The 57,671-nt window shown below is 45.4% G+C and carries 56 protein-coding genes and 1 tRNA gene (1 of these 57 only partly in view); 44 read left to right on the top strand and 13 right to left on the bottom strand.

All coding sequences use genetic code 11. The features are described 5' to 3' along the window. The 5 genes from GDZ68_RS02575 to GDZ68_RS02595 all read left to right on the top strand — a co-directional run. On the top strand, positions 1–234 hold the final stretch of the coding sequence (locus tag GDZ68_RS02575) for a hypothetical protein (protein WP_153720729.1). Its footprint begins 1,620 nt before the window's first position; 234 of the gene's 1,854 nt are visible here — the last part of the coding sequence; the start codon falls outside the window, past its left edge; the stop codon is at positions 232–234. A 114-nt stretch (positions 235–348) separates the two neighbouring features. Further along, on the top strand, positions 349–402 hold the full coding sequence (locus GDZ68_RS18385; RefSeq protein ID WP_408020114.1) for a CRISPR-associated DxTHG motif protein: 54 nt from the start codon (positions 349–351) through the stop codon (positions 400–402). An 82-nt stretch (positions 403–484) separates the two neighbouring features. Further along, the gene (locus tag GDZ68_RS02585) at positions 485–1,960 is read left to right on the top strand and encodes an aldehyde dehydrogenase family protein (protein ID WP_153720730.1); all 1,476 of its coding nucleotides are present in this window, start codon (positions 485–487) and stop codon (positions 1,958–1,960) included. Between the two features lie 21 nt (positions 1,961–1,981). Beyond that, the gene (locus tag GDZ68_RS02590; protein ID WP_153720731.1) at positions 1,982–3,124 is read left to right on the top strand and encodes a saccharopine dehydrogenase family protein; all 1,143 of its coding nucleotides are present in this window, start codon (positions 1,982–1,984) and stop codon (positions 3,122–3,124) included. A gap of 25 nt (positions 3,125–3,149) precedes the next feature. Continuing rightward, positions 3,150–4,337, top strand: coding sequence for an acyl-CoA dehydrogenase family protein (locus tag GDZ68_RS02595; RefSeq protein WP_153720959.1), 1,188 nt, complete (start codon positions 3,150–3,152; stop codon positions 4,335–4,337). A 198-nt stretch (positions 4,338–4,535) separates the two neighbouring features. On the opposite strand, the gene GDZ68_RS02600 is transcribed toward GDZ68_RS02595, so the two are convergent. After that, positions 4,536–5,417: an SDR family oxidoreductase gene (locus GDZ68_RS02600; protein ID WP_153720732.1), complete on the bottom strand. Its 882-nt coding sequence runs from the start codon at positions 5,415–5,417 to the stop codon at positions 4,536–4,538. 174 nt (positions 5,418–5,591) lie between these two features. Here GDZ68_RS02600 and GDZ68_RS02605 point away from each other — a divergent pair, with 174 nt between their 5' ends. The 6 genes from GDZ68_RS02605 to GDZ68_RS02630 all read left to right on the top strand — a co-directional run bounded on the left by GDZ68_RS02605 (position 5,592) and on the right by GDZ68_RS02630 (position 9,376). Beyond that, on the top strand, positions 5,592–5,798 hold the full coding sequence (locus tag GDZ68_RS02605; RefSeq protein WP_153720733.1) for a hypothetical protein: 207 nt from the start codon (positions 5,592–5,594) through the stop codon (positions 5,796–5,798). 218 nt (positions 5,799–6,016) lie between these two features. Then, positions 6,017–6,568 (top strand): hypothetical protein, encoded by a 552-nt coding sequence (locus tag GDZ68_RS02610; RefSeq protein ID WP_153720734.1) that lies wholly within the window; start codon positions 6,017–6,019, stop codon positions 6,566–6,568. A gap of 218 nt (positions 6,569–6,786) precedes the next feature. Then, positions 6,787–6,984: a DUF2281 domain-containing protein gene (locus tag GDZ68_RS02615; RefSeq protein WP_153720735.1), complete on the top strand. Its 198-nt coding sequence runs from the start codon at positions 6,787–6,789 to the stop codon at positions 6,982–6,984. Then, positions 6,977–7,312, top strand: a complete 336-nt coding sequence (locus GDZ68_RS02620; protein WP_153720736.1) for a type II toxin-antitoxin system PemK/MazF family toxin — start codon at positions 6,977–6,979, stop codon at positions 7,310–7,312. Before GDZ68_RS02615 ends, GDZ68_RS02620 begins: the two co-directional genes overlap by 8 nt. Before the next feature lie 270 nt (positions 7,313–7,582). Beyond that, positions 7,583–8,104, top strand: a complete 522-nt coding sequence (locus GDZ68_RS02625) for a GNAT family N-acetyltransferase (protein WP_153720737.1) — start codon at positions 7,583–7,585, stop codon at positions 8,102–8,104. 93 nt (positions 8,105–8,197) lie between these two features. Further along, positions 8,198–9,376, top strand: a complete 1,179-nt coding sequence (locus GDZ68_RS02630; protein ID WP_153720738.1) for an aminotransferase class I/II-fold pyridoxal phosphate-dependent enzyme — start codon at positions 8,198–8,200, stop codon at positions 9,374–9,376. A 145-nt stretch (positions 9,377–9,521) separates the two neighbouring features. On the opposite strand, the gene GDZ68_RS02635 is transcribed toward GDZ68_RS02630, so the two are convergent. The 3 genes from GDZ68_RS02635 to GDZ68_RS02645 all read right to left on the bottom strand — a co-directional run bounded on the left by GDZ68_RS02635 (position 9,522) and on the right by GDZ68_RS02645 (position 11,207). After that, positions 9,522–9,704, bottom strand: a complete 183-nt coding sequence (locus GDZ68_RS02635; RefSeq protein ID WP_153720739.1) for a PspC domain-containing protein — start codon at positions 9,702–9,704, stop codon at positions 9,522–9,524. Between the two features lie 62 nt (positions 9,705–9,766). Further along, positions 9,767–10,708 carry an anti sigma factor C-terminal domain-containing protein gene (locus GDZ68_RS02640; protein ID WP_153720740.1) on the bottom strand — a complete coding sequence of 314 codons (942 nt, stop codon included), beginning with the start codon at positions 10,706–10,708 and terminating at the stop codon, positions 9,767–9,769. After that, entirely contained in the window at positions 10,701–11,207 is a 507-nt protein-coding gene (locus GDZ68_RS02645; protein ID WP_153720741.1) for an RNA polymerase sigma factor, read from the bottom strand. Before GDZ68_RS02645 ends, GDZ68_RS02640 begins: the two co-directional genes overlap by 8 nt. A 491-nt stretch (positions 11,208–11,698) precedes the next feature. Between GDZ68_RS02645 and GDZ68_RS02650 the strand changes: the two genes are divergently transcribed. The 4 genes from GDZ68_RS02650 (at position 11,699) to GDZ68_RS02665 (ending at position 14,571) form a co-directional block, all read left to right on the top strand. Next, a complete protein-coding gene (locus GDZ68_RS02650) occupies positions 11,699–12,676 on the top strand; it encodes a BclA C-terminal domain-containing protein (RefSeq protein WP_304625156.1) in 978 nt (325 codons plus the stop codon). Between the two features lie 408 nt (positions 12,677–13,084). Next, positions 13,085–13,402 carry a PadR family transcriptional regulator gene (locus GDZ68_RS02655; RefSeq protein WP_153720743.1) on the top strand — a complete coding sequence of 106 codons (318 nt, stop codon included), beginning with the start codon at positions 13,085–13,087 and terminating at the stop codon, positions 13,400–13,402. After that, positions 13,402–13,932: a DUF2812 domain-containing protein gene (locus GDZ68_RS02660; RefSeq protein WP_228550978.1), complete on the top strand. Its 531-nt coding sequence runs from the start codon at positions 13,402–13,404 to the stop codon at positions 13,930–13,932. The genes GDZ68_RS02655 and GDZ68_RS02660 overlap by 1 nt, the downstream gene beginning before the upstream one ends. A gap of 30 nt (positions 13,933–13,962) precedes the next feature. After that, a complete protein-coding gene (locus GDZ68_RS02665; RefSeq protein WP_153720745.1) occupies positions 13,963–14,571 on the top strand; it encodes a CPBP family intramembrane glutamic endopeptidase in 609 nt (202 codons plus the stop codon). 122 nt (positions 14,572–14,693) lie between these two features. On the opposite strand, the gene GDZ68_RS02670 is transcribed toward GDZ68_RS02665, so the two are convergent. Genes GDZ68_RS02670 through GDZ68_RS02680 form a run of 3 tightly spaced genes read right to left on the bottom strand, consistent with a single transcriptional unit; the run spans position 14,694 to position 15,895 of the window. Further along, positions 14,694–15,203: a MepB family protein gene (locus GDZ68_RS02670; protein WP_153720746.1), complete on the bottom strand. Its 510-nt coding sequence runs from the start codon at positions 15,201–15,203 to the stop codon at positions 14,694–14,696. A 48-nt stretch (positions 15,204–15,251) separates the two neighbouring features. Continuing rightward, positions 15,252–15,695 carry a hypothetical protein gene (locus GDZ68_RS02675; protein WP_153720747.1) on the bottom strand — a complete coding sequence of 148 codons (444 nt, stop codon included), beginning with the start codon at positions 15,693–15,695 and terminating at the stop codon, positions 15,252–15,254. Beyond that, complete coding sequence (locus tag GDZ68_RS02680) at positions 15,695–15,895, bottom strand: helix-turn-helix transcriptional regulator (protein ID WP_153720748.1); 201 nt, start codon at positions 15,893–15,895, stop codon at positions 15,695–15,697. Before GDZ68_RS02680 ends, GDZ68_RS02675 begins: the two co-directional genes overlap by 1 nt. Before the next feature lie 336 nt (positions 15,896–16,231). Between GDZ68_RS02680 and GDZ68_RS02685 the strand changes: the two genes are divergently transcribed. The 19 genes from GDZ68_RS02685 to GDZ68_RS02775 all read left to right on the top strand — a co-directional run bounded on the left by GDZ68_RS02685 (position 16,232) and on the right by GDZ68_RS02775 (position 39,134). Next, entirely contained in the window at positions 16,232–16,762 is a 531-nt protein-coding gene (locus GDZ68_RS02685; RefSeq protein ID WP_153720749.1) for a sigma-70 family RNA polymerase sigma factor, read from the top strand. Further along, entirely contained in the window at positions 16,755–17,378 is a 624-nt protein-coding gene (locus GDZ68_RS02690) for a hypothetical protein (protein ID WP_153720750.1), read from the top strand. The genes GDZ68_RS02685 and GDZ68_RS02690 overlap by 8 nt, the downstream gene beginning before the upstream one ends. A gap of 111 nt (positions 17,379–17,489) precedes the next feature. After that, entirely contained in the window at positions 17,490–18,059 is a 570-nt protein-coding gene (locus tag GDZ68_RS02695; RefSeq protein ID WP_153720751.1) for a TetR/AcrR family transcriptional regulator, read from the top strand. A 90-nt stretch (positions 18,060–18,149) separates the two neighbouring features. Then, positions 18,150–20,345, top strand: a complete 2,196-nt coding sequence (locus GDZ68_RS02700) for a YhgE/Pip domain-containing protein (RefSeq protein ID WP_153720960.1) — start codon at positions 18,150–18,152, stop codon at positions 20,343–20,345. A 428-nt stretch (positions 20,346–20,773) separates the two neighbouring features. Continuing rightward, positions 20,774–21,463 (top strand): DUF4867 family protein, encoded by a 690-nt coding sequence (locus GDZ68_RS02705; RefSeq protein WP_153720752.1) that lies wholly within the window; start codon positions 20,774–20,776, stop codon positions 21,461–21,463. Further along, on the top strand, positions 21,456–23,240 hold the full coding sequence (locus GDZ68_RS02710; RefSeq protein WP_153720753.1) for a solute:sodium symporter family transporter: 1,785 nt from the start codon (positions 21,456–21,458) through the stop codon (positions 23,238–23,240). The genes GDZ68_RS02705 and GDZ68_RS02710 overlap by 8 nt, the downstream gene beginning before the upstream one ends. A gap of 20 nt (positions 23,241–23,260) precedes the next feature. Further along, positions 23,261–25,303, top strand: a complete 2,043-nt coding sequence (locus GDZ68_RS02715; protein WP_153720754.1) for an alpha-glucosidase — start codon at positions 23,261–23,263, stop codon at positions 25,301–25,303. Between the two features lie 85 nt (positions 25,304–25,388). Next, positions 25,389–26,732, top strand: a complete 1,344-nt coding sequence (gene sftI / locus GDZ68_RS02720) for a sulfoquinovose isomerase (RefSeq protein WP_153720755.1) — start codon at positions 25,389–25,391, stop codon at positions 26,730–26,732. A gap of 14 nt (positions 26,733–26,746) precedes the next feature. Further along, positions 26,747–27,895: a diphosphate--fructose-6-phosphate 1-phosphotransferase gene (locus tag GDZ68_RS02725; protein WP_153720756.1), complete on the top strand. Its 1,149-nt coding sequence runs from the start codon at positions 26,747–26,749 to the stop codon at positions 27,893–27,895. A gap of 4 nt (positions 27,896–27,899) precedes the next feature. Next, positions 27,900–28,634, top strand: a complete 735-nt coding sequence (locus GDZ68_RS02730; RefSeq protein WP_153720757.1) for a GntR family transcriptional regulator — start codon at positions 27,900–27,902, stop codon at positions 28,632–28,634. A 15-nt stretch (positions 28,635–28,649) separates the two neighbouring features. Next, positions 28,650–29,540, top strand: coding sequence for a class II fructose-bisphosphate aldolase (locus GDZ68_RS02735; protein ID WP_153720758.1), 891 nt, complete (start codon positions 28,650–28,652; stop codon positions 29,538–29,540). A gap of 18 nt (positions 29,541–29,558) precedes the next feature. Beyond that, positions 29,559–30,992, top strand: coding sequence for an aldehyde dehydrogenase family protein (locus GDZ68_RS02740; RefSeq protein ID WP_153720759.1), 1,434 nt, complete (start codon positions 29,559–29,561; stop codon positions 30,990–30,992). Positions 30,993–31,066: 74 nt separating this feature from the next. Continuing rightward, positions 31,067–31,975, top strand: coding sequence for an AEC family transporter (locus GDZ68_RS02745; RefSeq protein WP_153720760.1), 909 nt, complete (start codon positions 31,067–31,069; stop codon positions 31,973–31,975). Between the two features lie 251 nt (positions 31,976–32,226). Further along, a complete protein-coding gene (locus GDZ68_RS02750; RefSeq protein WP_228550980.1) occupies positions 32,227–32,868 on the top strand; it encodes a DUF3885 domain-containing protein in 642 nt (213 codons plus the stop codon). A gap of 141 nt (positions 32,869–33,009) precedes the next feature. Then, on the top strand, positions 33,010–33,456 hold the full coding sequence (locus GDZ68_RS02755; protein WP_153720761.1) for a GNAT family N-acetyltransferase: 447 nt from the start codon (positions 33,010–33,012) through the stop codon (positions 33,454–33,456). Positions 33,457–33,648: 192 nt separating this feature from the next. Continuing rightward, the gene (locus tag GDZ68_RS02760) at positions 33,649–34,437 is read left to right on the top strand and encodes a MerR family transcriptional regulator (protein ID WP_153720762.1); all 789 of its coding nucleotides are present in this window, start codon (positions 33,649–33,651) and stop codon (positions 34,435–34,437) included. A 141-nt stretch (positions 34,438–34,578) separates the two neighbouring features. Then, a complete protein-coding gene (locus GDZ68_RS02765) occupies positions 34,579–36,303 on the top strand; it encodes a MutS-related protein (protein ID WP_153720763.1) in 1,725 nt (574 codons plus the stop codon). A gap of 241 nt (positions 36,304–36,544) precedes the next feature. Continuing rightward, complete coding sequence (locus GDZ68_RS02770; protein ID WP_153720764.1) at positions 36,545–36,883, top strand: hypothetical protein; 339 nt, start codon at positions 36,545–36,547, stop codon at positions 36,881–36,883. Between the two features lie 175 nt (positions 36,884–37,058). Then, positions 37,059–39,134, top strand: a complete 2,076-nt coding sequence (locus GDZ68_RS02775; RefSeq protein WP_194841034.1) for a beta-propeller domain-containing protein — start codon at positions 37,059–37,061, stop codon at positions 39,132–39,134. Between the two features lie 125 nt (positions 39,135–39,259). Here the strand turns inward: GDZ68_RS02775 and GDZ68_RS02780 are convergent, their stop codons facing one another. Then, complete coding sequence (locus GDZ68_RS02780) at positions 39,260–40,912, bottom strand: sensor domain-containing protein (protein WP_153720766.1); 1,653 nt, start codon at positions 40,910–40,912, stop codon at positions 39,260–39,262. 130 nt (positions 40,913–41,042) lie between these two features. Between GDZ68_RS02780 and GDZ68_RS02785 the strand changes: the two genes are divergently transcribed. The 3 genes from GDZ68_RS02785 to GDZ68_RS02795 all read left to right on the top strand — a co-directional run bounded on the left by GDZ68_RS02785 (position 41,043) and on the right by GDZ68_RS02795 (position 45,584). Beyond that, on the top strand, positions 41,043–41,987 hold the full coding sequence (locus GDZ68_RS02785; RefSeq protein ID WP_153720767.1) for a DMT family transporter: 945 nt from the start codon (positions 41,043–41,045) through the stop codon (positions 41,985–41,987). Positions 41,988–42,063: 76 nt separating this feature from the next. Continuing rightward, positions 42,064–43,782, top strand: coding sequence for an ABC transporter ATP-binding protein (locus GDZ68_RS02790; RefSeq protein WP_153720768.1), 1,719 nt, complete (start codon positions 42,064–42,066; stop codon positions 43,780–43,782). Beyond that, complete coding sequence (locus GDZ68_RS02795) at positions 43,779–45,584, top strand: ABC transporter ATP-binding protein (protein ID WP_153720769.1); 1,806 nt, start codon at positions 43,779–43,781, stop codon at positions 45,582–45,584. Before GDZ68_RS02790 ends, GDZ68_RS02795 begins: the two co-directional genes overlap by 4 nt. A 41-nt stretch (positions 45,585–45,625) precedes the next feature. Here GDZ68_RS02795 and GDZ68_RS02800 read toward each other — a convergent pair whose 3' ends face one another. Together GDZ68_RS02800 and GDZ68_RS02805 are read right to left on the bottom strand one after the other, a co-directional pair. Next, positions 45,626–46,084, bottom strand: coding sequence for a YusW family protein (locus GDZ68_RS02800; RefSeq protein ID WP_194841035.1), 459 nt, complete (start codon positions 46,082–46,084; stop codon positions 45,626–45,628). An 88-nt stretch (positions 46,085–46,172) separates the two neighbouring features. Continuing rightward, complete coding sequence (locus GDZ68_RS02805; RefSeq protein WP_153720771.1) at positions 46,173–47,189, bottom strand: DUF2804 domain-containing protein; 1,017 nt, start codon at positions 47,187–47,189, stop codon at positions 46,173–46,175. 73 nt (positions 47,190–47,262) lie between these two features. On the opposite strand from GDZ68_RS02805, the gene GDZ68_RS02810 reads away from it, so the two are divergent. The 4 genes from GDZ68_RS02810 to GDZ68_RS02825 all read left to right on the top strand — a co-directional run bounded on the left by GDZ68_RS02810 (position 47,263) and on the right by GDZ68_RS02825 (position 49,087). Then, a tRNA-Ala gene (locus GDZ68_RS02810) sits at positions 47,263–47,335 on the top strand. 163 nt (positions 47,336–47,498) lie between these two features. Beyond that, entirely contained in the window at positions 47,499–47,750 is a 252-nt protein-coding gene (locus GDZ68_RS02815; RefSeq protein ID WP_153720772.1) for a hypothetical protein, read from the top strand. A gap of 151 nt (positions 47,751–47,901) precedes the next feature. Then, the gene (locus tag GDZ68_RS02820; RefSeq protein WP_251669303.1) at positions 47,902–48,387 is read left to right on the top strand and encodes an amidase domain-containing protein; all 486 of its coding nucleotides are present in this window, start codon (positions 47,902–47,904) and stop codon (positions 48,385–48,387) included. Between the two features lie 106 nt (positions 48,388–48,493). Further along, on the top strand, positions 48,494–49,087 hold the full coding sequence (locus tag GDZ68_RS02825; protein ID WP_153720774.1) for a nitroreductase family protein: 594 nt from the start codon (positions 48,494–48,496) through the stop codon (positions 49,085–49,087). A gap of 245 nt (positions 49,088–49,332) precedes the next feature. Here the strand turns inward: GDZ68_RS02825 and GDZ68_RS02830 are convergent, their stop codons facing one another. After that, complete coding sequence (locus tag GDZ68_RS02830; protein WP_153720775.1) at positions 49,333–50,718, bottom strand: dipeptidase; 1,386 nt, start codon at positions 50,716–50,718, stop codon at positions 49,333–49,335. A 240-nt stretch (positions 50,719–50,958) separates the two neighbouring features. Here GDZ68_RS02830 and GDZ68_RS02835 point away from each other — a divergent pair, with 240 nt between their 5' ends. Beyond that, on the top strand, positions 50,959–52,209 hold the full coding sequence (locus GDZ68_RS02835) for a hemolysin family protein (RefSeq protein WP_153720776.1): 1,251 nt from the start codon (positions 50,959–50,961) through the stop codon (positions 52,207–52,209). Between the two features lie 113 nt (positions 52,210–52,322). Continuing rightward, a complete protein-coding gene (locus GDZ68_RS02840) occupies positions 52,323–52,868 on the top strand; it encodes an RNA polymerase sigma factor (protein ID WP_153720777.1) in 546 nt (181 codons plus the stop codon). Positions 52,869–53,902: 1,034 nt separating this feature from the next. On the opposite strand, the gene GDZ68_RS02845 is transcribed toward GDZ68_RS02840, so the two are convergent. Further along, complete coding sequence (locus GDZ68_RS02845) at positions 53,903–54,091, bottom strand: SE1832 family protein (RefSeq protein WP_153720778.1); 189 nt, start codon at positions 54,089–54,091, stop codon at positions 53,903–53,905. 11 nt (positions 54,092–54,102) lie between these two features. After that, on the bottom strand, positions 54,103–55,161 hold the full coding sequence (locus tag GDZ68_RS02850) for a CMP-N-acetylneuraminic acid synthetase (RefSeq protein ID WP_153720779.1): 1,059 nt from the start codon (positions 55,159–55,161) through the stop codon (positions 54,103–54,105). 116 nt (positions 55,162–55,277) lie between these two features. Between GDZ68_RS02850 and GDZ68_RS02855 the strand changes: the two genes are divergently transcribed. Continuing rightward, positions 55,278–57,215 carry a cation:proton antiporter gene (locus GDZ68_RS02855; protein ID WP_228550981.1) on the top strand — a complete coding sequence of 646 codons (1,938 nt, stop codon included), beginning with the start codon at positions 55,278–55,280 and terminating at the stop codon, positions 57,213–57,215. Positions 57,216–57,671 lie beyond the last annotated feature (456 nt).

Consider the following 57,671-nt stretch of genomic DNA (forward strand, 5'->3'; position numbering starts at 1 on the left):
GCGGAGATTTCAGAGCATGATGCAGCTTATTTGTATTTAGCATGGCTGATCGAGATGGAAAAGTCTCAGGGTGCGAGTGAAATGAGTGCGGAACTGTTTGTCAAAGCGGAGCAGGCGAATCCTTATGTCGGCGCGCTGATTCATACGTCTGCAGAGAAGATGCCGTATCCGCGAGCAGCTGAAGTGAAGCCGGGCTCTCCGGATGAAGCACAGTATATTTGGTTTTTGATGTAAGTAATTATAGCCACCGCAGTTTGTCATGTAATTGACGGGCTGTAGTGGTTTTTTTATGCATTGCCAACGCGGGAGAATAATCTAATGCCTTAAGCTATCCGTAAGCGCCGAAGTGTGTTCAGTGACATTACTCATTCCTTCAGATCATTGGAATACCTGACGCTTTAAAGGAATAGCATAGTATATTGTCGAACAGTTCTTATATAGGGCAACAGTGAAAACGATACAGATCAGGAAGGGAGACAGGCAAATGAAACTGACAAACTATATCGACGGTGCGTGGCAAAAAGAGAGTGTAGACTATACGGCGGTTTTGAATCCGGCAAACGGTGAAGAACTGGCGCAAGTTCCGCTTTCTACGGCAGAAGACGTGGAGAAAGCCGCAGCGGCAGCCAAGAAAGCGCAGAAGAAGTGGGCACTGGTGCCTGCGCCGAAGCGGGCGGACTATCTGTATGAAATCGGGCGCATCATGAAAGACCGCAAAGAGCATCTCGCGCAAGTGCTGACGAAAGAGATGGGCAAAGTAGTGGAAGAAGCGCGCGGCGAAGTGCAAGAAGGCATCGACATGGCCTATTATATGGCAGGCGAGGGGCGCAGGCTGTTTGGCGAAACGGTGCCTTCCGAACTGCAGGATAAATTCGCAATGAGCGTCCGGGCGCCGATCGGGGTCGTCGGGCTGATCACACCGTGGAATTTCCCGATTGCGATTGCCACGTGGAAGTCATTTCCCGCCATCGTTGCGGGCAATACATTCATTTGGAAACCGGCTACAGAAACGCCCTTGATGGCATATGAAATGTCGCTGATTTTTGAAGAAGCCGGCCTGCCGCACGGTGTCGCGAATATTGTGTACGGCGCGGGATCTGACGTCGGCACGGCAATGATTGAACATCCCGATGTCCGGGTCATTTCATTCACCGGCTCGACGGAAACCGGCAGGCATGTCGCAGAACTCGGCGGCCGTCACTTAAAGAAAGTATCGCTTGAAATGGGCGGCAAGAACGCGGTCATTGTGATGGACGATGCCGACTTGGATCTGGCGGTTGAGGGCATTTTATGGAGTGCATTCGGAACGGCAGGACAGCGCTGTACCGCATGCAGCCGCGTCATTGTGCATAAAGATGTCAAAGATGAACTGCAAAAACGGCTCGTCGAAAGCATGAAAGAGCTGAAACTGGGTGACGGGCTCGATGAATCGGTAAAAGTCGGTCCGGTCATCAACGATAAAGCACTCGAGAAAATCAGCAGCTATATTGAAATCGGCAAGGGTGAAGGCGCAAAGCTGGTTGCTGGCGGTAATATGCTGAATGAAGGGGAATTCGCCAAAGGCCATTATTTCGAACCGACTTTATTCGCAGATGTGGCTTGGGACAGCCGGCTGGCGCAGGAGGAAATTTTCGGCCCGGTCGTCTCGCTGATCACGGTCAGCAGTCTCGAAGAAGCGATCGAAGTCAACAACAGCGTCGCATACGGCCTGTCGAGCTCGATCTTCTCGCAGGATGTCAATAGAGTATTCCAAGCGCAGCGGGACCTTGATACGGGAATCGTCTATATTAACGCGGGTACGACAGGCGCGGAAATTCATCTGCCGTTCGGCGGCACGAAGGGAACCGGCAATGGCCACCGCGATTCAGGCGTGGCGGCACTCGATGTCTTTACGGAGTGGAAGAGCGTCTATATCGACTTCAGCGGCAGGCTGCAGCGTGCGCAGATTGATACGGAGTAAGAAACAGGAAGGGATGAGCAGATGAGAGTCGTAGTATTGGGTGCAGGACTGATGGGCAGGGAAGTCGTGCGGGACCTCGTGAAACAGGATGAGGTCAAGAAAGTCTATCTTGCGGACCGGGCGATTCGGCAGGCAGAGGATTTTGCGGAAGAGCTGATGTCGGATAAACTGGATATTTTATTGCTTGATGCGAACAATGATGTGCAGCTGAGTGACGTCATCGCGCTTGGGCACATCGTCGTCAATGCATTGTTTTATACATTTAATGAGCGGGTCGCGCAGTGTGCGGTGGAGCGCGGCGTGCACGTCGTCGATCTCGGCGGCCACATCGGCGGGGCGACGGAGAAAGTTCTTGCGCTGCATGAACAGGCTGCCGCGAAAGGCGTGACGCTCATTCCCGATCTCGGCGTCGCGCCCGGCATGATCAACATTCTCGCGGGTTACGGTGTCTCAAAACTCGATGAGACCAATGAAATCCGGCTGTATGTCGGCGGGGTGCCTGTCAAACCGGAGCCGCCGCTCGATTATAATGTCGTGTTTTCATTGGAAGGACTATTTGATCACTATACCGATCCGTCGCGTGTCATCCGGGATAGAAAGGTGCTGGAACTGCCTTCATTGACGGAAGTGGAGCCGTTGGAATTCGAAAGATACGGAACGATGGAAGCATTCCACACGTCAGGCGGTACTTCGACGATGCTGGAATCGTTTTCGAATGTGACGACGCTCGAATATAAAACCATTCGCTATCCTGGGCACGCAGAAAAAGCCCGGCTGCTCGCGGAACTCGGACTGCTGAACCGGGAATCATCCATTTACGTCGACGGCAAACCGCTGCGTGTGCGCGATGTCATGATGGCGCATTTGACTCCTCGGCTGCGGCTTGGTGATAAGTCGGACGCGGTGCTGCTGCGCGTGATTGTCAGTGGGGAGAAAGATGGCAGTCCGAAGACCGTCACCTTCAATCTGATTACCGAAAAAGACCAGACGACGAATGAAACTGCAATGGCGCGGGCAACGGCAAATACGATTTCCGTCGTGGCACAGATGATCGGCAACGGCGTCATCACGAAACGGGGAGCCTGGCCGCCCGAACAGATTGTGCCGGGTGAGCTGTATATTGAAGAAATGAAAAAACGCGGCGTGGTGATTGAAGAACGATAGATTCATTGTAAAGGAGGACATTCAGATGGACTTTACATTTACAGATGAACAGAAGATGCTGCGGCAGACCGCCCGGCAGTTCACGGACGCGGAAATCATGCCGCATATTGCGAAGTGGGATGCGGAAGGCGGGTTTGATCCGGCGATTTGGAAGAAGCTAGCGGACCTCGGTTTCCTTGGCGTCTGTATTCCCGAGAAGTACGGCGGGAGCGGAATGGACTATAATTCATTGGCAATTCTTTGCGAAGAACTCGAACGTGGCGATACGGCATTCCGGACGGCAGTTTCTGTGCACACCGGCCTGAACTGCATGACGCTGCTGCAGTGGGGGACCGAGGAGCAGAAACATAAATACTTGGTTCCGCAGGCGAAAGGCGAGAAAATCGGCGCGTTCGGACTGACGGAGCCGGGTGCAGGGTCGGACGTGGCGGCGCTGCAGACGACAGCGAAGCGGGACGGCGACGACTATGTGCTGAACGGCCAGAAAACGTGGATTTCATTATGCGACACGGCGGATCATTTCCTTGTGTTCGCCTATACCGACAAATCGAAAAAGCATCACGGCATCAGCGCATTTATCGTGGAGCGGACGATGCCGGGATTTTCGTCGAAAGCCATCAAAGGGAAGTACGGCATCCGGGCGGGCAATACGGGAGAGTTGTTTTTCGAAGATATCCGCGTGCCTGCCGCGAATTTGCTCGGGGAAGAAGGGGAAGGATTCAAGATTGCGATGTCCGCGCTCGACAACGGGCGGTTCACGGTGGCGGCGGGGGCGGTCGGTTTGATTCGGGCCTGTCTTGAAGCGAGCGTTGATTATGCAAAGGTGCGTGAAACATTCGGTGTGAAAATCGGCGGACACCAGCTTGTCCAGCAGATGATCGCGAAAATGGAGGCGGGCTATCAAATGAGCCGGCTCCTCGTCTACCGCGCCGGCGAGCTGAAAAACCGCGGCGTCCGGAATACGCGTGAAACGTCACTCGCCAAATGGCAGGCCTGCGATTTTGCCAATCAAGCCGCCGACGATGCCGTGCAGATTCACGGAGCCTACGGATATTCCGACGAATATCCAGTCGCCCGTTATTTGCGGAACTCGAAAGCGCCTGTCATCTATGAAGGGACGCGGGAAATCCATACGATCATGCAAGCGGAGTACGTACTCGGCGAACGCGCGGATAAACTACTGAACCGCATGCTACCGGCGTGGCGGCCGTGAGTGAATGAGCGCTTGGCAGGTGTTTATGATCACTTGAGGCTGCCGTATGAGCGCTTGGCAAGGCTCAATGAGCGCTCGGCGCGGAGATATGATCACGTAACAAGGTCCAATGAGCGCTTGCAGCAGTTCAATGATCATCCAATCAAAAAAACCAGCAAAGCCACGCGGGCCATGCTGGTTTTATTCGAATTTGGAACATCAGGAACCGACAAAGTTCCCGCCGTCGACGTGAATCGTCTGCCCCGTCATATAGCTCGAATCCTGCGACGCCAGAAACACATAGGCCGGCGCATTTTCGGCCGGCTGCCCTCGGCGTGCCATCGGGGTATCGGCACCATGTTCCGCCACTTTCTTCGCATCGAAAGTTGCCGGGATAAGCGGCGTCCAGATAGGCCCCGGCGCGACTGCATTCACACGGATACCTTTATCCACCAGGCTCAATGCCAATGAACGCGTGAAGCTTGTGATTGCGCCCTTTGTTGCGGAATAATCGAGCAGGCCGGGCGAGCCGTTGTACGCCGTAATGGACGAAGTGTTGACGATGCAGTCGCCTTTCTTCATATGATTGACTGCAAGCTTCGACAGATAGAACAGGCCGAAGAAGTTCGTCTCAAACGTTTCCTTCAGCTGATCGGCGGTAATATCCTCAATGGAATTTTGCGGAAACTGCTTGCCGGCATTATTGACCAGCACATTCAGCTCGCCAAAATCCTCAACGAACTGCTTGATCAGCTGCTCACAATTCGCTTCCTGACTGATGTCGATCTGATATTTTTTCGCCTTGCCGCCATACTGCTCAATCAATTCTACGGTTTTATCTGCGTCTTCATCTTCCTGATCAGCCAAATAAGCAATCGCCACGTCCGCGCCTTCCTTGGCGAACGCCACAGCGACTGCACGTCCAATTCCACTGTCACCGCCTGTAATGAGCACTTTTTTGCCTTTCAGTTTATCCGAACCTTTAAACTCGGGGTCATCATAAATCGGCATCGGGTGCATTTCCTCTTCCACACCCGGCTGCTCGGACTGCGTCTGGCCGGGAACCTGTTCATCAATTTTCTCGTAACGATCTTTTGCCATCGTACATCCTCCTCCATATGAGTTTCTATCCGTAGTATTCCCGCCGCGTACACAGACAAACATGCAAATGAAATCCGAAAACTCTGGAATTTTATTGGAATAGGGCAGGGTGTGTAGTAAAATGATGGAAAGCTCGGCGTACTGGACGGTTGAGTCGGAGCGAAAGGAGTTACTATGACAGAATATTTTAGAAAAAGAATCGGTTCTTATTTATTTATCATCATTGGATTACTCATCGGTTTCATAGTTTCCGGTCTTACGATGCAGCAACCGGACTATAAATCTGGAATATTGGCAGTGGCGATCGGGTTATTCATTGGGGAATCACTCATGTTTTTGACATGGATGAAAAAGGGAAGGCAGACTGACCATATAGAATAAAAGGGATTGAATATGTTTCCGGAGATAGAGACTGACAGATTGCGATTGAGGGAAAAGAAAACAGCTAATGCAGTGGCGTTTTTTTATCATTCTTTTAAAGACACGACTACACGTTACTATGGCCCAGATTCGTATCAGCATATCGAGAAGTGGTAATGTTTGGACAGTTTCTAGCCGAGGATCAATGAGGGGAAAAGTGGTAAGAAAGGGGTGTCTGGATGTCGAAATCATTAAAGTTCTCTTTTGTGCTGCTCCTCTTCATCCTGCTGTCCGGATGCAGCAATATAACAAAATACGATAATGACGAACCCGCGGCCATTGTCAGAGGGCAGGAGATTACGGTCGGGGAGCTGCGGCTTTTGTATCCGGATAAACAGGTGCTGGAATATTTGGACGGGGCCATAAAAATGGAGCTGGTGAAACAGGAAGTGGAGAAACTGGGCCTGGATATTTCCGGACATCTGGATCCGGAAGATAACGGGTTTGCGGTACTGCCTCCGGCGGATACCGTAGATCCAAATGGCCGGCAGCTGCGTGAATACGCCGAATCACAGGCCAAAAAGCTGCATATGGAGCCGGAAGAGTTCCAGCGGGAATATGCCCGGCGAGTCAATGAACAAAATGCGTATATGATGACGTATTTGGAGTCGAAATTAGGTCCGTATCATTATGAAGTAGATGAGACGGAAGATTTTAACGAGGAAGCCAATCAGTTGCTGGAGGATCTGGCGGAGGAGAATCAGGAGGAGATTGAGGTGCTGATTAAGTAGGCTGTTTATTGATCGAGCCAGATTCTCATATGCATGTAACTTAATTATTTATGAAGCACTGAGGTAGTTGTTGCAACGAGATTATTATATTTGTTAAAAAGTTAACTACAGCAAACGGACACGATTGTATATTAAGATTTTGACTTTGAATAGTATAGTGTGTCATAACATGAAGTGATATAATGATATAAAATATTCATGGAAGAGGTGATCATTACATGGATACAGCCAGGGATCGTTTACTTAAAATCATTAATGAAATACCTGAGCAAGAAGTAGACAAAATTCTGGATTTTGCAGAGTATTTAAAAGCTAAAAGAGATAAAAGTGTGTCTGAGGAGTTAACAAGAGCTAGTGAGAGTAGTTTGGGTTTTTGGGATAATGACATCGATGACGAGGTTTGGAACAATGTATAAACAAGGTAACATTGTTTTAGTACCAGTTCCATTCAGTGATTTGAAAAAGCAGAAGCAACGTCCTGTACTTATTATTTCAAGCGATAGTTACAACGAACTGGCTGAAGATATTGTAGTATTAGCCATCACTTCAAAAATTAAGGATCTTGCGTACTCAGTAGTGATTGAATCAAAAGATTTAACAGAAGGTAAACTTAAGGTGACATCGGAGATTAGGACAGACAAAATTTACACGCTTTCTAAAAGTATCGTCAGAAAGAAATTTGGACAGGTGAACACTGAAGTTTTGGAAGGTATTCGAGTGAAAATAAAAGAACTTATAAAGTAACTACAAACTAGGGGACTGTGTTACTTACAGTGTTCCCATTGCCTATATACCCTTGTGTACCCCCATTTTAAATCAGTAATAATTATAAGTAATTGAACTGCTTTTCTGCAATAGGCACTTTTGTTGGACAATAGTTACATTAAAATCGTGTCATAAATTAAATGAGTGAGCCGCGGTGATATTTATAAATAGTAATCGAACGCCTTCTTTCATCTAAAGAAGGCGTTCGTTTAGTAAAAAAGCTTATATAGACAGATGAGGAGGCATTGCATGGAAATCCATTTTGAAAAACTGACAGAGCCGGCGGAAGAGGTGGTGGATGTATTCAACCGCTGGCGGCAGGACCCCGACTTTGTGTCGAAAACCGAGCCGAATCAGGAACGTAAGGAGCCGGGAGCGCATGAAACGATCACAGTACAGGGCTTGGTGGAGAAGCTGAAGTGTCAGGAGATTTATTTGATTTATGAAGAGGACCACATCATCGGCGATGTGAATTATATGGTGGACCCGGAGCATTTATTCAAGAAAGAAAAGGGAACGGCGTGGATCGGAATTTCGATCGGAGAAGCTGCTGGACGCGGCAGGGGAATCGGTTTTCAGGCAATGCAATTCATTGAGGAGCAGATTCGCTTGAACGGATTGAAGCGTATTGAACTAGGCGTCTTTGAATTCAACACGAAAGCGAAGAATCTATACCACCGTCTCGGTTATACGGAAATTGGAAGAATTGAAGATTTTACATACGCGAACGGGAGAATGTGGTCGGATATCCGGATGGAAAAGTATCTGTGAATCCGGGCTATACCACCGGCCTTTTTCGATGAAAGCACACATGCTACAATATAGAAGTCAACTATTCTATAACAGCTAAGGAGTGCTTCTTCAATGAAATTCCAACCTTCGAAAAAAATGTCCATCTTTGCGCCGGCCATCTTCGGTGATTTGAAAGCAGCCGCAGCGGAGAAGCAGGCGACGGGCGCTCCAGTCATCGACCTGAGTCTCGGCAGTCCGGACCTTCCACCGGATGAACGTGTCCGGAAAGTGCTGTCCGAGGAGAGTGCAAAAGCCTCTTCCTATGGCTACACATTGGGCGGAACGAAGCGGTTCCATGAAGCTGTCGCAAATTATTATCAACGGCGAACCGGCGTCGACATTGATCCGGAAACCGAAATCCTGCAGACGATGGGTTCTCAGGAAGGCCTCGTTCATTTGCCGCTAACGTTCTGTGATGAAGGAGATTATGTATTAACAACGAATCCCGCGTATGTCGCATACGATGCCGGCATCAAACTGGCGGGCGCCGTGCCGTATTACATGCCGCTGCTCGCGGAAAACGGTTTTCTTCCCGATCTGAATGAAGTCCCGGAAGACGTGGCGAAACGGGCAAAATTAATGATCCTGAACCTGCCGGGCAATCCAGTCCCTGCAATGCCGAATGAAGCCTTCTTCGAGGAAGTCGTCGCATTCGCAAAGAAACACGAAATCATCGTCCTGCATGACGCGGCCTACTCGGAATACTATTTTACAGGCGACCGTCCCGCAAGTTTCCTGACCACACCCGACGCAAAAGAAGTCGGCATGGAAATTAATTCGCTGTCGAAAAGCTTCAGTCTCGCAGGTGCGCGGATTGCATATTTTGTTGGCAACGCAGAAATGATCAAAGTGCTCCATGAACTGAAATCCAATCTCGACTACGGCACATTTGGCCCGATCCAGGAAGCTGCCGCTGTCGCGCTCGACCATGGCGAGGAAATCACAGACAAATTGCGCGAAGAATTTTCCAAGCGCCATCATACGTTAATGAATGGACTCGCAAAACTCGGCTGGGAAACAACACCGTCTGAAGGCGGCATGTTTGTCTGGGCGAAGTATCCGTTCGCGATGGACGACAAAGAATTTGTCTTTGAAGCGATCAGACAAACCGGCGTCGTCATGGTTCCGGGCAGCATCTTCGGCACAGCGGGAGAAGGCTATGTGAGGATTGCGCTAGTGCAGAAAGTCGAACTGATCGAACAGGCGCTGGAGTTGCTGTCCGAGCTGTCTATAGTGCAAACCTCCATTTGATCGGTGCCGAACTTTGCTCCTGACCCTGCTCCTGTTAGGTGCCTGTGTGCGAAACATTCGTGATTGTTTAAACAAACATGAAAGTTTAAATATTCATGTTTGTTTCGCGCACAGGCACTTTCTTACTTTCTTACATAGAAATTCTTTATAAATATAACGAACCTTCAGGTAGCAGATAGGCGAGAATTATATATGCTATCAAGCTGGGAAAAAAGACAAGGAATATAATCCTTACAACGAGGGAAGGAAGGCCGAAATACTCGGCAATCCCGCCGCAAACACCAGCTACTACTCTGTCGGTTGACGACTTGCTCAATTTTTTCTGCATATCGAAAGCCTCCTTTTATTTGTAATCAGCAGAAATCCTTGTGACTTTTACTAAGAAAACGATCAATAATTATCAATCACACCGCCCAATGAAACAGCTGTCACAAACGGTTTGTCGATCAGGTCTGCAATCTCCTCCTTCGTGCCGTAAACGACTACGCCAAGTATTTCGGCCTCTTCAATTTTTCTATCCTTCATCCGGTCGTAAGCCTCCGTATGTTCCTTGAAACCGCTCGACTTCAATAGTTTTAAGAACTCTTCGTAGTCATACGCTAAATCGCTTGCAGAGAAATATCGGTCATTGATGGAAAAGCCTAATGCGTTATTTTCCCGGATAAAAGTGGAAGACCAATCGTGTTCTTTGGCTTTCTGCTGGAATTCATTGATTTGAGTGTCACTGTAGGTGTTCAGCCAAAACCACGTCATCTCTGGCAGTTCCATGAACGGCAGCTCACTCGGTTTATACGGCTGGTCGAAGGAAAGAGCCACCTCGAAGATCTTATCGCCAGGCATATTCGAAATTAATTCGTCGTCATGTTTATATTCCTTATACGTGACACTTGGATGGAAAAACAGCAGCTCTCGCCAGCCATTTTCTTTATAGGAAAATTGCCAGTCCTCTCCTGTGATTCCGATATTGCCGCCTCTGCCTCTTGAAATCAGGACAGAAGGGATGAGTCCGAATTGATATTGTTTTTGTTCAATGACGACCGGCTTGATTTTCATATCTTTTGACACTTTATACGTGCCCATCCCGCCTAAAATTCCTGTTGAATCAACCGTTTCGCTAATATAGCCGTTCGGTGTGCTGAGGCGAACGTTTGCATCCCATTGCTTGAACGCTTTTTGGCTGAAGTAGGCTGAAATAGCGAAATTGGCGATAATCAGCCCGATAAATACGAGAACAGATACAACAATAATTGTAAGTACAGACTTCCGTTTTCCTTTTCTCACTGCTTTTTTTATTTTCTTCTCATCAAATAGGTCATCCAGCTCTTCATTCATGCAATTCCCTCCATTTCTTTTGAAATTCTTTTCTGGCCCGGAATAAGTATGTCTTGACCGTAGCTTCTTTCATCCCCAGCAGCAAAGAAATGTCTCGATAACTCAATTCTGCTTCATATTTCAAAAGCAGCAGCTGTTTAAAGACTTCCTGGATCTGATCCAGAGTCCTTGCGATCTCATATTTCATTTCGCCGTGCAATATAATCGTTTCGGTGTCATCTTCATTCGCAAAATTATTCCAGAAAAGATGCTCATCCATCAGTACCACTTGCTCCCGCCCTTTTTTCCTCAGCATTTTTTTGAATTCATTCATAGCAATCGTGAAAATATAGGCCAGAGCTTTCTCCGAAGGAACTCCGCTGCTATACGCAATATATTTGGCATAGCTCTCCTGCACAATATCTTCCGCATTTTCATGACTGCAGCCGTTCTTCCTCAAATAAAAATAAATCATTCTTGCCTGTTTCTCATAAATTTTCAACAGCAGCTTCGAGTCCATAGCTCCTCCTCTCCCGCGACCTTCACTATTAAAGAGTCCCACGCCGTTTAAAAGTTTACAAGAGAAGTATAATTTTTTTTGCCGGTGCCTGTGTGCAAAACAATGATGTTAGTTTAAACATTCATGATTGTTCGAACAAATGTGAATGTTGTAGTATTCATGTTTGTTTCGTACACAGGCACCCGAAACCAAACAGATTCTTAATAAAAAACCTAACTTTTTTTATTCCAAATTATTGCAGGTTTAGTGTTATCTTCTCATCTGCTCTTCATTTTATTGAATATGTTAGAGAGAGGGGAGGTGGAAATATGGATTTCAATGATTTTTACAATCAACACGGGAAACAGAACTGTAAATGCAATAAATGTTCACCTTGCAGCTCTTCAGAACATTGTAATTGCAAGCGAGGTCCAAGGGGATGTATAGGACCTAGAGGATATGAAGGAGCTGTTGGAGCTGCCGGACCAATTGGACCTAGGGGCCCACAAGGAGTGGCTGGTCCAGTAGGTGCAAGAGGTTCGACCGGAGCCCCCGGTCCAGCGGGTGTCACGGGAGCCCCTGGAGCAACTGGAGTCCCAGGACCAACAGGCGCCACAGGAGCAGCCGGAGTCCCGGGAGCAACAGGTGCCCCGGGAGCGACCGGATCCCCAGGACCAACAGGCGCCCCGGGAGCGACTGGATCCCCAGGACCAACAGGCGCCCCGGGAGCGACCGGATCCCCAGGACCAACGGGCGTCACAGGAGTAGCCGGAGTCCCGGGACCAACAGGCGCCCAGGGAGCGACCGGAGCCTCAGGACCAACAGGCGTCACGGGAGCGACTGGATCCCCAGGACCAACGGGCGCCACAGGAGCGACCGGAGTCCCGGGACCAACAGGCGCCCCGGGAGCAGCCGGAGTCCCAGGACCAACGGGCGCCACAGGAGCAGCCGGAGTCCCAGGACCAACAGGCGCCACAGGAGCAGCCGGAGTCCCAGGACCAACAGGCGCCCCAGGAGCAGCCGGAGTCCCAGGACCAACAGGCGCCCCGGGAGCGACTGGTGCTACAGGTATGGCTGGTGGGTTATCTGAATTTGGGTACGTTTACAATCTAACTCCCCAAACTGTACCTATAGAAGCTGACGTTACTTTTGATTCGAACGGTATAATGACACCGGGGATTACACATTCATTAGGCACAACTAATATTGTAGTTACTACTCCGGGAACCTACGAGGTAACTTTTTCTGTGTCTGGCACAGAACCCAATCAATTTGCCCTATTCTTAAACGGGGCTCTAGCTATAGGAACAATTTACGGTGCAGGCGCGGGAACGCAGCAAAACAACGGTCAGTCTATAATTCTTATGGCAGCTGGAGATGTTCTAACTCTGCGAAATCATTCTTCTGCAGCGGCAGTCGGCCTTGCATCTTTAATAGGCGGAACACAAGCAAACGTTAACGCTTCTATCGTAATAAAACTATTAGGTTAATTCGATATGTAGAGCATTCACAACATCAAGTCGGGGTTGCTGGACGTTCGTCTGACTTTCGATTGTTTGATGGGAACAAGTAAATGAGTTGATCCGATGAATCTCATTATTTACACGCTACTCTTTCAATATAGTATATAGAGGTTTAACGGCTGGTGGATGTATGGTCCTGTGGAGGAATAGCTCTGCAGGACCGTCTATCGTATATGAGCATAAAATTATTGCGCTAGTTTAAAAAAACGTGATTGTTTAAATAAACATGAAAATTGCAGCATTTATAATTATTTCTCGTGCAGCAAAACCTGAACAACCAGAAAGATTCGCAAAATAGGTTGCCACTTTATATCACTTTACGATATAACCTATTTAGATATATCGTAAAGTGATATAGAGGGGGGGGAATGAAAATTGAAATCATTTGAGCCGCTGACGGATTCGATGTTCTATATAATGGCTTCGCTCACGGAGCCGCGGCATGGGTATGCCGTAATGAGTTTGGTAGAAGAAACGACAGAAGGAGCATTCGTCATCGGGCCGGCTTCATTGTATACGATTATAAAAAAGCTGCTGAAGGAGCAGCTGATCGTTCTGCAAGATGAGTCGGATTCGCGCCGGAAGGTATATACATTAACGGATATAGGCCGACAAACGCTCGAAGCGGATATCGTCCGCCGGAAAGTAATGATTGAGATGGCGGAAAAGGGATTGAAGCGGGGGAGTGTATGATGGGGAAAACAAAATATATGATGTCTGCAGGACTAGCTTTTTCAGAAGCTGGCGATATGAAGAAATTACGCCGCGAAGCATTGCGGGGCTGGCATTTGAAAAGGTTCCGCTGTGCAGGTTACGAATTGGAGAAAGGCGAAAGTGAGGACGTTATCTACAGCATTGATTACCGCCTGCTGGAGCCGAATGAACAGGATGAATACTTTGGGATGTTCGAAATTGCGGGCTGGACGCATGTGTGCACGGAATATAATATGCACATATTCAAAGCTGATAGGGGAACGGTACCGATCTATAGTGACAGTGAGTCCGCTCGAGATAAAATCAGACGTCTAGCTATTCCTGTAAGAACAGTGACGCTCTATGTCGTTGGTCTGATGGTCCTATCAGGGCTGTTGATGAAATTCACGTCAGGAGTCATCCAATCGGTCAGCATCTTCACCTTTTATGTTGCTCTTATCATTGCAGGGCCGGCAGTTATGACATACGCAGCAACATTTTATCATCGATGGAAAAAGAGAATGAATTGAAACGAAACTCATCCAGAAAGGAACTCATATATGGACTCTACAAAAGACAAATCCAATAATTCAAAGCATGAATTCAAGCTCAAAGAAACAGTTTTCGCATTTTCTTCGTTTGCATTTATTTGTTTAGCCGTCATTTTTGCTTTTATCGTTTACGATGTATTCACAATTCAAAACTTCCTTTCTTTTGATAAGCCGGCAGAGTTGTTAATCATTTCAGGAATTTCTTCTGTTGCTTTATTGTTGTTCGGGCTCATCTTGACTTTAATTATTCCTGCGAATTATATTGACGACAACAATAAAACATACCAAGATGATTCATTGCCGGCTATTTTTATTTTTATGTTTGCAGCTGCATTATTTGAGGAGTTATTATTTAGAGGCATTATTCAAAACTTACTTTTCCTATTTATGGGTTATCAATGGTTCGCCATCCTGTTGACAGCTCTATTGTTTACAGTCTTTCATGTCCAATATTTTAAAAAGCCCATCATGTTATTGAATATCTGTATACCCATCCTGGTTTTTGGGTGGATCTATTTTAAAACCGGCAATATCTTAGTGCCTGTTTTTGTACATTTCGTAATGAACTTTGGAATGACAGTTTTATTTAAATATAAATTGCTCAATTTACGCAGTTAGTGTAAGGTGCCCAGTGTAAGGTGCCTGTGTGCCAAACAATCATGTTTGTTCCAACTTTCACGATTATTTAAACAATCATGAAAGTTTAAGTATTCATGTTTGTTTCGTGCACAGGCACGTTTTTAAAGCGCATACAGTTCCATTATTTTATTGTTGGGCAATTTACTCGGGTCGCTCATATCAATAAAATAGGGGAGCTGCCATTGTTGGGTTTTTATTGCTTGTTTACTAGTGGGGTGGTCCCAGCTAGGGTAAACTCTTAATGCCATTTTTCCTTTTGCAGAATTGGATCGGAGTATATTCTGTGTGACAAGTAACTCCTTTGGAAATATAAATTGGCCTAATTTACTTTCATCAGCAAAGACAGTGATGACTAATAAATCAGGAGCATCTCCATAAGCAAACGGCTGATTTTTATTATGTTCATCTTTTTCCCAAAACGCAACAAACTGTCCTGCTTTTGCGGGAGTAATGTTTGCCACTCTGAAACGAACTGTTTTAGAAGCTAATTGAAATGTACCTGCACCGTACTTAGAGTTTTGCCTTTCCTCTTGGACTGTATTTACAAGTAAGTTATTTGGTTCGTAAACCATTTTATCCACATAAGCTAATGCTGTATAAAAGTCATTCATTGCTCAACACCCTCATTTACGTAATTTCACCATTGCTTCGTAAAGGTTTCATTCCTCTTTTTCCATCATACGTCTATTTTTTGTTCTCCGTATCAGCAAAGCGATAGCAGTGCCGCCTGAATAAATCATAAGCAGCAAACTTCCGATTTGATTGGAGAGCTGGCCATTCTCGATAAGAGTGAACATCCCGTTTAGTATATTAGAAGTCACGGCAGCACCTGAAAGCACAGCGGCGAGTCCCATAAGAATAATAATCAAAGCTGGCTGATCTTTTTGTTGCAAATAAGCGTTCTTGGCAATCGATAGGGTGCTGAAATACATGGCGGGAATCATAATCAGCACCAGCATTTCGAGCATGGGATTTGCCCAAGTTCCATAAAAAGTTTTTACATAACCGCTAATCATAATCATTATAAATGTAATGATCATTGTCTGGAACGCAATTCGATGCCTTATAGAAAGTTGAAATTCATCGTATCTTGTTAGCTTCATTAATCATTCCCCCAAAACAAATCATTGAGCGTAAGATCCAGTGCTTTACAAATCGCAATGCAAAGTTGTAAAGAAGGATTGTAATCGCCGTTCTCGATCGCATTCATTGTCTGACGCGTCACACCTACTGCTTCAGCTAACTTTGCCTGCGATAAATCTTTTGTTGCCCGCGCCGCTTTCAGTCGTAAATTTTTTGCCATGGCCGAACCTCCTGATTAAGTGATCGTATAATATATCAATCATAATGTCAAATATACCCGACATATTTTAAAGTCATGGAAGAATATAAAGTTTAAGAAAATAGAGATACGATTAGTCTTTAGGATAATAGGTGATCAAGTTAAATAGTGAGTTTTACTTTTATTCCTATCAAACTGTCGTCATTATACAAACAAACATGAAAGTTTAAACATTCATGATTGTTTCGCACACAGGCACCTCAAAAGAAGGGGATCCCAAAAGAAAGGGTACCCCGAAAGATAAATGGGTCAAAACCAGCCCGACAGTCGTCTAATCAATGAAAGGAGGCAAAACCGATGCAATATGATGAAGGAGAACTGGATAGAAGAGAGCTGCTGGTCTCATTCATCCGCGATTACGGTGACGATCTGAAACGTATTGCCTATCTGTATCTGAATGATCTGGCAGAAAGCGAAGATATCGTACAGGAAGTGCTGATCAAAAGTTATCATCAGCTGGACAGTTTCCGTCATGAGTCCAGCTATAAAACCTGGCTCATTCGCATGACGATCAACCTATGCAAAGATCATAAAAAGCGCTGGAGTGTGCGCAATATCTTCTATAAACAGGAAGCGCCGGAAGTACGCGACCACAAACTGACGGAGACGGACTACATACAAAAAGAATCTTCCAATGAGATAATGCAGCAGCTTGCCAGGCTCGCACCTAAACATAAAGAAGTGCTCATTCTCTATTATTATGAAGAACTCACCATGCAGGAAATCAGCGACGTCCTGCAGATTAACCATAACACCGTAAAATCCAGGCTGCTGCGCGGCAAACAGGCGTTAAAAGAAAAACTCGAAAGGAGAGAGGACCATGGATGAATTCGATCGCAGGCTTTCCAATGAAATGAAAAAAGGAACAGAGGGGATTTCATTGTCCGAACAGGAAAAACAGCAAATTCACCGGCAGATCAACCGGACGTCCTTCAAAAATAAAAAACGCGGCGTCATTATCTGGACTGTTGCCGCAGCTGCCGTTGCACTGTTCATCGTACTGGTACTGCCAATGCTGCAGGAGCAGATGCCGAACGAGCAGAGCGCGGCGTATCATGTGGAAGACTTAGAAGGGATTTCATTATCTATAGAAGAAGCGGCAGTGCATGACAATGGGGAAATCGCCTATTTTGTAGAAATCAACAACGATACGTCGGGCACAATCCGGGAAGGCACCCTGTCGATCAGCTACGACCTGCTGCTGCCGAATGGTTTCGAAGAGAATCCGTTCAAGCAGTCGGAAATGGTGCCGGGTGATATTTATCCACGCTCGAAAACGAGATTGAAATTTGCTGTGGATCCTACTGTTTTTAAAGAGGAAAGAATAGACTTGAGCGGTATTTCAATGGAATTGATCGGCTACTGGAATAAACTTGAACCGCAGGCACGCTTTCAGGTCGGTCAATCCACGTCAGTAGTCAGCTCGGACGGCTCATCTAATTGAGCCGTCCGATTTTTTTGCATAAAACACTTGCAACTTCCTCACTTCCGGTGTAATATAATGACCTAGTGACCGAAAACGTTTTACAGTCATAACATAAGGTGAGGTGAAGAAGTGGACCGCAGACAGGAAATTTTATTGGCAGCAGAGAAATCATTCTCTTTATTCGGCTATAAAGCCACTACGATGGATCAGGTTGCAAAAATCGCCAATGTCGGAAAAGGCACCATCTATACATTTTTCGCCAACAAAGAAGAACTGTTTCACGCGATTGTCCGGCAAATGATCGAAGAAATGCGGCGGGTATCCGATGAGTGCACGATCGAAGGTGCTTCATTCGAAGTCAACGCACATACGCGGCTCATGCAGCTATTGAAGTTTAGAGAAACACATCAACTGTATGTCAAATTGATCGAAGAAGAAAAAGAACTCCGGACGCCGATGGTCGGAGAAGTGCTGGCGTCGATCGAGCAGGAAATCATCGAATATGTCCGGCAGAAAATCGAGCGCAGCATTGCAAAAGGTGAACTCAAGCCCTGCAACAGCGAATTGGTTGCATACTTATTATTCAAGTCCTATCTGGCACTTGTCGTCGACTGGTCGAAAACACATGACCGGCAGCTGACAGAAGAAGAAATCGCACAGTTATTAAGCGATACGATTTTTTCCAGTCTCTTAGTCTGAGACTTTTCTTTTGAAATAAAATGACTGTTTGAGCATTTCGGTCAACCGGTCTAAAACGAAAATGGAGGAAAATAACTAATGAAGAAAACCATGACGTTTGCGGAATGGAAACAATTATTGCGCACACGCAAAATGATCGTTCCGATGATCGCAATTTTATTTATCCCCGTACTATATGCGGGCATGTTCCTATGGGCTTTCTGGGATCCATATGACCATATGGACCAATTGCCGGTAGCCGTCGTCAACTTGGATGAAGGCGCAGAACTCGATGATGAGCAGCTCGCTCTCGGGGAGGAACTGGCCGATAAATTAGTGGAAAGTAAGCAATTCGATTTCCAGAATGTCACGAAAGAACGCGCAGATGAAGGATTGAAAGGGCAGGATTATTACATTACGATCGAAATTCCTGAAAACTTCTCGGAACACGCAACGACACTGCTCGATGATGATCCGCAGAAATTAAACATTCTTTACAAGCCGAATGAAGGATACAACTTCCTGTCGGCTCAAATCGGTGAAACGGCAATGGATCGCATCAAAGCGGAAGTCAATGAGCAAGTCACTTCCACATATGCGGAGCAGCTGTTTGATTCCATCACGGAAATGGGCGAAGGCTTCGGCGACGCGGCGGACGGTGCAGGGAAACTGCATGACGGCGCTGCGAAACTTGCGGACGGAACCGGTGATTTGAAAGGTTATCTGGCACAGCTAGCCTCAAGCAGTGTCGCTTTATCTGACGGCTCTACAAAGCTTGCACAAGGTGCGAATGAAGCTGCAAAAGGTGCAAATGATCTGTCTAAAGGTCTAGGCACTTTATCCGCGGGTGCAAATGATCTGCAAACAGGTGCCAATCAAGCAGCAACAGGTTCCGCCAGCTTAAAGGCTGGAATCAGCGAATACACGGCAGGTGTTAATCAACTCGCATCAAGCTATGCACAAATCGGTGCGAAAGAGGCAGAGTTCGCAGGCGGTATTGGTAATATTGCGGAGAAATCCGGCGGCTTGAAAGGTGCGGCTGATCAATTGGCAGCTGGCTCTCAAGGCGTTAACGCAGGCATCAATCAGCTGTCTGAACAGCTGGGACCCATCCTTGCACAATTGCCGGATGACCAAAAAGGTGCTTTGCAGGCAGCATTAGGTGAATTAAAACAAGGCAGCGCGCAAGTAGCAGGCGGTCTTGGTGAATTATCTTCAGGAGCGGGCGCGCTGCAGCAAGGCGCTGCTCAACTGAACGGCGCTGCCGGTCAATTGCAGGGCGCACATTCAGAAGCACTTGCCGGATTGAAAAAGCTTCAAGGTAATTCTGGAAAACTGGTCGAAGGATCCAATGCGCTTGCGAGCGGGAACAGCCAGCTGGCAGCAGGTTCTAAGCAATTAGTCGGCGGTGTGCAAACTGCAGCAGCAGGCTCTAAAGACTTGGCAAACGGCCTGAACGAATTGACTGCAGGCGCCGGTACGATGCAGCAGGGAACAGGCACACTCGTCTCCAAATCGAAAGACTTGGCGGCAGGCTCTGAAAAACTGGCTTCAGGCGCCACTGAATTGAATGAAGGAACCGCTACACTGCAGGATAAACTGACAGAAGCGAATGAAACAGCTTCCGAAGTGAATCCGACCGACAAGACGTATGAAATGGCCGCGTCTCCGGTAGAAGTGGAACAGGATAGTATCAACAAAGTGCCGAACTACGGAACAGGCTTCGCACCGTACTTCCTTTCATTAGGATTATTTGTCGGCGCATTGCTGCTGTCGATCGTCTTCCCGATGATGGAGCCGGCGACAACACCAACCGGCGCATTCCGCTGGTTCAGCAGTAAAGTATCCGTGCTGGCAGTTGTCGGATTAATTCAGGCATTGCTTGCGGTAGTGGTCGTCAAGTATGCGTTGGGCATGGAAACAGTCAACACACCGATGTTCATCTTGACAGCGATTATCACCAGTTACACTTTCATCGCAATTGTCCAGATGCTCGTCTCTATTTTGGCGGATCCAGGTCGTTTTGTAGCGATTATCGTTTTGATTCTGCAATTGACTACGAGTGCCGGAACATTCCCGCTCGAATTAATTCCGGAACCATTGAAAATCTTCAACACTTTGCTGCCGATGACATACTCTGTCCAGGCATTCAAAGCATCGATCTCCACCGGCGACATGTCACATCTATGGGCAAGCAACGGTGTTCTGATCGGCTTCATGGTAGCTTGTCTAGCATTAACGTTCGGCTATTTCGCGCTCGTATTCAAAAAGCGCTATTCAGCCAAATCAGCAACTGTGGAAGCATAAGGATGGTGCCTGTGCGCCAAACAATCGTGTTTATTTCAACATTCACGATTGTTTCAACAAACATGATTGCTTGAACTTTCATGTTTGTTACGCGCACAGGCACCGTACAAAAAAAGACCGCTCAATGAAAGTCACGATTCACGACTTTCATTGGGCGGTCTTTTTATTGAATTCTAGAACTACAGAGGATCTGATTTCATAGGATAAAAGTACTGATTACATATCATGACTCGGTTAGTAATAATTTTCTTACTGAGTAAAGAGCGCGGTATACAGTGTCTGAAAGAGTTATATGAGGTATACACAATTCAGGTCTATTTGTTTAATTTTCTAAAAACTCTTGCTAAAATGAATGCGTTTACAATATAATATGAGAAAAGGTTACTATGTTTAATTAAACATCACTATGAGTTGGTGGAGGGATTTGTTTGATTGATTTATTGAAAGAGATGAATCGGCATGTTGAACTGGAAAGTGTGCATAGTGCTTCTTTCGGCCGTTACGGTAAAGTCCTGAATAGATTCCCGCACGAAGAAATAGCCGAACGGATGATGGAAATACCCATCCCTGTTACCGGGAATGAATATGTGCCGTCACTGGATAAGTTAGAGGCGGGAGGCATGAAAAAGTATATTGAATCTCATTACTTTGGAGGCATGCCCATACAAATTGGATATTGTAACGGAATTAACTCATCACTCGGCGGGCTTGAGTTCCATAAAGGAAGTGAGATCAATGTGGCTATTACAGATTTCATTCTTCTATTAGGTCATACAAATGAATTAGTGAAAGACACTTACAATGTTGCTAATATTAAAGCATTCTTTGTTCCATGCGGTGCTGTAATAGAGATGTATCAAACAACGCTTCATTTAGCTCCGTGTAAAGTAAATGATCGAGGCTTTAAGTGTGTTGTTATTTTACCTAAAGGAACGAATACGCCGCTGGCAGATGAAGAAAAAGATGCTGACCCTCTTCTTTTCATGAAAAACAAATGGCTTATAGCTCATTCAGAACATACCCGCTTTGTTGAACAGGGGGCGCATGAAGGCATTATAGGAGAAAATATAACAATTGCTTACCCGACAGAACAACAAAGGGGGAAATTATATGTCTAGTATTACGTTCACATTGGTCTCTTGCGCGTTCTTCATGGCGCTTGTTGCTTATATCTCTTATTTGAAAACCAGGAATTCAATTGATGACTCTGATGGTTACTTTCTGGCGGGCCGTGGATTAACCGGCGGTTTTATTGCCGGTTCATTACTCTTGACGAATTTATCAGCCGAGCAGCTTATCGGCTTGAACGGACAAGCTTACCGGTCAAACTTATCCAACATGTCATGGGAAGTAACAGCTGCTTTTGCCGTTGTAATTATGGCTCTTATGTTATTACCCAGATACCTTGGCGGTGCGTTTTCAACATTACCTGAGTTTTTAAGTACACGATACGATGAAGGTGTTCGCAGGTATGTAGTTATTCTGTTTATGCTTGGGTATGTATTGGTTACCATTCCTTCTGTTCTATATTCGGGAGCACTAGCAATTTTAAGACTTTTTGATGTGCCGGGACTTTTAGGGATTTCTTTTGAGTCATCCGTATGGCTTGTCATTTGGGTAGTCGGGATTATTGGTGCAATTTATGCAATTTTTGGCGGGCTAAAAGCAGTAGCCGTATCAGATACGTTGAATGGAATAGGCCTGCTGTTCATTGGGCTGCTCGTTCCGATACTTGGATTTATTGCGCTTGGGGATGGCAACATTCTCCAAGGCATGAAAACAATAACGATTGAAAATCCAGAAAAATTAAATTCAATCGGTTCAAAAACAGATTCAGTCCCATTCTCGGCAATTTTTACGGGTATGATTTTCATGAATTTGTTTTACTGGGGCACAAACCAATACGTGATTCAACGAACACTGGGAGCGAAAAATCTAGCAGAAGGTCAGAAGGGAGTATTACTTTCAGGGTTTTATAAATTATCTGTTCCGTTCATGATGATGATTCCTGGAATTATTGCATTTCATTTGTATGGAAGTTCAGTAGATCCGGTTGATTTGGCTTACCCAACCATCGTAGCCAACTTATTGCCGACGTTTATGTCAGGATTATTTTTAGCTGTCCTTCTTGGTGCAGTATTTTCGAGTTTCAATTCACTGTTAAACAGTGCAGCAACTATGTTTGCTCTGGATGTATATAAGGCTGCAATTAAAAAAGATGCAACAGACCGTCAATTGATTACTGTTAGTAAATATTTTGGCAGTATCTTGGCACTTGTATCCTTCTTTATCGCCCCGATGCTGATGAATGCACCGGATGGGATTTGGGATCTGATTCGCCAATTTACAGGGTTTTTCAACGTTCCAATAATTGCTATTGTACTTGTGGGTATTATTTCAAAACGAATTCCAGCTATCGGGGCGAAGATAGTGATAATTTTCCACGTAATCACGTATTACATGCTCGTATGGGGGTTAAATCAATTATTCGGTATAGAGATCACCATGAATTTTATTCATATCTCGGGAATTCTCTTTGTTATTGAAGTTTTAATGATGATAGTGGTAGGACGTATTCGCCCACTTGAAGTACCACATGAGTTCCGTGCGCATCCAAAAGTAGACATGGTGCCATGGAAATATACAGTGCCTGTTTCTGTTGTTTTGATCAGCCTTGTCGTAATGGTCTATGTTTTATTTTCACCGATTGGTGTTGCGTACGAAGATGGAATTGTATCGGGCTGGTTCTGGCCTGCTATGATTGGTACGGTTATTCTAGGATTTATGAGTTACTTATTTGTATTGAAATCCTGGAATAAAAAGTATGCGAGTTATATAACTCATAAATATAAAGAAGTGGTGGAAACAGAAAAGACTAAACTTCGTAATAACTAAAACATCAGGAGGAATAAAAAATGAGAAAACAAGCGACACACAGTATTTTTAAAGTGGATCATCATGGAGAAGAATTTGAAATTCGTCTGGAAGGACGCTTGCTATTTAAGCATTCTCCAACTAATCCATTTATCTTTGTTGGAAGTGGCGAAGAAACGATTGATATGTATCGCGGCAATTTTAAAATAAAGGATTACGTGGTAGAGAGAGTCGCTTTGCGTTATGCAACAATAAAATATGAGGAAGATGAATGCGAAATTTCCTTCCGTCACTTCTCCCAAGACCATATCTTGCTGAAGATGATTTTGAGAAAAGATGTAGGAGGGCTTCGTGTTTCATTCGAACTGGTTGATCCTCTATTTAATAGGTTTTGGGTTCGTGTTGCAGCAGATGCGGACGAGAAAGTTTACGGATGCGGCGAACAACTTTCGTATTTCAATTTACGTGGGAAGAACTTCCCGCTATGGACCTCGGAGCCCGGAGTAGGAAGAAATAAATCCACGTATACGACGTGGCAGGCAGATGTGAATGACCAGGCGGGCGGGGATTATTACAATACGAACTATCCGCAACCAACCTATATATCTACTAATAAATATTTTTGTCATGTTGAGACTACTGCGTTTGCAGACTTTGATTTTCGACGGGACGATTTTCATGAGTTGCACATCTGGGAGGCACCTGCTTCTATCCTGTTTGAAGCGGGCGATACCTATAAAAGTTTAGTTGAGAAGTTGACTGCCCGTCTCGGAAGACAACCAGAGCTGCCTGACTGGGCGTTTGATGGAATCTGGCTGGGCATGCAAGGCGGAACAGAAATTGTACAGAACAAAATTGACCGCGCACTGGAAAAAGGAATGAAGATTGGAGCGGTATGGTGTCAGGATTGGCAAGGCAAGCGTCATACTTCTTTCGGTAAACGTCTGATGTGGAATTGGAAATGGAATCCAGAGGAATATCCGGGGCTAGATAAAAAAGTGAAAGAGTGGAAACAGCAAGGAATACGCTTTCTCGGTTACATTAATCCTTATGTGGCAGTGGAAGGTGACTTATATGAAGAAGCACATAAAAAAGGGTATCTTGCAACCGGCCTTGATGGCGGGGACTATATGGTGGATTTCGGTGAATTTTACTGCGGAGTTGTAGATTTTACAAATGAAGAAGCGTTTGAATGGTATGAAGACGTGATTCAAAAGAATATGATCGATTTCGGTATGGACGGCTGGATGGCAGACTTTGGTGAGTACCTTCCAACAGACCTTAAGCTTCATAATGGAGAGCCGGCAACAATGATGCATAATGCCTGGCCGGTGCTGTGGGCTAAAGTGAACCATAACGCAGTGAAGAAAGCGGGTCGCTGGGGAGATATCGTCTATTTCATGCGTGCGGGTTATTCAGGTTCTCAAGGGTATTGTCCATTGCTGTGGGCAGGCGATCAAAGTGTGGACTGGAGTCTCGATGATGGTCTGGCATCAGTAATACCTGCCGCTTTATCAGCAGGTATGAGCGGGAATGGCATTCATCACAGCGATATAGGAGGATATACGAGTCTTCACGGTAATAAACGAAATAAAGAACTGCTTCTTCGCTGGGTTGATATGGCAGCCTTTACGCCGGTTATGCGGACTCATGAAGGAAACCGGCCGGATGACTGCTTCCAGTATGATCAAGATGAAGAAACACTTGAACATTTTGTGGAAATGACAAATGTCTATACAGCAATGAAACCTTACTTGAAAATGCTGAGCAAAGAAAATGCTGAAAAGGGAATTCCGATACAGCGTCCATTATTCATGGAATATGAAAATGACGAAAGGTCTTACGATATAAAGTATCAGTATATGCTGGGACCGGATTTGATTGTAGCTCCTGTATACGAAGAAGGAAGAGAAAAATGGGAAGTTTATCTGCCAGAGGACGAGTGGGTACATTTTTGGAGCGGAAAAGAAACGAACGGCGGCATGATAGAAGTAAATGCACCAATCGGCCAAACGCCGGTATTTTACAGAAAGTCTTCCCCGTTTAAAGAAATCTTTCAGAAAGCTGCAGGAAAAATGAAATAAAATTAATAGGTAGTAATCTATTTAATAAGATCACTACCTATGTTATTATGATGTAAAGAACAGCGAAGAAAGGTTGTGACCGGTTATGCTGAAAATGAGTATTCTTTATGTGCCGATCGGCAGAAAAACATTTGATCTTGAAGCAGGTGAAGCTGAACGGAAAAAAAGTTCAGAATTTCTTCATACTCTGACTGGTAATGTGGTTGAACCCGAAAGTATCATCACGTCACCCGAGGATTTACAAGTATTTCTTAAGACAGTTAACTCTGAAGAGATCATTGTCAGTATCTATCAAAGTGTAACATTCGCAGATGCGGAATTTATAGAAGAACTTATTAAGGAAGTGCAAGTGCCAGTTATAGTTTGGTCAGTTCGTGAGCCCAGTGTCGGCGGACGTCTCCGGCTCAATTCACTTACAGGCGGAAACAGTACAAGCAATTTTCTGCGTTGTGCAAAACATCCATTTAGTTTCGTATTCGGGAATGCAGATGAAGCGCAAGTACAAAAGCGAATAAGAAATCAGCTGAAAGTGCAAAAGGTTCTGAGTGAACTGAAACAGCTCAAAATAGGCGTAATTGGTGAACATCCGCCCGGATTCTTTTTCTCTGGAACAGATGAAGAATTACTTCAAAAACAACTTGGTGTCACGTTAGAAAAATTCGATCTAGACAAAGCGTTTCAAGAGTGTGTAAAGCTTCCGCATGAAAAATGGGAAGGTGCCATTGAGCGTGCTGAGCAACAGGTAATCGGTCTGAATCGTAATGAAGAAACTGTTATAAGGTTTGCTCAATTTACAACATATGTTCAAGAACTGATTAATGAGAAGAATGTATCTGCACTGGCAATCCGTTGTTGGCCGGATTTCTTTAATGAGTTGGGAGCAGCTGCGTGTTCTACGCTGTCTCAATTCACTGAAGACGGTATCGTATCATCATGCGAGTCAGACATTCATGGTTCTATTTCCATGTTTATTTTACAGCAATTATCGGGAAGCGCGCCGTATCTTGGTGACATGGTGCACGTGAACGAAGCGAGCAATTCCGTCGTTTTTTGGCATTGTGGAGCTGGGGCGTACTCACTTGCACATCCTGATCAAGGTGCACGTCCGGGAGTTCATCCAAATCGCAAAATTGGCTTCACGATGGAGTTTGGCCTAAAGCCTGGCCGCGTAACAATCTTCAGGTTGGGTTACACACCAGATGGTTACCGTCTTCTGGTTATGCGTGGAAATGCACTGGATACCCCAAAAAGATTTAACGGGACATCTGTTGAAGTTGAACTGGAAACAGAGATTAACGAGACACTTTACGGCCTGATGGAAGAGGGCTTTGAACCGCATTATGCAATTGTTTATGACGATGTTGCAGATGAACTGATTGAACTCGGAAAACAACTGGGAATACAAACGACTATCTATACAAAAGGCTGAAGGGAGGGGGTTGCATGAAAAAAGTAGCCATTGGCCAGGCGGGGGGACCGACGGCTGTAATAAATGCTACCCTCGCAGGGTTTGTTGAAGAAGTGTTACAAGATCATTCCCTGCTATTTATCCAAAACGGGTACGAAGGGTTGACAAAGGGTCTTTTTTTGGATGGAAATGGAGCGGCACTTGAACAAATCCGGCTTCACCATCAAGTTCCCGGAGCTTGCCTTGGTTCCGGAAGATTTCCTTTGACCGATGAAAATATTGAAAAAGGTGTGCGTAAGTTAAAGGAACAAAATGTAGATGCTCTAGTTTTCATCGGGGGAAACGGCACTATGGAAGCGCTATTGAAAGTCGAACAAGAAGCACGCCGGCAAAACTTTCAGTTGCAAGTGATCGGACTGCCCAAAACAGTGGATAATGACTTAGGCGAGACCGATCATGCTCCGGGTTTTGGCAGTTCCGCCCGTTATGTTGCACAGGCGACACGAGACATGAGCAGGGATCTTGCCTCAATGAAAAACTTTGAACAGATCCGTGTTTTAGAGACTATGGGGAGAAATGCAGGCTGGTTGGCAGCGGCATCCGGTCTGTTGCAGCAATATGAAGAAGAGGGGCCGCACTTCATTGCTCTTCCTGAACGTTTAATGAGAAAAGAAGAACTTATAGCGAGTGTAGATGATGCCTTGACACGTTTTGGCCATGCCACAGTGGTGATGAGTGAGGGAGTGGAGTGGAGCGACGGAAAGCAGGTTCAAAAGGGAATTGTCGATGGACGCAAGGTGCTGGGGGGGATATCGAAGGAAGTTGCAAAACTTTTGGAGACAGAGTTTGGCGTCATGACGAGGGCTGAGCTCCTAGGCATGAATCAGAGAAGTTTTTCGGCAGCTATTTCTGACATTGACCGAAAAGAAGCTTATACTGTAGGTAGAGTGGGCGGGCAATGGACTCGTGAAGGGTTATCTAACGTTATGGTATCCATCCGACGTCAGCCTCGCCGGCATTATGCTGTCGACATGATTCCTGTGCCGCTTCAGAAAGTGGTAGAAGCGGGAGAAAGAGTCATGCCTGAACAGTTTATACAAAATCGGAAGTTGTATTATGATTGGCTGCAACCGCTCATTGGAGAGGAGATCACGGCCTATCCCCGTCCGATAAAAGGAGATTAACCACATGTCAAAACAACAGTTCAAGCCTGTTAAAGGTGAAGCTCTCTACCTGCAGATAAAAGATATACTCATCGATCGTATTCAAAGCGGAGCCTGGAAAACAAATAAGCTCATTCCTACTGAACAAGATTTAATAAGTGAATTTGGTGTCAGCCGCACTACTATTCGTCAAGCTATTAATGTGCTGGTGCAAAATGGACTATTGGAAAAGAAACAAGGCAGGGGAACAATTGTAAAACCCCAGCAGCTCGTCGGAAATCTTGGACAATTAAAGGGTTTTGCTGAAGAGGTCATGGAAAGAGGTTCTGTGCCCAGGTCTAATTTGATAAGGGCAGAGTTTAAAACAGATCTGTACTATGAAAGTGAAATGCTTCAAGTGCCGGCGGATTCTCCTGTCTTGCTGATTGAAAGAATCAGATTTTCAGATGATATTCCAGTTGCACTTGAGCGGAGCTGCTGGCCGGAAGAAATAGGCCGAATCCTGATGAAGTATGATTTGAATGAAGCCAAGTATTATGAAATTCTGGAAAACAATCAGATTTACTTGAACAAAGCTAATGAACGGATCACTGCGCTGAATGCCACAATTCCCGAAGCAGACCTGTTGGCAATTCGTCCCGGTGAAGCATTGCTTGAAATGACACGTCTCAGTTATGGATTGAACGACCATCCTATGGAGTACACAAAGACTAAATACAGAAATGATCAATATCATTATCATATTGAATTAAAAAGATAGAGAGGAGCATGTTATATGCCGTTTATTAATGGGAAGATTATGCTTGATCATGCGTTTCAAAATGGATACGGCGTAGGAGCTTTCAGCGCTCATAATGCTGAAACTGTTATAGCGATAATGGAGGCTGCTAAAGAAGAACAAGCGCCAATTATGATTCAGATCGGACAAAAGGTCATTCAAACATTAGGAATGGAGGCGTTAAAAGGTCTTATCGATACTTACGAAAAAGAGTACAGCGTGCCAATTGCGATTCATCTCGACCATAGCCGAGAATTCGAGCAGACAATGTCAGCAGTTCAAATGGGCTTTCAATCTGTCATGTTTGATGGGTCAGGTCTTTCCTTTGAAGAAAATATAGAAATAACAAAAAAAGTAGTTGATGTTGCAAGAGCTCTTGGAATTGGTTCAGAGGGCGAGATTGGAAAAATTGGCGGTACAGAAGATGATATTACAGTAGATGAGAAAGATGCACTGATTACAACAACTGAGGAAGCGGTGGCATTTGTAGAAGCGACAGATGTCGATTATCTGGCTGTGTCGATTGGAACCGCGCACGGCATGTATAAAGAGACACCGAATCTTCGTTTTGAGCGTTTGGAAGAAATTGTTGCCGCTGTCAAACGTCCTGTAGTACTTCACGGTGGATCTGATATTCCGGATGAACAAGTACGGCGTGCAATCGGACTTGGAATTGCCAAAATCAATGTGGATACTGAATTGCGTCAGGCGTTTACCAGAGGGATTCAGGAAGCATTAGAAGAGAATCCGGATGATATTGTTGTGGCTAGCACGCTTGGACGCGGTCGTTTGCGTATGAAAGAAAAAGTTCAGGAGAAGATTCGTGTGTTCGGCAGTCAAGGAAGAGCAGAAGAACTTTTAACGCACACAAAGGTCATTACCAATTAACAGAGAGGATGACGATTAATGGATAGCAAAACTTCAGTTCGTACTTATGGTTTGTATATCAACGGCGAGTGGCATGAAAAGTCTGTAAATAACGATGTGTTTAATAAATATACGAAAGAAGTAATGGCAAGAACAGCCGTAGCGGAAGAGGAAGATGTAAATCTTGCTGTTAAATATGCAAAAGAGTCACTAAAAACACCTTTCTCTCCATATGACCGATATACCGTGCTATTAAAAGCAGCAACTGCTTTGCGTGCCCGCCAAGATGAAATTGGTGAAATACTTGCGGGAGAAGTAGGTAAACCGTTAGCAGAATGTAAAGGGGAAGTAGAACGAGCTGCGCTGACTCTCGAAGTATCTGCTGAAGAGGCAAAACGAATACATGGGGAAGGAATACCTGTGGAATCAGCGCCGGGGTCTGAACAACGTCAAGCATTTACAAGGCGTTTCCCAATCGGTGTTGTAGCAGCGATTACCCCTTTTAATGCGCCCTTAAATCTTATGTGCCACAAAGTCGGACCAGCATTGGCTGCCGGAAACAGCGTAGTGCTTAAGCCGGCACAAACCACCCCTGTCAGCACTTTGATCTTTATTGATATTATGGCGGAGGCGGGACTTCCAAAAGGCCGTTTGAATTTGATTACCGGCAGCGGCTCTACGGTCGGGGAGTGGCTGCTCAAAAATCAAGATGTGAATATGATTACTTTCACCGGAAGTCCATCTGTCGGGAAGTTTATTCGAGAGAGAGCAGGCCTTCGTAAGGTAGCACTGGAGCTCGGTAATAATTCTGCTACAATCGTACACAAAGATGCAGATTTGGAAAAGTCAGCAACACTGGCTGCTCAGAAGAGTTTTAATAATGCCGGACAAGTGTGTATCTCTGTTCAACGAGTGTATGTTCACGAAGATATTTATGAACCATTTCTGGTAAAAATGAAAGAAGAAACAGAGAAATTGATTCTGGGTGATCCAATGGATGAAGCTACCGATATTGGTCCCATGATTGCTGAGAGTGAAGCTGTACGTGTTGAGAACTGGGTAAACGAAGCAGCTGGGCAGGGCGCGACAGTGGAAACGGGCGGTAAACGCGACGGAGCCTTCTATCAACCTACGATTCTTACTAATGTGAATGATGATATGAAAGTATGCAGGCAAGAGATTTTTGGACCGGTTGTCGTGGTAAGTACTTACCGTTCTGAAGATGACGTTATTGCTCGTGTGAATGATTCTGAATTTGGTCTCCAGGCAGGATTATTCACAAATGATCTGGCATTTACTATGAAGGCGATCAATGAAATTCATGTAGGCGGATTAATCATTAATGATACTTCTGGGTACCGTGTTGACCATATGCCGTATGGTGGTGTGAAAAATAGTGGAACAGGTAAAGAAGGTCCCCGCTATGCAATCGAAGAAATGACGGAAGAAAAGATTATTGTTTTTAACGGATGAATGAAGAGGGGATCCAGATTGTTGGATCCCTTTTTTAATAAATTGTACACCCTTAAAACTGAAGGAGAATGGGTATGTCGATCGTCATAATACTATTGCCGATCTTTTTTGTGTTTAGCATCGGTTATATTGCACAAAGATTTCTAAAGCTTGAGACAAAAGTTATTTCTAATCTGGCATTGTATGTTTTTGTACCGTTTCTTGTGTTTAGAACATTTTATGAACAAGAAATTGATTATTCATTTGGATATCTTGCCATCTATATGCTGGCACTCAGCTTAACATTGATTGCCGTTGTAAGCATATTATCCAGACTATACGGGTTCACTGAGACTGAACGATGCGGGCTTGTCCTGTCAAGCGCTTTCATGAATAATGGAAACTATGGAACACCGCTGGTTCTTTTTCTGTTTGGTGCTGCAGGTATGGAGACAGCTGTCATATTGATGGTGCTTCAACAATTGCTAATGAGCACGCTAGGTGTGTATTATGCCGCAAAGGGAAGTCCCGACCACGATGGAATGAGAGCAGCTCTAAGGGCTGTTAGAAGAATGCCGATGGTTTATGGCGCGATTGCGGGTATGGTTTTTCATTGGTTACATATTCCAATTGGTGCGGCTGCAAGCGGCGTAGATTTAATAGCAGATGCAGCGATTCCTATAATTATGGTGACATTGGGAATGCAACTTTGCAATATAGAAGTAAAGTCAGTTGATTGGCAAAAACTTTCTACTGCTCTGTCTCTGAAACTTGCGGTCGCACCACTTATCGCAGCTGTTCTAGTTCTGTTTATGCCGGTAGATACAATGACAAAACAAATTATGATAATCATGGCGGCAACCCCCACAGCAGCAAATACAACGATGTATGCAATTCAATTTCAGACCGAACCCCAAAATGTTTCAAGTGCAACACTGGTTTCGACCATTTTGAGTCTGGTTACAATGCCGGTTGTGATTTATGTAGCTATGACGTATGTATAATGACTTTATAGAAACAGATTAGAAACCTGATGTATATACAAGCATGAATTATAGGAAGATTGGCCGGGAAGTCATATATCATGATTTCCGGGGCGGTCTTTTTTTATTTGAATGAAATGCTTTGAATTGTTGTAAAACTCGGTTACATTATTAACATGTTAGCCGGACGGAATAAACGGCTGCCGAGAGTGCGTGCTTAGTAGTTTGTAACTCAGATAAATGAATTTCATAAACGAAAAGAAGGAGGATATATGACACTAAATAATTTTATGAAGCATAACTTCCCCGGACTGGAGCTCAAGTCGCCACTGTTTTACTCATGGGATGCAGGAATCCGGTTCGAACTTGGGGTGAACGAGAGCTCTGTCAGTATTCATGAGAATCCATTGTATTTACAAGGGGTCTATCGGCGGGCAATCGATTTATTTGAAGCCTTGCACTCTCCGGAAGATGAGCTCTATCTTGTGGTCGATGTTCATGATTACGGAAATGTGGCGGCTTTGCAGAGGAAGCTGAATATCTTCGCGAAGTATGTAAAAGAAAATTCGGTCTTGATCCGGCTTCGGCACGAGAACCGGCCGTACATTTATCCGGAAGACGATGAAGATGCGACTTACCGTACACATCGGTTCAGTCTTGCATGCCGGCGTGCGGATTTCCGGTACGCGGCACTGTTGAAGGCCATTTGCAATCAGGATATGGGAATAAGGCCGATTATTCACCAGTCTGTCTATTTTATTAATGAAACAAAAGGAACGATCTACTATGTCTACGATGACAGAGGCTGTGATTTGCTGGGTGTGAACTCGGAAGCAATTCAATGGATGTATGAAGAATTCAATGAATGGATTTTAGATTATGACCGCCCGAAAATCGATGAAGTGTTCATTTGATGGTGCCTGTGTGCCAAACAATCGTGTATGTTTCAATATTCACGATTACTCAAACAAACAGGAATGTTCGAACTTTCATGTTTGTTTCGTACACAGGCACCGCAAAAGGCACCGCAAAACAACTGACAGGGGGAAATTGTAATGGAAGCATATCAGGCTACGATTAAGGATATAGAAGGTGTATCAAATTTATTTAATTCATACCGTGTGTTCTATGACCAGCCGTCAGACGCAGAGGGCGCAAGAAAGTATATAAAAGAACGTCTAGAAAATGAAGAATCGGTAATATTTGTTGTGAAGCACAAGGAAAAGTACGCTGGTTTCACCCAGTTGTATCCCGTCTTTTCATCCATCTCGATGAAAAAAGCATGGATATTGAATGATATGTTCGTTGATCAGGAAGCCCGAAAACTGGGAATAGGACAATTGCTTTTACAGAAGGCGGAAGAATATGCCAGTAAAACGGGTGCAAAAAGTATTGCGCTGGAGACCGCACCGGATAATTATGGCGCTCAAAAACTATATGAGAAAAATGGTTATGTACGAGACACACAATTTTATCATTATGAATTAAATTTGACTGAATAACTGTTTTACCCGTTCTTCTGTTAATCGGGTCAATTAGCTGAATAAAGTTTGCGCCGAAATCGGGCTATTTAACGAAATTAGAGTTCATAACTATTTTCGCTAAATAGCCCGATTATGATAATTTAACTTGCTTCCTCCGTAACGTCATAGGCTAAACTTAAATTATACCAATATTGATGGAGGGATCATTTTATGGAAAGTCAAAAACATGTTTTTACAATTGGTGAATTTGGAAAGCGTACAACAACAACTGTAAGGACATTAAGATTTTATGAAGAATTAGGATTACTAATACCAGCAAAGCAAAATAATTCTGGTCACAGGCTGTATGGATTTGAAGATTTAGCGAAACTACAGCAAATTCAATCCTTAAAATTTTTAGGTTACTCATTACAAGAAATCAAAGATTTAATTGATAATGGCTCTACTGTTCCAAAACAATTTGAAATGTCTTTATCTTGGCAACACATATTACTAACAGAAAAAAGGAAAGAATTAAATCATGCTATTGAAGCGGTCGAGCATGTACAATTTCTTTTGAGAGAAGGGAAGCCAATCACATGGCTAGTTTTAAGTTCACTTCTTTTCAAGATGGAAAATGAACAAGAACAGATAGAGTGGTTAAAAGAACACTGCTCAGAAGAAGTTGCTGAACAATACTCATCGCTTCCGAAAGAACAGCGACATCAAGTGGATATAGAGATGCTAGACTGGTTGTCAACATTGAAGAAAGTGATGAGTGAGGGAGCCAGCCCACAATCGCCTGAAGCATTTAATGTGGCCGTAAAGTTATCAGAAATTGCAATGAAACATGCAGATAACAAAGAGGAATTGCTTAAACAAATGCAAGAAGTACAAGCGTCAATGAAACCTGATATAGCTAATTTTAATTTCCCTACTATTTTGACACCGGAAGAAGAAGCGTTTTTAGAGGAAATAGGAAAGTCGATTAAAGCTTCATATAATCAAGATGGAAAATAGGATATAAGCAAAATAAAGCCCTCTCATAGAAAGTCTGATTATGAGACACAGTACAACTCCTCTTTTTCATTATTCCAATGGAGTCAGTAGAGGTTTTGTAGAGACGGCCCTTGTAAAAGGACAGAAAGAAAGGATGCTATTATGGAAAGTCCAGTTATATTAGTTACTATAATTTCTTTCTTTATCATCATTACTTATCTCTTTCTAACTGGGAATCGTCAGAAATTAAAACAGTTACGAAAAGAGTGGGAAAGCGAGACTTATACTGCTATAAGGGAAGACGCCAATTCCATTTCCTCGTACTGGGATAACAAAAAAAACTTTACAGACTGTTATGCAGGTGTGGATCAGCTGACATGGGATGACTTAGCGATGCAAGAGATATTTGAAAAACTAAACTATACAAAGTCCAGCTTAGGTTCGGAGTACTTATTTAATCAATTGAGAGATATAGATCCGAAAATTGTAGATGTTACTGAAAAAGAAGAACTATATACATTGCTTGCGAATGACCATATTTTAAGAGAGAAAGTGCTTTTAATTTTATCAAATCTAGGAAAACGAAATTATGCAGATACATCCTCATATTTTTATAAATTCAATGGCTCTAAGATTAAAAATGATTATATATATATCATTCTTTCTTGCTTACCGATTTTGTCGATTATCTTTATGTTCTTTAATTTAAAGTATGGAGCAGTCAGTCTCTTCAGTTCATTTGTAATAAATTTAGTGATATATTATCGGAATAAAACACTGTTGGAAAATGACTTGCATTCAATTACATATGCGGCTGCCATTGTAAATACAGGAAAAAGTCTAGCTTCTGTTCAACATCCAAGATTCATTATATATAAGGATATTTTCAAAGGAGAAGGAAAAGGCTTAAAAGTAACTTCTTTCTGGGGTAGAGTATTATCGATTGGCGGCAACAGGGGCGGGGACTTCGATGTGTTGTATGAATACTTTCGGATTATATTTTTACTGGACTTTATTGCTTACAATCAAATTGTTAAAACGCTGTTTACATATCGTGAGGCGTACCAGCAATTATGGGAATCAATTGGCGAACTTGATGCGGCGATTGCAGTCGCATTTTATCGGAAGAGGCTTTCACTATACACGACTCCTAAGTTTGTAGAAGAAGAAGAGCTGTTATTTGAAGACTTGGCACATCCACTTCTTGATAATCCAATAACGAATTCTTCAAGGTTTGGTAAATGTGTACTTATTACAGGTTCTAATGCTTCAGGGAAATCGACATACATTAAAGCTATAGCTATTAACGCTATTTTGGCGCAAACTATTAACACTGTATTGGCTAAAAGTTGGACAATGAAACCAAGTTATATTGTCACATCCATGGCAATTCAGGACAATGTATTGCGTGGAGATAGTTATTTTATTGCAGAAATTAAATCCCTAAAAAGAATAATTAGGCTTAGTGAAGAAAAGAAACCTATAATCTCATTTATTGACGAGATATTAAAAGGAACAAATACTGTCGAGAGAATTTCAGCATCAGCTGCGATAATGGAGTGGCTATCTGTAAATCAAGGCATGATTATCATTGCTTCACACGATATTGAGCTAACAGAAATTGCAAAGGGGGTGTATCGAAATTATCACTTCAGAGAATCGATTGAAAACAATAAAGTGTCATTTGATTATAAAGTTCACAATGGGCCTTCGATAACCAGGAATGCCATTAAACTGTTGGAGGTACTTGATTATCCAAAAAGCGTTACTGTTCAAGCGAATCAATTGGCCCAGCATTTCACTGAGGTGCATGAATGGAATAGGCTCAGTAGTAGGGCTATCCTTGAGAATACTGAATTCAACGGTTTCATACCGCAATCTCGCTAACTTGCACGTTTTCTGATTGAAACCTGTAATTGAAGAGGCGGGCAATGATACGAACACAGGATTTTTTTGTACTTCAGTATGGAAAAATACGGATATGGATAATTATGTATATTGAGATCAGGAAGGTTGCAAGCGTGTCATAGGAAGAAGTAAAAAACTTTTAGTCGATCAAATTGCACAGGAACTGAATCCTGCTTTCATCTTACTAGGAAGAAATAATATAAATCCGAGGTGCATATCTATGCAATGTTTTTGCGAAGAAGAAGTGTTTTATTTAAAGGTCGAAGGTGACACCGGTGCTGATGCAGTCTGGTGTGACGAATGCGGCAGCAATCTGGATATAGCCGATGTTCCCGCGTCAGATGAATTAAAATTCGGGCTGACCGGCTGGGTGCGGATGTACGGAAACTGGATGGATTGGGAACAGGATCTGCTGCTTGCCGGCGGAGTGGAGAAGGAAGAGGCTCATAATGAACAGGGTGAAATTCTGGCTCGGCGCCTGCAAGAGGAATTAACAGGCTATCGTGTAAGGTTTTCGCCGTCTTCGTCAGCTAAAATGTATGCCGGGTTTATTTCTTGACCGGCCAAATTCAGCACCACTAATTCCTAGTTTACTGTATATTGTTACCCCGCGATATAGTCTGTACATATTCATCGCGTCAAAAAACCTTCAAATTATTACTTTTCCCCTGTAACCAAACTAAAAAAATTCAGTCTACTCTCATAACCATACAAAAAGAGAGAGGATGAACACGATGAATAAAAGCAGATGGATTTTGGCATCACTTGTTACCGCTGCTGTCGGAATCATTATGGTGGCGAGCTTCTTTTTCTGGCCGCGGGTGCATATTACATCCGCCCACTCGGCGCTTACGGGGCAGCCTGTGACGATTTATTTCACAGCGCCGGTTAAAGCGGGCGTACTGCCGCAGGATTTTGCCATCACCAATCTTACTCAGCAGCAACACCCTGCTGAAATAACCCTGGCAGAAGATCGGATGTCGATGACTGTCAGCTCCCTGGCGCCGGGAAACTATGAATTGAAAGTACCGAAAAATAGTTTCAGGGGGTGGAACAGGTCGGCGAATTCAGCGGTTTCATTCGCCGTCATGGAAGCGGTGAAGCCTGTTGCGTCCATTGATGAAATCAAGAATTTTTTCGAGCGGGCAGAGCAGTACGACCAGTATGCGGCGACCGCAGAAAGCAGTATCGTCATGGAATCTTCCTCGGAAGACAAAGCGTCTGCTGGAGGATATGACTATTCCGCGACCAACCAGCAAGTCGAAGGCGTCGATGAATCAGACATTGTCAAGACTGACGGCGATTTCATTTATGACGTGACCGGCCAGGAAAATCTGACCATCACTGACATCCGTAATTCTCAAAAGCTTGCGGTCATCAGCAAGATCGATTTCAAAAACGAATTTTTTCCGAATGAACTCTATATTGACGGGGAGTTGCTCGTCGTAATCGGCGGGAAACCGAATCATCCGCAAACCGAGAAAGAAATGCCGTATATGCAAGAGCTGTCCGCGATACGCATCTATGATGTCAGTGACCGCGCTAAGCCTTTACTGCTCCGCGAAACAGGAGCGGAAGGCTATATCATCGCGACCCGGAAAATCGGCCCGCACGTCTATATGGTGACGAATAACCGGCCGATGTACTGGCTGATGGACCTGCCGGTTACAGAAGATCATTTGCTGCCGAAAGTGTTTGATTCGGAGAACGGGAAGGACATTCAGCCGATCGGTACAGATAAAATATCCATTCTTCCCGGCACAATGGAGCCTTCCTACTCCGTCATCACGACGCTTGATATCCGTTCCGGTGAAACAGGCGATGTCGAAACAAAAGCATATCTCGGCAGCGGCGAACAGCTCTATATGTCGAAAGATCATCTTTATCTGACTTCGACTTTATACGGAAACCAGCCGATGCAAGGCAACAGCGAAGTGTTTAAGTTCGGACTGGACGGCACGGACGTACATTTCCTCAGCGCAGCCCAGCTGAAAGGCTCCATCCTCAACCAGTTTTCGATGGATGAGCATGACGGCTATTTCCGGGCGGTTACGACGGAGGGCAATCTCTGGGATGAAAAGAATATCGCAAAAAATCATTTGTTCATTTTGGATGCGGATTTGAAGCAGACAGGTTCTGTTGAAAATCTGGCGAAAAATGAACGCATCTATTCGGCGCGTTTCATGGGGGATAAAGCGTATATGGTGACGTTCCGCGAAACGGACCCTTTATTCGTTCTGGACGTCGCGGATCCGCAAAATCCGGCTGTACTCGGTGAACTGAAAATCCCGGGGTTCAGCAATTATCTACACCCGCTTGACGAAAATCATCTAATCGGCTTCGGCTATGACACAGTAGCGAAAAAAGGGCAGGCAGGCGGGGAACCGATTATTCAAACGCAGGGTATGAAAATTTCATTATTCGACGTTACGGATCTCGCGAATCCAAAAGAGCAGGGTTCGGAAATCATTGGCGGGCAGGGGACGTATTCTCCTGTTCAGCATAATCACCATGCGCTGTTCCTTCATCCGGGACGCAATCTGTACGGTTTTCCTATTACAGTCTATCATGAAGACAAAGATCAACTGAATCTGGAGAAAGCGGGAGCGATGATATACGAGATTACGGCGGAAAACGGAATCACGGCTAAAGCCGACCTGACCGAAGAACTGCCACTTGACTATATGGACTGGGAACGGGAAGTGCAGCGGCTGCTGTACAGTGAAAATACCGTCTATACCATCGCCGCCAATGAAATATCCGGTTATTCATTGGACGACTTTTCATTGCTGGATCAGATAGAAAAGTAGTGAAGGGTTGTCTTTTTGCGGTTCGTCCATTAAGCTGTAAAGAAACGCACTAATTTAAATGAGCACGACAAAAATGGAGCCCTTTCTATATGAAAGGAGCTCCATCTAATTTGTGTAAAAGTAATTTAGGAGATTTTGATCTGCTCGGCCGGCAAGGGAATTCCAATATAATGGCCTTGGACCGCATCGATGCCCATATTCTTTAGCATATCAAACTGCTGCTCGCTGCTTACGCCTTCAGCGATTGTATACAAGCCCATCGACTTGGAAAAACGAATCATGCCTTCGACCAGTTTTTGTGTCTTTGGATTGCTCAGCAAATTCTCAATGAAGAGGCGATCGAGCTTGATGCTGCTGATCGGCAAGTGCTGTAAATAGCGCAGTGAGGCATAGCCTGAGCCGAAATCATCGAGTGTAAACTGCATGCCCAGGTTTTGCAGTTCCGACATTTGTGAAATGACGGATTGCTCTTCTTCTGCCTTCAGTGCGAATTTCTCTGTGAACTCAATATATACTTTATTTGCCGGACAGCCCGTCTCGTTTAAAATTGAGATTAAGCGATCTTTCCATTGCGGATTCAATGATTCGCGGACAGATGAGTTAATGGAGACAGTCATCTCTGTGCCGGCACGGTGCCATTTCGTTGCGAATGTCATGGCTTCTTCCGCCACATACGCGCCGATCTCTTCAATCAAACCGTTTTCCTCCGCAATCGGAATCAATTCATCCGGACTGATGATGCCGAGATCTTCGTCTTCCCAGCGGACGAGCGCTTCATAGCAATTGATGCCGTCGCTGGCGATATCGAATTGCGGCTGATAGGCAACATGCAATGAATTACGGTCAAGCGCAGTCAGCATCTTTTGGTCGATTTCCAAACGGCGATTTAGAATTTTATGGGACTCGGCGGAAAGCGATGCAATCCTGCCGCCTCCTTGGCTGATCACTTCATCTGCAGCAGTCAGCGCCACTTTATACAGCTGGGTATACGTTTTCTGATCCTCAGGAAAACGTACGATCCCGCCGCTGATGGAAAGTGTCTGTGCATTATGGCTCAAATAGATCGGCTGCTGTTTCAAGAAATCATAGAAGCCTTGAATATACCAATCACCGAATGCTGTCAGAACGACGAAACTATTCGTATCAATGCGCGCAATCGGCATATCCTGGAAGTAGCGTTTCAGACGGTTGGTGAATTCTTGTATCAGCTGCGTCTCGGATTCCGTAGACTGCAGCTCTTTCATAGTGAAGTAATGATCGATCGTTAAATAGACAAATGAAAAATGCTGACCCAGTTTGATGGATTCATTCACTACTTGTTCAAGTTTGTGGCGGCTCATCAGACCGGTCTCTACATCGATAAATGCGATTTCGCCCAATTTTTCCTGCAGCCGGATATCTTCTGTTATATCCAACTCTAAAAAGAAGACGGACTGTAATTCTCCATCATCAGACAGAGTGGGGACGGCAAGCATATTAACGAAAAACGGTTCCCCGTCGCGAGTCATTTTTTCGACTTTTCCCGACCAGGATTTACCGCTTAGCAAACGATCCCAAATCGTATTTACTGTCTGTTGCGAGGCAGGGGCGTCGGAAAACATCTGCCAGATGGATTTCCCGATGATTCGTTTCGGAGTCCATCCGCTGACCGTTAAGTAATTTTGATTTGCATAGGTTATTAGTCCTTCTCCGTCGGTATGGGTGACTAACTGATATCTATCGAGACTATCGACTAATGAATGATGTTCTTTAGTTTCAGGTAAGCTTGTAGTATTCATTAGAATGCTCCTTTCCGATTCTACTATATAACTATTATAAGCGATAAACGCGCTGTGTCTAGATGTTATATGTGAACTTTATACTATAAATTAAAATGGGTACTAGAATTTTTGTTAGGGGTGTTGGATTATGATGCGATTAAAAGGGATTATGATGATAGTCTTTGGCTCTATGTTATGGGGGGCAACAGGTCCTATGATGGAGTGGATTCTGGACCATAGTGAGATCTCTGTCTCCATGATGCTCATTTTGCGGCTGACGTTTGCAGGCGCCACTGTCCTTTTATTGCTTAAAGCCAGAGGCGTGCAGGTAGCGCGTCCTATGAGACAGAAGCTCTGGCTGCGCAAGATGGTCTTATTCGGTGTCTTCGGGATGCTCGGCGTGCAGTATGGTTTCGTCCAGACGATTGCCAACAGTGATGCTGTTGTCGCCACGCTTTTCCAGTTCGTCGCCCCTGTTTATATCATTATCCTGCTGTCTATTACACAACGTTCTTTCCCGCCCGGCAGTCAGGTAATCGGGATGATCGTCGCCTTGTTCGGCTTGATCCTCCTACTGACAAATGGATCATTTTCTAGTATTTCATTGAATACAACCGCAATTGTATGGGGAGTTTTTGTCGGAATAGCCTTTACATTTTATACGTTATACCCCGTTGTACTTATGGCGGAATGGGGCGTCTTGCTGGTCGTTGGGTGGGGGATGTTCATTGGCGGGCTGACGTTATTTGTTCTCAACATCCCGTCTTTTTTCATGAATCTATCCGTGTTGCTGAACGGAACTGCCATGTTTGTGCTGCTGCTAGTTATTATTATGGGTACATTAGCCTTCATCATGTTCTTGCAGAGTATGACCTATATTACGCCTGTCGAGACGAGCGTGCTGTCTTGTTTCGAGCCGCTCACTGCTATGATTGTCTCGGTCATGTGGCTCGGTCAAATGATGGGGATCTGGCAGATCAGCGGTGCGATGATTATGCTTCTTGGTGTCGTGTGGCTGTCAGTTGGCGGCAAACGAAAGAAGACGACAGCGCCGCCTGACCCGGTTGTTCAGCATGAACCGTTTGAGCTGTAACGTCTTCATCTGTACACTCCGTATTGCATTGTGACATAATTAGGACAGCAAAGATACGGAGTCAGAGGTGAAGCAAATGAAGACAGTTTTCCGGTATGCCATTCCTTATAAATGGCCGATGTTGATCGCTATTCTTTTAATGCTGCTGGAATTGTCAGTTGAGCTGATCCAGCCGCTGTTGATCGGGAAGATCATAGATGACGGGATCATGCAGGAAGATCTCGGTACAGTTGCCGTGTGGGGCGCTGCGATGCTTGGTATGGCATTCGTCGCGCTCTTTTCCGGCGTTATTAACTCTTACTTTGCCTCCCATGCAGCCCAAAGTTTCGGCTATGATCTGCGGCAGGCTCTGTTCGAAAGAGTCCAGACCCTGACTCTCGCAGCTTTTCTGCGATTCCCGGCATCTAGCCTGATCACCCGTTTAACGAGTGATGTGACCATGGCGCAAAATGCGCTGTTCATGGGATTGCGTATTATGGCGAGAGCGCCGCTGATGGTCCTCGGCAGTCTGATCATGGCTTTTGTCGTCAATCCGAAGCTTGCGGTCTTTTTATTGGCAGGGGCACCTTTTTTAGCGGTGTTTTTAGTCGTTATGGCGAAGAAAGGTGTACATTTATTCGGCATCGTCCAGCGCAGATTAGATGGAGTCAACCGGCTGGTGCAGGAAAACCTGCAGGCGGTCCGGCTGATAAAAGCCTATTTGCGCGGGACTTTTGAGTCGATCCGTTTCTCTAAGGCTGCAGAAGCGTTGAAACAGGACAGTGTTCGTGCAATGCGTCTGATGGAATTGATTTTACCTGTCTTGCTGTTCATCATGAATGCGAGTTTTATGGCAGTCCTGTGGTTTGGCGCAGCCGAAGTGAGACATTCGGATATGCCGGTCGGAGATGTCGTGGCCATCGTCAACTATGCGATGCGCATGACAAGTGCGTTCTCGATGTTTTCTTTTCTGATTGTGATCTTTTCCCGTGCGAAAGCTTCTTCTGAACGAATGGAAGAAGTACTGTCTGCAGATGATGCGCTTGAAGCTCTCCAAGCGGCAGACGATACATACCACGGAGCAGTGGACATCTGTTTTAACAATGTTTCATTCTGTTACCCGAATACGAAAGAGGCTGTGCTGAAACATTTGACGTTCGAAGTGAAGCGGGGCGAAAAACTCGTGATTATGGGTGCGACAGGTTCCGGCAAATCCACATTGCTGCAGCTTATTCCCCGAATGTTCCAGGCGACTGAGGGGGAAGTGCTGCTGGACGGGCGGAAAGCCGAAGACTGGCCACTGGTTACATTGCGCGGCATGATCGGGTATGTGCCGCAGCAGTCGATGCTGTTTACAGGCTCTATTTACGACAATATCTCCTGGGGCAAGCAGGGGGCAAGCCTTGAAGAAGTGAAAGAAGCTGCCAGAAAAGCGCAGATCGGTGATTCGATAGAGCGCTTTACGGAAGGCTATGAAACGCGCGTCGGCCAGAAAGGCGTCAATTTATCGGGCGGCCAAAAACAAAGGCTATCGATTGCACGTGCGCTCATTCGTAAACCTTCCATTTTAATTCTCGACGACAGTACAAGTGCGCTGGACGTAAAGACAGAAGGGGCACTGTGGAAGGCGCTGGAGGAAGAAGATACAACGATGCTGATCGTCACGCAGAAAATTCAAACTGCCCAGATTGCGGATTCCATCCTGTTGCTGTCAGAAGGTGTAATTGTCGGGCATGGAACGCATGCTGAATTGCTGGCATCCTCTTCATTCTACCGGGAAATTGCAGAATCTCAGCAGACGGAAGGGGTGAAGTGAGATTGAAACCATTTGGCTATGAACCAATTATCCAAAGAGAGAATTTTAGTAAACGCAATCGCAAACAGATACAGAAAGCAGGAAACTGGAAGTCTGTTCTTACGCGTATCTGGCGCTTGATCGATCAGCAGCGCGGCCTGTTGATTACGGTGCTCGCGCTCGTTTTTGTCAGTTCAGCACTTGCTTTGCTCGGTCCGTTGATGATCGGAAATATCATAGATCACTATATCATTCCGAAACAAACGCAGGGTCTTGGTGTGCAGATCGGCGGATTGCTTGCCATTTATGCCGGCTTTTCGGTTGCCTCGTATTTGCAGAATTACTGGATGGTCGGTATTGCACAGCAGACGGTTTACCGCATGCGCACGCAGTTGTTCAGCCATCTGCAAAAACTGCCCATCCGCTTTTTCGATAAACGCCAGCACGGTGAATTGATGAGCCGTGTAACAAATGATATTGAAAATGTCAGCCAGACGCTGAATTCTTCGCTAATCCAAGTGTTTTCGAGTGTCCTGACCTTGCTCGGCACGGTATCGATCATGCTGTATCTCAGCCCGCTGCTGACTTTGCTGACCATGATCATCGTGCCGCTGATGTTTTTCGCGATGCGCTGGATTACCAGAAGGACAAGTATTCTGTTTAAAGAACAGCAGCAGGCAATCGGTGCGCTGAACGGTATGATTGAAGAAACGATATCCGGCCAGCGGGTCGTCAAAGCATTTTCACAGGAGCAGCAGGTAATGGAGGAATTTGCAGAGAAAAGTGGCCGGCTGAAACTGGCAGGATTCTGGGCACAGACCTATTCGGGATTCATTCCGAAAGTGATGAATACACTGAACAATCTGTCGTTCGCGATTGTGGCGGGTGTAGGCGGACTGCTGGCGGTCACGGGAACTAGCGGCGTCACGGTGGGGACGATTGTAATCTTCAGTGAATATGCACGGCAGTTTACGCGTCCTCTCAACGACCTCGCCAATCAATTCAATACGGTGCTGTCTGCTATCGCAGGAGCCGAGCGTGTTTTCGCCATCATGGATGAACCGGTTGAAAAAGACGAAGCGGAAGCAAATGAAATTCTCCTGAACGGTGATGTGGAATTTAAAGACGTAACATTCGGCTACGACGAAGAACCGATAGTGCGGAATATCAGTTTTCATGTAAGACCAGGAGAAACAGCTGCGTTCGTCGGTGCGACAGGGGCAGGCAAGACGACAATCATGCAGCTGCTTTCCAGATTTTATGAAGCCGGCAGCGGGCAGATCTTGCTTGACGGTGTGCCGATCGACCGGCTGCCCCGAAAAACCGTGCGCAGTCAAATGGCTTTCGTTTTGCAGGATCCGTTTTTATTTGAAGCGACGGTGCGGGAGAATATCCGTTATGGACAATTGGACGCGACCGATGAAGAAGTGGAAGCGGCCGCGAAAAAAGCGAATGCACATACATTCATCAGTAAATTGTCGAAGGGGTATGATACGGTGCTGACAGCAGGCGGGGAAGAAATCTCGCAGGGTCAGAAGCAGCTGCTGTCCATTGCACGCGCGCTGGTTGCCGATCCGGCACTGCTGCTGCTCGATGAAGCGACAAGCAGTATAGACACCGTTACAGAATTGGCGATCCAAGATGCACTGGAGAGATTGATGGAAGGCAGGACGAGCTTTGTCATCGCACATCGGCTGAATACCATCAGGCAGGCAGATAAAATTTATGTAATGGCAGAAGGGGAAATCATCGAGTCAGGCAGCCAGGACGAGTTGCTCGAACGGCAGGGGATCTTTTACGGAATGCTTCGAAATACAGACTGAAAAAAGCCATTTACCCGTTGAATCGGATAAATGGCTTTTGATTATTTCTTTTCATCAATGTCCAGTGTTTTATCATCAGTAAATTTCACGTCAAGATCAAATTCGTCGTAATCATCCAGCCCGTACCACTGGAGAATCTTGTCGATTGCTTCTTCTTTTGACGTATCACTGTCGATCAGAATCTCCATGAACATTTTATGCATGCTGTCGATGGCATCGTTGCCTTCTTCATTTACGTTTTGAAATTCATTGACATATTCAGCGTCGGAAGGCTTGACATCTTCATAGTCGGTTTCGATTTTCTTGCCGTCTTTCTTGATAGTCAAATCGAAATCGGTGAATCCATAGCCGTCCCCAGTGTTGACGGAGCTGCCTTTGTCTTCATCTTCATAACCTAATGCTGGATCATCATTATCAGGTGCCTTTTCCTTGGAAGAGCAGCCTCCCAAAATCAACATGGAGGAAAAACCAATAATCGATAACGTTCGTTTAACTGACATGAGCGACATCCTTTCTACGGTCATAATACTTATATTATGACCGTAAATGGTGCAGGCTAAACCACCAATTCAATAGGACGAAACTTTACTATTGATCAATTCGCTGTAAAACTGAACCGAGCATTTGCCGGATAGGCAGTACTTGACCGTTCGGCAGCCGAATCTTTCCATGGTAATAGCCCACCATCTGACTCACTGACATTTTTCGAATGAAATACTGATCGAGTGTCTGACGCTGGAAAAACGGTTTGAATGTCAGACTCACATCTTCTGAGAACTTCGTCCGAATCTTCCAGGGATTCAACAAGTTTTCATCAGTACCTGTAAACAGCACGTCCTCATGGATTTTATACATCTTCCCTTCCACGAATACGGCGTTTTCCGTCAGCCCTGTCCCGTCCGTCCAGCCGCCACCCAAATTCAGGCCGACTCGTTTGCCGCCGGTTCGCTGAGATGCCAATCCCCATTTCCATTCCGCCATGGAATTCCATACGCCGCGGCCATAATCATGGATCGCGAAGCTGTAATAAGGATTGAAATCATAACGCCGCCCGCCGATTTTAACAAACCCGCCAGTCGGCAAAATTGCATGTTTTGACGTGAAATGAAACGTGTCACGGCTTTTCGGTATGACGACATTCAGCGATTCATCTTTGTCCGGATGGATGATATGCAAATCTGCATGCAGCACCTCATTATCAAAATCCGGAATCGTCACAGACAAATGGGTTTCGCCTTGCAGGTGAACAAACTGGACAGTGAGCTGTTCGTGGATGAATTTAATACTGTCCAATGGTTGTTCCGGCATTTTAATGCGTCTGCCAAGCGGCAGGGTCAGATGTTTTTCATAAAAACGCTGTGTTTCATAATCTAATATGTAAATTTGACAAATGGCTTTATGGTCAAGATGAATGATTGTTGTAGAAAACAACAGGTCTTCTCCATAGATGCACCAATAATTCCACCGCTTTTTTTTCATGAACTGTCCTTTAAGGTTGCTGACCACTAAAGGACTGCGAGCAAATCCGATAGATTCGGGGTTGAGAAGCCCTTTAGAATCGCATAGCGGCACCGAGTCCATGAGTTCTCTTTCTTCATGCTGCATCTGTCATACCACCTTTCCTGCCTATTGTCTTTTTATGTGATAATTGATATACTCTATATTGTACCAGAAACGAGGGGCATTAGCTCAGCTGGGAGAGCGTCGCGCTGGCAGTGCGAAGGTCAGGGGTTCGAGCCCCCTATGCTCCATACATATCGTAACAGGCGTCCGATCTCACAAGTTTTTGAGAGCGGGCGTTTTTATTGTAATAAAAGGCTTGGATTTTGTTTATGCGGAATCCGTTTCCCGACTTTGCTGGCAGTTCAAATGAAGTATGAGTTTGCAGTTTAAATCCGCTTCGGCGCTGGGGGATTGCCTTACGCTGTGAGACTGCTGGCGAAGGATTCGGCTGCCTGCCAGAAAGAAGCTTCGCGGATGATCATGGCGCCCGATCAAGCGCTCATAGCCCAGCCTCAGTCGCTCATGCATACCGGCCAAGTGATCATATCGACACCCGTCGTGATCATTGAACCGGCTTCCGCGCTCATAGCCGCTCCGCAGTTGCGCCTTCGCCGGTGTTGGAGAATGTATATCATGTTGCTTGTTGGCAAATCGCGAGTTTAGTAGTGTGTTTATGTTTCTCGACTCCTCACTCCATCCCTTCCGCCAAGTCAGCAGCTACTTCTGTAAATACCCGCAAAGTCCCTGCGGTAAAACTCGCGGTGGTGATGAAAACCTCTGCCTGTTCATATACATGGGCAAGGAGGGGTTTTTTTTGTATGACAGAAAAGCAGCAGTGCGGTATGCGGACAAGTGGTGGGATAGCAGGAATCCAGCTTTTCCTGCTTTTGAAGATGACTGCACTAATTATATTTCGCAATGTTTGCTGGCCGGCGGGGCGCCGATGCACGGTTATCCAAATCGGGAAAAAGGTTGGTGGATGCGCAATGGAACGTGGAGTTTTAGTTTTACAGTCGCCCACTCACTGCGCTGGTATTTAGGAACATCCAAAAAAGGACTGACGGCAAGGCAGGTCAGTACGGCGGAGGAACTCGATCTCGGCGATGTGATTGCGTACGATTTCCAGGGAGACGGCCGGTTTGACCACTCGACGATTGTGACAGCGAAGGACGGCACCATGCCGCTCGTTAATGCACATACGTATAACGCCTATCATCGGACTTGGGACTATAAAGATTCCTATGCGTATTCACCGAATGCCAAATATATTTTCTTTAAAATTAATGATCAATTCTCCTGAACAGCATGGAATAGAAACGGGTGTTTTCATTTAGCCTCTAGTAACTGACTGTCTGAATGAGGTATACTGAAAATCAGAAACTTATTTGCAAAGGAGAAGGTTGAGTGTGAATGAACAAGCATTATCGGTACGGGAGGCCATCGTTACGCGCCGCTCGATAAAAAACTTTAACGGACAGCCGATCGAACCTGAAATCATACCGGAAATTATAGAAGATGCCGTATGGGCACCGAATCATGGAAACCGTAATCCTTGGCGTTTAATAGCTGCAGCGGGAGAACAGTACGACGAGCTTCTGGAAGTGCTGAAGGAATTCGGCGTGGCCAACTGGAAGCAGCTTTCTGACGATGATCTGGAGAAGCAAATGAAAAAATTTACTTCAGCCGGCGCAGCAGTTTTTATAGTTGTGCCCGAAGATCCGCGTCAAAAAGAACGTCTGGAAGATTACGCGGCAGCGAGTATTCTGATTCAGAACATTCAGCTGCTGGCATGGGATAAAGGAGTCGGCACTTGCTGGAAAACACCGCCGTTCCTGGATAACCCGAAATTCCGCGAACGTCTCGGCGTGAAAGCGGGTGAGCGCATCATCAGCATGCTGCAATTCGGTTATTTCGATGCGGCGCCAAAAGCAGCACCCCGCAAGCCGGTAGACGAAATCGTTACTTATTTTGGCGAAACCGCGCAAGATACAGCAGAATGAACAGCAGTCAGACTGCCCGGGACGATTCCGGGCAGTTTTTTTTATGAAATGAGACCCGGTTATCGTTGTCGCGCGCCAAAAAGCCCGATCCACGCGCCAAAAGCGTTCATCCCCGCACCAAACCCTGCATTAAACACACTAAACAGGCGGTTGCCGCACATTTCATTCCGCAATCAATCAGATAAAGCTCAAGCAAAAAACGGCTCGGAAAGTCTGACGTACAGAACTTTCCGAACCGTTATTTTTTACTTCAACGACAACTTTTCCACTTCGTCATAATAACTGCTGATGACACGCAGCCCTTTGTCGAAGTTCTCCAAATGAAAATGTTCATTCGGAGCGTGGAAGTTTTCGGTATCAAGACCGAAGCCCATCAGGACAACCGGCAAATTAAGAATTTCATCGAAAGCCGCTACAATCGGAATCGAGCCGCCGCCGCGTGTATAAACTGTCGGCACGCCGTATACTTTCTCATATGCTCTGCCTGCCGCCTGAATCACTTCATGGTCATAAGGCGTCAAATAAGGCTTTCCTTTATCGAATTCGGTAACAGTGACCGTACATCCGACAGGTTCATGCTCTGCGATATGTGCTTTCAGTTTGCTGATGATATCGTCGGGGTCCTGATCCGGGACTAAGCGGCACGTGATTTTCGCGCCTGCTTCGGAAGGCAGCACGGTTTTGATGCCTTCGCCTGAAAAGCCGCCGAATACGCCATTGATTTCGAGAGTCGGACGGGCCCATACGCGCTCTGTGTAGGAGTAGCCCGGTTCGCCGGTTAGTTCCTTAACGCCGACTTCCTTCATTATTGCCTCTTTATCAAAATCAAGTGCTGCCCAGCCTGCACGCTCTTCTTCCATCAGATCGCGTACATCATCATAAAATCCGTCAATCGCAATCGTGCCTTCCTTATCCCGGAATGAAGCCAGGATTTCGGTCAACGCATGGATCGGATTCTGCACACCGCCTCCGTACAGTCCTGAATGCAGGTCGCCTTTTGGACCTTTTACATCGATCTGCACACCCGCGAGACCCCGCAGACCGTAACAGATGGCCGGCTGTCCGGGAGCATACATGCCTGTGTCGGAAATAACAATCAGATCAGCAGCAAGTTTCTCCTGGTTCTCTTTAATATAGGCTTCCAAGCTCGGACTTCCGATTTCTTCTTCGCCTTCAATCATCAGCTTGACGTTGACAGGAAGTCTGCCGTTCAATTGCATAAGTGCCTCGATTGCTTTGATGTGCATGAACACCTGGCCCTTATCATCACTCGCACCGCGCGCATATAATTTATTATCACGGATTGCCGGCTCGAATGGAGGAGTTTCCCACAAATGAAGCGGGTCGACAGGCTGAACGTCATAGTGTCCGTATATCAAAATAGTGGGCTGGTTTTCTGCATGCAGCCAATCCGCATAGACGACGGGCTGTCCTGCTGTTTCTTCTATTGAAACATTTTCGAGGCCGGTCTCTTTACATTCATCGGCAAGCCATTCCGCCGCTTTTTGCATATCCGCTTGATGCTCTGATAATGCACTGATACTCGGAATGGATAAGAATGTTTTCAACTCATTCATGTGGCGTTCCCGATTTTTCGTGAAATATTGATCTGCTGATTCAAATTTACTCATCTAAAAACCTCTTTTCTGTATGCTATTTCTACACAACAGTATAGCAGAATTTCAAGGTATATCAGGTTTAAACGCTTATTGACACGGGAATCAATGAATAAACCTGCAGAATATCGATCATTTCACATTAACGGCTTATTCATTATCTATGGTATAATAACGGAATAATAAAAATGCAGAAGTGGTATAGTGACAGGGAATCGCTTGTTTATTTAATGAGAAAAGCTGGGGGAGACGCAATTGTTTATTGCACTGGGACTTTGTTTGTTTTTGTCCTTTTTTTTATCAGGAAGTGAAACTGCACTGACGGCCGTAAACCGAATGAAAATTCAGCTTCGGGCCGATCAGGGTGATATTAAATCGATTAAACTGCGCAGATTACTCTCAAAACCGGACCGTATGATTACGGCCATTTTGATTGGGAATAATGTCGCCAATATTTTGATGCCAACAATCGTGACGATGATTGCGATTGATAAAGGGCTGAACGTCGGCTTGATGACGGGAATTTTGACAGTGGTCTTGATTATATTCGGCGAAGTGCTGCCGAAGACGATTGCTGCGACATTTGCGGACCGAATCGCGTACGTTGTAGCGCCGCCGATCACATTGCTTGTTAAATTATTCACTCCGTTGACGGTTATTTTGGCACAATTTACGAATTTCTTTGTGCGTCTGATTTCAAAAGGCGCCGTGACCGAAGCAACCTTAACCAAGGAAGATGTACGGTCGATGGTGGATATCGCGTCGACTGAAGGGACATTCGGTCAAGACGAATCAATTCGTTTGAAAGGTGTTTTAGATTTCCGCGATAAAGACGTCATGGATGTGATGGAAACTCATCGCACCGATATCATTTCATTATCAATGGATTCGTCATATGAAGATGTGCGGGATGTCGTGCTGCAGTATTTCTATACGCGTTATCCTGTATATGAAGAAAGTATTGACCGGGTCGTCGGTATTTTTTATTCCAAAATGCTGATTGAGTGGTCCATGTATCCGGAGAAGAAGTTTTCAGAGATGATCGACCGGCAGCCTTTATTCGTGGTGCAGACAGCCAGTGTGGAATTGGTGTTCAAGCGCATGCTGACCCAGAAGAAACACATGGCGATCGTGCTTGATGAATATGGCGGTACGCTCGGTATTGTGACACAGGAAGATATTATTGAAGAAATGATCGGGCAGGATATTGAAGATGAGACCGATGTGGCGGAAGATGCGATGGTATTCGAAAAGGATGAAAATCTGCTGATCTGTCAGGGACGCCTGGATATTGAGGACGTGATTGAGCTGCTGGACGTGGAGATTCCGACCGACCATGATACAATTGGCGGTTTTGTTTTCCAAGAACTCGGACATATTCCTGAAGCTGGCGAAGTGTTCCAATACAATTCATTGCGATTTGAAGTGATAGAAATGGACCGCACAAAGATTCTGCGGTTGCAGATTACAAAAATTCCAGATGAAGAAGAGCTTGTCGAGGCATAAAACGATGTCAAGCAACCTTACACAAATGTAAGGTTGCTGAAAGAGAAAGCGATGGTTTGTCCCGTAACGGTCTGACATAATTAGGGTACCAGTTCAAACGGAGGTACTAACTTATGAATTCAGACTTAAACGCATTATATGAAGAATATGGCCGTTATATATATCATCTATGTCTTAAATTGACCCGCAATAAAGAAGAAGCAGAAGATCTCATGCAGGACGTATGGGTGAAAGTGGTGCGATACAGCGGTGAAATGAGTGAAGTCAACCGCATGAAAGCTTGGCTTACTACCATCTGTATGAATACATTCCGTGACCGCTACCGAAAAAATGTGCGTCACAGCCAGTACGTGATGAACCAGCCTGATACATTAGACGTTCCGATTCTAGATTTGGTTCCCAGTGACGCAAAAACACCTGTGGAATTGATTGAGCAGAATGACATTCAGATGCTGGTACAGCAGAAGATTGGACAGCTTGACGGCATTTACCGCAAGACGATCGAGTATTTTTACGTTAATCAATATTCGCTGGTCGAGATTGCCGGCTTGATGAAGGTTTCCATCGGCACAGTGAAGTCCCGCTTGTTCCGCGCGAAGAAGTATTTGAAAGAACTTCTTGTACAAGATGAAGCAGCCCAAGAATACGTAACTGCCTAAGCTCACATTTATTGTGGGCTTTTTTTGTGGGATTTTTCTGGTGTCCTGTTAGTATGTGGAGGGGTTCCGTGCCTCGACTTAGCAGGGGGTTTTGAACTAAGTGTGTGTTTGCAGTTTAAATTCGCTTTGGCGCTGGGGGATTGCCTTACGCTATGAGCCTACTGGCGAAGAGCATGCCTCACTGCCTTAATTTCTGAAAAAACGCAGAAATACGGCAAAGCGAATCCTCCGCTGTTCGCTTTGCAATGGCCGACCTCCGCAGTTGCGCCTTCGCTGGTGTGGGAAACGTATGACATGCTGCTTTTTTGCAGGGTGCGGAATTAGTTGGTGTGATTCCGTTTTCTCGACTTAGCAGGGGGTTTGAACGAAGTGTGTGTTTGCAGTTTAAATTCGCTTCGGCGCTGGGGGATTGCCTTACGCTGTGAGCCAGCTGGCAAAGAGCACGCCAGTTGTCTCACAGCAACGGCTAACCCCGCAGTTGCGCCTTCGCTGGTATGTAGAAAATATGTCATATTACTTTTTTACAGAGTGCGGATTTAGTTGGTATAGTACTTTGCAATCGCGTTGATCACAAGAACCTGTGCCTTGTAGAAAAATAAGTATGGCATGAAAGACCTCACCTATCGCAATCATCTCAAATAGCATGCTCATACTGCCACTCGCGTAAAAAGTATTGAAAAACAAGCCAGTGTACCGGAGTGAAAGCCGTCACGAAGAACGGCTTTTGCGAGTAAAAGCGTAGCGTTAGGAGCATTGGTTTTAGGCGACTCTGGGAGGATCAGCCCGATAGGATGAGACAACTAAAGGGAGCGAAGCGAAATTAGCGTGCAGAAGGAACCTTGTATTGCCTTAATTTTTGCAAAGAGCGCAAAAACACGGCAAAGCGAACCCTTCGCTGTTCGCTTGGCTCACCGCGGGCCCTCCAGAACGCGTCCGCCTGAAACGCAGGGAAACGGCCTCTCCCCACTTACAAACTACTCAACTGCATACCAAAAAAACAGCCTTACTTCGTCGAGAAGGAGGCTGTTTAACATTTATTCAGTTGCTTCGGCAAGCTGTTTGTTCAGGTCTGCTAGTCGTTCTTCCATGCCGGCGAGGCGGCGTTCGGCGTTCTCGATCATCTTGTTGTGGCCCGTTGACTCCAGTTTCTCGATATCGCCCTGCAAACTGATGTAATCCATCTTCAGACTGGCAATTTCTTGTGTAAGCTGCTCTTTGTTCATTGGGAAAACTCCTATCTGCGATTTTCCCTTAGTGTAACATATCCGGCCCTTTTCCGTTTCGGAAACTCCAGCAAATAACGAATCGCCTCCAGCAGCTTCTCCTCGCCATCCCCGACATTCAGCCGCAGCTGACGCTTTACTGCGCGTTCTCTTCTTGCATCATGCAGCAATAGCTCCATAATCGCATTCAGCAGATTTGACTGTGTCACTTTGCGGCCAAGCCCGAGGTGAATGAAACCGTTCTGTTCCGTCGGGAAACCGAGGTTTGATTCGAAGTCGTTTTGGGCAAGCACTATACAAGGCACACCGATGACTGCCACCTCATAGGGTGTATAACCGGCATCGCATAAAATCATATCAGCCTTCGAAAAAACTTCCGTATGATTTTGCGGAGCGCGCAGGACCCTCGTGTTCCGCCGACTGAGCGCCATCATTTGTATTTCACTCACGTCATGAGTATAATTTGAGCCAATTAAAACAGACACGTTCAGCGGGATCTGCAGTTGCTTAATATGCCGCAGCGCCCGATACGTCAAGTTTCCGGGATCTTCGTCGCCGAATGAAATCACCAGATGCGGCGAGTCGGCAGGCTTTTTTCGTTTCAGCCCTGCACCGCGGCTTCGTTTCAGTGAAGGATCTGCTGCAAACGTCTCATGACCGGCAGTGTAATGATCAGGAAGCGTCTCATGCGTTTCCTCGTAAAGTGTCTGGACGACTAAATCAGCTAAATGGCCGCCTTCGCCAAAATCATCAAAATGCAGAAGGCTTGGCACTAACTCCTGAAGCTTGGCCACTTCTTCTCTGTGGCTGACACCGCCGTCCCGAATGAAAAGGTCGGGCTGTAGATCGGCAACATGCTTCAGCAGGGAAGAAGGACCATCCACTGAATAATAGGTGAAATCGGTGTTTGGCTGTATTGTTTCCGTGTCGTACAGGAAAGTTATTTCTGCTTCGGATTTCAGAGCATTTGCAAGTATTGCTGCACGTCGCAGAGGATAACTTCCTTTTCCGTCAGTTATAGAAAGATACATCACTATTTTTTTTTGGACTTGTTGTTCGATTGGAACCACCCTTTCTGAACCTGCTTCGTTCCTCTAAGCCTATGAAAATGTATAATAGTTTATTACAATGAAGAACGGGCAGCACAGTTCGCCTGCTGGAACACAATGAAAGGGGCCTTGCGGAAATGTTTGATTCATTGCTGATGGACTTAATGTTCGTCATATTAATTGGAGTTGGATCACAATGGATTGCATGGCGCACAAGAATGCCGGCGATTGTTGTGATGGCGATTGCAGGTTTGCTGGTCGGCCCGATATTCGGCTTGATCAATCCGCAGCAGTCAATGGGGGATTTATTCAGCCCAATTATTACATTTGCAGTTGCTATTATTTTATTTGAAGGCAGTCTGAATTTAGACTTTAAAGAAATTAAAGGATTTGGCCGGCCGGTTGCAAGGATTGTTACATTCGGTGCGTTCATCGCCTGGATTGCCGGATCGCTGGCAGCTCATTATATTGCCGGATTATCATGGGAAGTAGCTTTCATTATCGGCGGATTATTCATCGTTACGGGGCCGACTGTTATTCTGCCGCTGCTTCGGCAGGCCCGTCTGAAACCGCGTCCTGCTGCTATATTGAAGTGGGAAGGCATAGTCGTCGATCCGTTCGGCGCATTGCTGGCAGTTTTTGCATTCGAAGCAATCAAATTCATCAATAATGAAGTGACGGCAAAAACGATGCTGCTGTTCGTCGGGGCATCAGCGTTTTCCGTCCTGCTTGGCTGGGGAACGAGCCGTATTCTCGGATCAGCATTTGAGAAGGGAAGAATTCCGGAGTATTTGAAAGCGCCGATTTTATTCGGACTGGTCTTATTCGTCTTTGTTCTTTCGGATGAAATCATGCATGAAACAGGATTGCTCGCTGTCACGGCAATGGGGATGACGATGGCGAATATGCCGCTGACGACTTTGCAGGACATCCGGCATTTCAAGGAAAATATTTCAGTGCTGCTGATATCGGGAATTTTCGTTATGCTGACTGCGTCGCTCGATCCGCATATATTGATTGAAATATTGAACCCGAAAATCGTTCTGTATGTACTCGCGATGCTCTTCGTTGTCCGCCCGCTGTCAATCTGGCTGTCAACTATCGGCACGGACTTGACCGTAAAAGAAAAGACACTGATCGGCTGGATTGCACCGCGTGGAATTGTAGCGCTGACAGTGTCGGGGTACTTTGCAACTATCTTGCTGGAAAATGGCTATAAGGATGCAGAGCTGCTGACAGCGCTGACGTTCGCGCTCGTATTTTCTACCGTAGTCGTGCACGGCTTCTCGATCGGCTGGCTCGCGAAGAAGTTGAATTTGACGACACCTGCAGAAACCGGAGTTGTTTTGATTGGGAGTTCCCGTTTCACAGCAGAACTTGCAAAGTCTATTCAGGATGATGATCATCAAGTGCTCATTATGGAAGATTCGTGGGGCGGGCTGTCTAATGCGCGGAAACTTGGCATTCCGACGTATATGGGCGATATTCTCTCCGAGCACACAGGGTACCACTTGGACTTGACGCCTTATCGCTATATTTTGGCCATGACCAAAATGGACACGTATAACGCGCATGTATGTGCAGACTTTACACCTGACCTGGGCCGCGACTTGCTTTTCCAGACGATGACGCATAAGCGGACAGCAGACAGGCAGATTAATTTATCGACGGGGCAGTTATTGTTTACACCCAGCCTGTCTATCAATGAACTGGAAGAACGGATGACTTCAGGCTACGTCTTCCGTAAAACACTGCTGACGAATCAATACAGCTACACGCAGTATCTGCGCGAGCGGGATGATCAGTCGATTTTGCTGTATATTTTACGGGCAAATGGTGATATGGAATTCTACACAGCGGAAAAAGAGCTGCAAGCACAGACCGGCGATACGATTGTCACACTCTCTACACCAAATAAAACCATTGAACGTACGATTGACCGCCTGGAAGGTAAAAACAGCAAGAATACCGCGAAAAAAGAAATGATAGAAACTAAATTCCTGGAAGAACAGCCGAATGAAAAACCGGAACTGCCGGGAGAAGCTCCGCCGAAACTAAATAATATGCTGAAATGATTACTTGAACTTCTGCAGATGGGCTGTCCGGAGAATCAGAAATGATTCTCCCGGACAGCCTTTTTTTGAATAAGTGAACTAGCAGAACAAGCCGACGCAGAGCCTTGCTGCGCCAAAACAGACGGGGGACGAACCAAAACCTCTTAAAACCGCGTTAAGCGAGAATTGCCGCACCAAAGCGGCCCCCAGCCGCGCCAAAACAAACTTTCTGCGAACCAAAATAATCTCCCACCGCACCAAACATATTTTGTCTTTTATTATGGAAAAATGAGGAGATATCTCACACCGCTTTATTCCATGAAACATCCAGGTTTATGTGCAGCTGAATAAGGGTATTCATTAGACACATGTTATGGGAGATACATAGTAGGTTTCACCCGCATATCTGAAAAAAGTTGACAGTAAAAGTCTTTATACAGGCAGTCAGAGATAATTGATAATTTAGAAAGCGTTCTT

The sequence above is a fragment of the Sporosarcina cascadiensis genome, assembly GCF_009650995.1.
Lineage (GTDB): Bacteria > Bacillota > Bacilli > Bacillales_A > Planococcaceae > Sporosarcina > Sporosarcina cascadiensis.

Excerpts from the sequence above, each read along its gene's own strand:
- GDZ68_RS02685 (WP_153720749.1), top strand. The coding sequence starts at position 16,232 with ATGCAATATGATGAAGGAGAACTGGATAGAAGAGAGCTGCTGGTCTCA.
- GDZ68_RS02735 (WP_153720758.1), top strand. The coding sequence starts at position 28,650 with ATGCCGTTTATTAATGGGAAGATTATGCTTGATCATGCGTTTCAAAAT.
- GDZ68_RS02715 (WP_153720754.1), top strand. The coding sequence starts at position 23,261 with ATGAGAAAACAAGCGACACACAGTATTTTTAAAGTGGATCATCATGGA.
- GDZ68_RS02660 (WP_228550978.1), top strand. The coding sequence starts at position 13,402 with ATGGGGAAAACAAAATATATGATGTCTGCAGGACTAGCTTTTTCAGAA.
- GDZ68_RS02620 (WP_153720736.1), top strand. The coding sequence starts at position 6,977 with ATGTATAAACAAGGTAACATTGTTTTAGTACCAGTTCCATTCAGTGAT.
- GDZ68_RS02700 (WP_153720960.1), top strand. The coding sequence starts at position 18,150 with ATGACGTTTGCGGAATGGAAACAATTATTGCGCACACGCAAAATGATC.
- GDZ68_RS02855 (WP_228550981.1), top strand. The coding sequence starts at position 55,278 with ATGTTTGATTCATTGCTGATGGACTTAATGTTCGTCATATTAATTGGA.
- GDZ68_RS02745 (WP_153720760.1), top strand. The coding sequence starts at position 31,067 with ATGTCGATCGTCATAATACTATTGCCGATCTTTTTTGTGTTTAGCATC.
- GDZ68_RS02750 (WP_228550980.1), top strand. The coding sequence starts at position 32,227 with ATGACACTAAATAATTTTATGAAGCATAACTTCCCCGGACTGGAGCTC.
- GDZ68_RS02675 (WP_153720747.1), bottom strand. The coding sequence starts at position 15,695 with ATGAAGCTAACAAGATACGATGAATTTCAACTTTCTATAAGGCATCGA.
- GDZ68_RS02595 (WP_153720959.1), top strand. The coding sequence starts at position 3,150 with ATGGACTTTACATTTACAGATGAACAGAAGATGCTGCGGCAGACCGCC.
- GDZ68_RS02710 (WP_153720753.1), top strand. The coding sequence starts at position 21,456 with ATGTCTAGTATTACGTTCACATTGGTCTCTTGCGCGTTCTTCATGGCG.
- GDZ68_RS02775 (WP_194841034.1), top strand. The coding sequence starts at position 37,059 with ATGAATAAAAGCAGATGGATTTTGGCATCACTTGTTACCGCTGCTGTC.
- GDZ68_RS02760 (WP_153720762.1), top strand. The coding sequence starts at position 33,649 with ATGGAAAGTCAAAAACATGTTTTTACAATTGGTGAATTTGGAAAGCGT.
- GDZ68_RS02665 (WP_153720745.1), top strand. The coding sequence starts at position 13,963 with ATGGACTCTACAAAAGACAAATCCAATAATTCAAAGCATGAATTCAAG.
- GDZ68_RS02785 (WP_153720767.1), top strand. The coding sequence starts at position 41,043 with ATGATGCGATTAAAAGGGATTATGATGATAGTCTTTGGCTCTATGTTA.
- GDZ68_RS02805 (WP_153720771.1), bottom strand. The coding sequence starts at position 47,189 with ATGCAGCATGAAGAAAGAGAACTCATGGACTCGGTGCCGCTATGCGAT.
- GDZ68_RS02780 (WP_153720766.1), bottom strand. The coding sequence starts at position 40,912 with ATGAATACTACAAGCTTACCTGAAACTAAAGAACATCATTCATTAGTC.
- GDZ68_RS02585 (WP_153720730.1), top strand. The coding sequence starts at position 485 with ATGAAACTGACAAACTATATCGACGGTGCGTGGCAAAAAGAGAGTGTA.
- GDZ68_RS02690 (WP_153720750.1), top strand. The coding sequence starts at position 16,755 with ATGGATGAATTCGATCGCAGGCTTTCCAATGAAATGAAAAAAGGAACA.
- GDZ68_RS02605 (WP_153720733.1), top strand. The coding sequence starts at position 5,592 with ATGACAGAATATTTTAGAAAAAGAATCGGTTCTTATTTATTTATCATC.
- GDZ68_RS02670 (WP_153720746.1), bottom strand. The coding sequence starts at position 15,203 with ATGAATGACTTTTATACAGCATTAGCTTATGTGGATAAAATGGTTTAC.
- GDZ68_RS02730 (WP_153720757.1), top strand. The coding sequence starts at position 27,900 with ATGTCAAAACAACAGTTCAAGCCTGTTAAAGGTGAAGCTCTCTACCTG.
- GDZ68_RS02725 (WP_153720756.1), top strand. The coding sequence starts at position 26,747 with ATGAAAAAAGTAGCCATTGGCCAGGCGGGGGGACCGACGGCTGTAATA.
- GDZ68_RS02740 (WP_153720759.1), top strand. The coding sequence starts at position 29,559 with ATGGATAGCAAAACTTCAGTTCGTACTTATGGTTTGTATATCAACGGC.
- GDZ68_RS02845 (WP_153720778.1), bottom strand. The coding sequence starts at position 54,091 with ATGAACAAAGAGCAGCTTACACAAGAAATTGCCAGTCTGAAGATGGAT.
- GDZ68_RS02640 (WP_153720740.1), bottom strand. The coding sequence starts at position 10,708 with ATGAATGAAGAGCTGGATGACCTATTTGATGAGAAGAAAATAAAAAAA.
- GDZ68_RS02645 (WP_153720741.1), bottom strand. The coding sequence starts at position 11,207 with ATGGACTCGAAGCTGCTGTTGAAAATTTATGAGAAACAGGCAAGAATG.
- GDZ68_RS02800 (WP_194841035.1), bottom strand. The coding sequence starts at position 46,084 with ATGTCAGTTAAACGAACGTTATCGATTATTGGTTTTTCCTCCATGTTG.
- GDZ68_RS02590 (WP_153720731.1), top strand. The coding sequence starts at position 1,982 with ATGAGAGTCGTAGTATTGGGTGCAGGACTGATGGGCAGGGAAGTCGTG.
- GDZ68_RS02680 (WP_153720748.1), bottom strand. The coding sequence starts at position 15,895 with ATGGCAAAAAATTTACGACTGAAAGCGGCGCGGGCAACAAAAGATTTA.
- GDZ68_RS02630 (WP_153720738.1), top strand. The coding sequence starts at position 8,198 with ATGAAATTCCAACCTTCGAAAAAAATGTCCATCTTTGCGCCGGCCATC.
- GDZ68_RS02790 (WP_153720768.1), top strand. The coding sequence starts at position 42,064 with ATGAAGACAGTTTTCCGGTATGCCATTCCTTATAAATGGCCGATGTTG.
- GDZ68_RS02610 (WP_153720734.1), top strand. The coding sequence starts at position 6,017 with ATGTCGAAATCATTAAAGTTCTCTTTTGTGCTGCTCCTCTTCATCCTG.
- GDZ68_RS02840 (WP_153720777.1), top strand. The coding sequence starts at position 52,323 with ATGAATTCAGACTTAAACGCATTATATGAAGAATATGGCCGTTATATA.
- GDZ68_RS02635 (WP_153720739.1), bottom strand. The coding sequence starts at position 9,704 with ATGCAGAAAAAATTGAGCAAGTCGTCAACCGACAGAGTAGTAGCTGGT.
- GDZ68_RS02765 (WP_153720763.1), top strand. The coding sequence starts at position 34,579 with ATGGAAAGTCCAGTTATATTAGTTACTATAATTTCTTTCTTTATCATC.
- sftI (WP_153720755.1), top strand. The coding sequence starts at position 25,389 with ATGCTGAAAATGAGTATTCTTTATGTGCCGATCGGCAGAAAAACATTT.
- GDZ68_RS02830 (WP_153720775.1), bottom strand. The coding sequence starts at position 50,718 with ATGAGTAAATTTGAATCAGCAGATCAATATTTCACGAAAAATCGGGAA.
- GDZ68_RS02770 (WP_153720764.1), top strand. The coding sequence starts at position 36,545 with ATGCAATGTTTTTGCGAAGAAGAAGTGTTTTATTTAAAGGTCGAAGGT.
- GDZ68_RS02755 (WP_153720761.1), top strand. The coding sequence starts at position 33,010 with ATGGAAGCATATCAGGCTACGATTAAGGATATAGAAGGTGTATCAAAT.
- GDZ68_RS02600 (WP_153720732.1), bottom strand. The coding sequence starts at position 5,417 with ATGGCAAAAGATCGTTACGAGAAAATTGATGAACAGGTTCCCGGCCAG.
- GDZ68_RS02625 (WP_153720737.1), top strand. The coding sequence starts at position 7,583 with ATGGAAATCCATTTTGAAAAACTGACAGAGCCGGCGGAAGAGGTGGTG.
- GDZ68_RS02615 (WP_153720735.1), top strand. The coding sequence starts at position 6,787 with ATGGATACAGCCAGGGATCGTTTACTTAAAATCATTAATGAAATACCT.